Annotated in this window: 45 protein-coding genes, 2 tRNA genes and 2 pseudogenes (1 of these 49 running past the window's edge); 31 read left to right on the top strand and 18 right to left on the bottom strand. The window is 46.8% G+C overall.

Annotated elements, in window-relative coordinates; genetic code table 11:
• The 3 genes from M2134_RS13470 to dacB form a co-directional block, all read right to left on the bottom strand.
• Window positions 1–2,879, bottom strand: the 5' portion of a protein-coding gene (locus M2134_RS13470) for a SusC/RagA family TonB-linked outer membrane protein (RefSeq protein ID WP_280751613.1). Its footprint begins 334 nt before the window's first position; the window shows 2,879 of its 3,213 coding nt (coding positions 1–2,879); its start codon is at window positions 2,877–2,879; its stop codon lies off the left edge, out of view.
• 505 nt (window positions 2,880–3,384) lie between these two features.
• Window positions 3,385–4,326: a FecR family protein gene (locus tag M2134_RS13465; RefSeq protein WP_280751574.1), complete on the bottom strand. Its 942-nt coding sequence runs from the start codon at window positions 4,324–4,326 to the stop codon at window positions 3,385–3,387.
• A gap of 781 nt (window positions 4,327–5,107) precedes the next feature.
• Window positions 5,108–6,580: a D-alanyl-D-alanine carboxypeptidase/D-alanyl-D-alanine-endopeptidase gene (gene dacB, locus M2134_RS13460; protein WP_280751573.1), complete on the bottom strand. Its 1,473-nt coding sequence runs from the start codon at window positions 6,578–6,580 to the stop codon at window positions 5,108–5,110.
• Window positions 6,581–6,639: 59 nt separating this feature from the next.
• Here dacB and M2134_RS13455 point away from each other — a divergent pair, with 59 nt between their 5' ends.
• Together M2134_RS13455 and M2134_RS13450 are read left to right on the top strand one after the other, a co-directional pair.
• Window positions 6,640–7,785, top strand: a complete 1,146-nt coding sequence (locus tag M2134_RS13455) for an AI-2E family transporter (RefSeq protein ID WP_280751572.1) — start codon at window positions 6,640–6,642, stop codon at window positions 7,783–7,785.
• 76 nt (window positions 7,786–7,861) lie between these two features.
• Window positions 7,862–7,937 (top strand) — tRNA-Lys (locus tag M2134_RS13450).
• An 80-nt stretch (window positions 7,938–8,017) separates the two neighbouring features.
• Here the strand turns inward: M2134_RS13450 and M2134_RS13445 are convergent.
• Window positions 8,018–8,253: pseudogene (locus tag M2134_RS13445) on the bottom strand (transposase); the annotation flags it as partial.
• Window positions 8,254–8,491: 238 nt separating this feature from the next.
• Here M2134_RS13445 and M2134_RS13440 point away from each other — a divergent pair.
• The 5 genes from M2134_RS13440 (at window position 8,492) to M2134_RS13420 (ending at window position 13,566) form a co-directional block, all read left to right on the top strand.
• The gene (locus M2134_RS13440; RefSeq protein WP_280751570.1) at window positions 8,492–9,532 is read left to right on the top strand and encodes a Fic family protein; all 1,041 of its coding nucleotides are present in this window, start codon (window positions 8,492–8,494) and stop codon (window positions 9,530–9,532) included.
• A gap of 280 nt (window positions 9,533–9,812) precedes the next feature.
• A complete protein-coding gene (locus M2134_RS13435) occupies window positions 9,813–10,376 on the top strand; it encodes a DUF3575 domain-containing protein (protein WP_280751569.1) in 564 nt (187 codons plus the stop codon).
• A 3-nt stretch (window positions 10,377–10,379) separates the two neighbouring features.
• The gene (locus tag M2134_RS13430; protein ID WP_280751568.1) at window positions 10,380–10,910 is read left to right on the top strand and encodes a hypothetical protein; all 531 of its coding nucleotides are present in this window, start codon (window positions 10,380–10,382) and stop codon (window positions 10,908–10,910) included.
• Between the two features lie 208 nt (window positions 10,911–11,118).
• Window positions 11,119–11,583 carry a hypothetical protein gene (locus M2134_RS13425; RefSeq protein ID WP_280751567.1) on the top strand — a complete coding sequence of 155 codons (465 nt, stop codon included), beginning with the start codon at window positions 11,119–11,121 and terminating at the stop codon, window positions 11,581–11,583.
• A gap of 99 nt (window positions 11,584–11,682) precedes the next feature.
• Entirely contained in the window at window positions 11,683–13,566 is a 1,884-nt protein-coding gene (locus M2134_RS13420; protein WP_280751566.1) for a leucine-rich repeat domain-containing protein, read from the top strand.
• Here M2134_RS13420 and M2134_RS13415 read toward each other — a convergent pair.
• Window positions 13,528–13,932 (bottom strand): annotated as a pseudogene (locus tag M2134_RS13415) (ADP-ribosylglycohydrolase family protein); the annotation flags it as partial. The gene M2134_RS13420 and the pseudogene M2134_RS13415 sit on opposite strands and share 39 nt — an antisense overlap.
• 89 nt (window positions 13,933–14,021) lie before the next feature.
• On the opposite strand from M2134_RS13415, the gene M2134_RS13410 reads away from it, so the two are divergent.
• The 3 genes from M2134_RS13410 to M2134_RS13400 all read left to right on the top strand — a co-directional run bounded on the left by M2134_RS13410 (window position 14,022) and on the right by M2134_RS13400 (window position 15,702).
• A complete protein-coding gene (locus tag M2134_RS13410) occupies window positions 14,022–14,759 on the top strand; it encodes an N-formylglutamate amidohydrolase (RefSeq protein WP_280751564.1) in 738 nt (245 codons plus the stop codon).
• Window positions 14,760–14,889: 130 nt separating this feature from the next.
• The gene (locus M2134_RS13405) at window positions 14,890–15,213 is read left to right on the top strand and encodes a helix-turn-helix transcriptional regulator (RefSeq protein ID WP_280751563.1); all 324 of its coding nucleotides are present in this window, start codon (window positions 14,890–14,892) and stop codon (window positions 15,211–15,213) included.
• Window positions 15,214–15,312: 99 nt separating this feature from the next.
• Entirely contained in the window at window positions 15,313–15,702 is a 390-nt protein-coding gene (locus tag M2134_RS13400; RefSeq protein WP_280751562.1) for a hypothetical protein, read from the top strand.
• 28 nt (window positions 15,703–15,730) lie between these two features.
• Here the strand turns inward: M2134_RS13400 and M2134_RS13395 are convergent, their stop codons facing one another.
• A complete protein-coding gene (locus M2134_RS13395) occupies window positions 15,731–16,312 on the bottom strand; it encodes a YqiA/YcfP family alpha/beta fold hydrolase (RefSeq protein ID WP_280751561.1) in 582 nt (193 codons plus the stop codon).
• Between the two features lie 209 nt (window positions 16,313–16,521).
• Between M2134_RS13395 and M2134_RS13390 the strand changes: the two genes are divergently transcribed.
• The 4 genes from M2134_RS13390 to typA all read left to right on the top strand — a co-directional run bounded on the left by M2134_RS13390 (window position 16,522) and on the right by typA (window position 22,009).
• The gene (locus tag M2134_RS13390; protein WP_280751560.1) at window positions 16,522–18,039 is read left to right on the top strand and encodes a hypothetical protein; all 1,518 of its coding nucleotides are present in this window, start codon (window positions 16,522–16,524) and stop codon (window positions 18,037–18,039) included.
• 147 nt (window positions 18,040–18,186) lie between these two features.
• A complete protein-coding gene (locus tag M2134_RS13385; protein WP_280751559.1) occupies window positions 18,187–19,539 on the top strand; it encodes an alanine/glycine:cation symporter family protein in 1,353 nt (450 codons plus the stop codon).
• 23 nt (window positions 19,540–19,562) lie between these two features.
• A complete protein-coding gene (locus M2134_RS13380) occupies window positions 19,563–20,075 on the top strand; it encodes an RNA polymerase sigma-70 factor (protein WP_280751558.1) in 513 nt (170 codons plus the stop codon).
• Window positions 20,076–20,212: 137 nt separating this feature from the next.
• On the top strand, window positions 20,213–22,009 hold the full coding sequence (gene typA / locus M2134_RS13375; RefSeq protein WP_280751557.1) for a translational GTPase TypA: 1,797 nt from the start codon (window positions 20,213–20,215) through the stop codon (window positions 22,007–22,009).
• On the opposite strand, the gene M2134_RS13370 is transcribed toward typA, so the two are convergent.
• Window positions 22,010–22,483, bottom strand: a complete 474-nt coding sequence (locus M2134_RS13370) for a MaoC family dehydratase (RefSeq protein WP_280751556.1) — start codon at window positions 22,481–22,483, stop codon at window positions 22,010–22,012. It abuts the gene before it with no gap.
• Between the two features lie 116 nt (window positions 22,484–22,599).
• Window positions 22,600–23,286, bottom strand: a complete 687-nt coding sequence (locus M2134_RS13365) for an energy transducer TonB (protein WP_280751555.1) — start codon at window positions 23,284–23,286, stop codon at window positions 22,600–22,602.
• 241 nt (window positions 23,287–23,527) lie between these two features.
• On the opposite strand from M2134_RS13365, the gene M2134_RS13360 reads away from it, so the two are divergent.
• Entirely contained in the window at window positions 23,528–24,094 is a 567-nt protein-coding gene (locus M2134_RS13360; RefSeq protein ID WP_280751554.1) for a 3'-5' exonuclease, read from the top strand.
• Window positions 24,088–25,110, top strand: coding sequence for an N-acetylmuramoyl-L-alanine amidase (locus M2134_RS13355; RefSeq protein ID WP_280751553.1), 1,023 nt, complete (start codon window positions 24,088–24,090; stop codon window positions 25,108–25,110). The genes M2134_RS13360 and M2134_RS13355 overlap by 7 nt, the downstream gene beginning before the upstream one ends.
• A 5-nt stretch (window positions 25,111–25,115) precedes the next feature.
• Here the strand turns inward: M2134_RS13355 and M2134_RS13350 are convergent, their stop codons facing one another.
• Window positions 25,116–26,114 (bottom strand): malate dehydrogenase, encoded by a 999-nt coding sequence (locus tag M2134_RS13350; protein WP_280751552.1) that lies wholly within the window; start codon window positions 26,112–26,114, stop codon window positions 25,116–25,118.
• 239 nt (window positions 26,115–26,353) lie between these two features.
• Here M2134_RS13350 and M2134_RS13345 point away from each other — a divergent pair, with 239 nt between their 5' ends.
• Together M2134_RS13345 and M2134_RS13340 are read left to right on the top strand one after the other, a co-directional pair.
• Entirely contained in the window at window positions 26,354–26,953 is a 600-nt protein-coding gene (locus M2134_RS13345; RefSeq protein ID WP_280751551.1) for a TetR/AcrR family transcriptional regulator, read from the top strand.
• 13 nt (window positions 26,954–26,966) lie between these two features.
• A complete protein-coding gene (locus M2134_RS13340; RefSeq protein ID WP_280751550.1) occupies window positions 26,967–27,884 on the top strand; it encodes a helix-turn-helix domain-containing protein in 918 nt (305 codons plus the stop codon).
• An 82-nt stretch (window positions 27,885–27,966) separates the two neighbouring features.
• Here M2134_RS13340 and M2134_RS13335 read toward each other — a convergent pair whose 3' ends face one another.
• From M2134_RS13335 to asnA, 6 genes are all read right to left on the bottom strand, one after another.
• Window positions 27,967–30,321, bottom strand: coding sequence for a beta-galactosidase (locus M2134_RS13335; RefSeq protein WP_280751549.1), 2,355 nt, complete (start codon window positions 30,319–30,321; stop codon window positions 27,967–27,969).
• 5 nt (window positions 30,322–30,326) lie between these two features.
• On the bottom strand, window positions 30,327–33,641 hold the full coding sequence (locus M2134_RS13330; RefSeq protein ID WP_280751612.1) for a DUF5107 domain-containing protein: 3,315 nt from the start codon (window positions 33,639–33,641) through the stop codon (window positions 30,327–30,329).
• Between the two features lie 53 nt (window positions 33,642–33,694).
• Window positions 33,695–35,068, bottom strand: coding sequence for a sugar porter family MFS transporter (locus M2134_RS13325; RefSeq protein WP_280751548.1), 1,374 nt, complete (start codon window positions 35,066–35,068; stop codon window positions 33,695–33,697).
• A gap of 120 nt (window positions 35,069–35,188) precedes the next feature.
• Window positions 35,189–36,097: an AraC family transcriptional regulator gene (locus M2134_RS13320; protein WP_280751547.1), complete on the bottom strand. Its 909-nt coding sequence runs from the start codon at window positions 36,095–36,097 to the stop codon at window positions 35,189–35,191.
• A 23-nt stretch (window positions 36,098–36,120) separates the two neighbouring features.
• Entirely contained in the window at window positions 36,121–36,783 is a 663-nt protein-coding gene (locus M2134_RS13315; protein WP_280751546.1) for a uracil-DNA glycosylase, read from the bottom strand.
• Between the two features lie 134 nt (window positions 36,784–36,917).
• Window positions 36,918–37,955, bottom strand: a complete 1,038-nt coding sequence (gene asnA, locus M2134_RS13310; protein WP_280751545.1) for an aspartate--ammonia ligase — start codon at window positions 37,953–37,955, stop codon at window positions 36,918–36,920.
• Window positions 37,956–38,151: 196 nt separating this feature from the next.
• Between asnA and M2134_RS13305 the strand changes: the two genes are divergently transcribed.
• From M2134_RS13305 to M2134_RS13275, 7 genes are all read left to right on the top strand, one after another.
• A tRNA-Arg gene (locus tag M2134_RS13305) sits at window positions 38,152–38,223 on the top strand.
• Between the two features lie 126 nt (window positions 38,224–38,349).
• Window positions 38,350–38,922, top strand: coding sequence for an ORF6N domain-containing protein (locus M2134_RS13300; RefSeq protein ID WP_280751544.1), 573 nt, complete (start codon window positions 38,350–38,352; stop codon window positions 38,920–38,922).
• Window positions 38,923–38,946: 24 nt separating this feature from the next.
• On the top strand, window positions 38,947–39,519 hold the full coding sequence (locus tag M2134_RS13295) for an ORF6N domain-containing protein (protein WP_280751543.1): 573 nt from the start codon (window positions 38,947–38,949) through the stop codon (window positions 39,517–39,519).
• Window positions 39,520–39,579: 60 nt separating this feature from the next.
• Complete coding sequence (locus M2134_RS13290) at window positions 39,580–39,915, top strand: type II toxin-antitoxin system RelE/ParE family toxin (RefSeq protein ID WP_280751542.1); 336 nt, start codon at window positions 39,580–39,582, stop codon at window positions 39,913–39,915.
• Window positions 39,899–40,201 (top strand): helix-turn-helix transcriptional regulator, encoded by a 303-nt coding sequence (locus M2134_RS13285; protein ID WP_280751541.1) that lies wholly within the window; start codon window positions 39,899–39,901, stop codon window positions 40,199–40,201. Before M2134_RS13290 ends, M2134_RS13285 begins: the two co-directional genes overlap by 17 nt.
• Before the next feature lie 31 nt (window positions 40,202–40,232).
• The gene (gene radA, locus M2134_RS13280) at window positions 40,233–41,603 is read left to right on the top strand and encodes a DNA repair protein RadA (protein WP_280751540.1); all 1,371 of its coding nucleotides are present in this window, start codon (window positions 40,233–40,235) and stop codon (window positions 41,601–41,603) included.
• Window positions 41,604–41,623: 20 nt separating this feature from the next.
• Window positions 41,624–43,210 carry an FAD-dependent protein gene (locus M2134_RS13275; RefSeq protein WP_280751539.1) on the top strand — a complete coding sequence of 529 codons (1,587 nt, stop codon included), beginning with the start codon at window positions 41,624–41,626 and terminating at the stop codon, window positions 43,208–43,210.
• Here the strand turns inward: M2134_RS13275 and M2134_RS13270 are convergent.
• A complete protein-coding gene (locus tag M2134_RS13270) occupies window positions 43,195–43,440 on the bottom strand; it encodes a hypothetical protein (protein ID WP_280751538.1) in 246 nt (81 codons plus the stop codon). The genes M2134_RS13275 and M2134_RS13270 overlap by 16 nt on opposite strands.
• A 20-nt stretch (window positions 43,441–43,460) precedes the next feature.
• On the bottom strand, window positions 43,461–43,895 hold the full coding sequence (locus M2134_RS13265) for a thioredoxin domain-containing protein (RefSeq protein WP_280751537.1): 435 nt from the start codon (window positions 43,893–43,895) through the stop codon (window positions 43,461–43,463).
• Between the two features lie 219 nt (window positions 43,896–44,114).
• On the opposite strand from M2134_RS13265, the gene M2134_RS13260 reads away from it, so the two are divergent.
• Together M2134_RS13260 and aroC are read left to right on the top strand one after the other, a co-directional pair.
• The gene (locus M2134_RS13260; protein ID WP_280751536.1) at window positions 44,115–44,690 is read left to right on the top strand and encodes an FKBP-type peptidyl-prolyl cis-trans isomerase; all 576 of its coding nucleotides are present in this window, start codon (window positions 44,115–44,117) and stop codon (window positions 44,688–44,690) included.
• Between the two features lie 102 nt (window positions 44,691–44,792).
• Window positions 44,793–45,863 carry a chorismate synthase gene (gene aroC, locus M2134_RS13255; RefSeq protein ID WP_280751535.1) on the top strand — a complete coding sequence of 357 codons (1,071 nt, stop codon included), beginning with the start codon at window positions 44,793–44,795 and terminating at the stop codon, window positions 45,861–45,863.
• Here the strand turns inward: aroC and ccsA are convergent.
• Window positions 45,823–48,291, bottom strand: coding sequence for a cytochrome c biogenesis protein CcsA (gene ccsA, locus M2134_RS13250; protein ID WP_280751534.1), 2,469 nt, complete (start codon window positions 48,289–48,291; stop codon window positions 45,823–45,825). The genes aroC and ccsA overlap by 41 nt on opposite strands.
• Window positions 48,292–49,250: 959 nt before the next feature.
• Here ccsA and M2134_RS13245 point away from each other — a divergent pair.
• From M2134_RS13245 to M2134_RS13230, 4 genes are all read left to right on the top strand, one after another.
• Window positions 49,251–52,289, top strand: a complete 3,039-nt coding sequence (locus M2134_RS13245) for a fimbrial protein (RefSeq protein WP_280751533.1) — start codon at window positions 49,251–49,253, stop codon at window positions 52,287–52,289.
• Window positions 52,290–52,313: 24 nt separating this feature from the next.
• The gene (locus M2134_RS13240) at window positions 52,314–54,083 is read left to right on the top strand and encodes a hypothetical protein (protein WP_280751532.1); all 1,770 of its coding nucleotides are present in this window, start codon (window positions 52,314–52,316) and stop codon (window positions 54,081–54,083) included.
• Window positions 54,084–54,147: 64 nt separating this feature from the next.
• Entirely contained in the window at window positions 54,148–55,944 is a 1,797-nt protein-coding gene (locus tag M2134_RS13235) for an Mfa1 family fimbria major subunit (RefSeq protein ID WP_280751531.1), read from the top strand.
• A 222-nt stretch (window positions 55,945–56,166) separates the two neighbouring features.
• Entirely contained in the window at window positions 56,167–57,162 is a 996-nt protein-coding gene (locus M2134_RS13230) for a FimB/Mfa2 family fimbrial subunit (RefSeq protein ID WP_280751530.1), read from the top strand.
• Window positions 57,163–57,671: the final 509 nt, after the last annotated feature.

Here is a 57,671-nt window from a genome sequence, read left to right as displayed (position 1 = left end):
TACCCGTTGTCGTTATTCAGGTAGTTGCCATCCTGGCTCTTGTGCCCCATATAGGAGTAGAGATTGAAAGAGAAATTCCAGTTCTTAAAGAGGGTGAAGCTGTTACGCATGGCCCAATGAATAGGAGGAACTGTTTCGCCCAGGAACTGCTTGTCTTCGTTGTTGTAAACAGGCGTGGTGGTTCCGTCGGCGTTTACCCGGTCGTCGGCTGTGTAGTGGTTGGCTACTTTCGGATCACCCGGTTTTTGTCCGTATTTGGCGGCTTCTTCTATTTCATCTTTCTGCCAGATACCGGTGACCTCATAGTCCCAGATTACATTGATAGGGTGTCCGATAAACCATTTATTGCTGATATCATCCCGTTCCTTGGTGATGACATTGCCGGCAGCGTCTATACTGGTTTCATATTCTCCATACAGCTTTTTGATCTCGTTCTTATTGAAGGAGAAGGAGAAAGAGGTTGTCCAGTTGAAGTTCTCATTCTCGATATTGCGCGTGTTGATCGAAAGCTCAACGCCCCGGTTTTCAACCCGCCCCAGATTGGTCGTGATGGAGCTGAATCCGGTGAAGTTAGGCAGCGACTGATTCATAATCATGTCTGTTGTGGGCATGATGTAGTATTCCATGCTGGCATTGATGCGCCCGCGCAGAAAACTAAGGTCTAACCCGGCGTTCCACGAGGTGGTCTTCTCCCATTGCAGGCCGGTATTAGGCAGGCGGTTAACAAAGAGGTATTTCATGTCCATCAAGGTGTTGTTAGAGGCGTTGATATACCCTTGCGCATAATTGCCTAAGGCCAGATTGGCTAACGCGATATAGGGATCGGAGAGGCTTCGGTTACCGTTTTGCCCAAACGAAACACGCAATTTACCGGAGTCTAACACATGATCCCATTGCCAGAAATTTTCGTTGGTGAATGTCCATGCCAGAGCGCCCGAGAGGAAGTTCGCATACGGATTCGTTGTGCCGAATGCCGAATAACCATCGCGACGGAAAGAGAAGGTCCCCATGTATTTGTCGTCGTAGGAATAGAACAGGCGTGCCAGATAACCGGTTGCTGTCTCGCGGGTGTCGGTGGCTTTGAACTCGCTTAGGTTTTTGTCGGCATTGGCATTGGCATGTATGCCGAGCGCTTCGGAAGGCAGGATATTACGGGCGATGACGCGGTCTGCCCACGATTCGCGTTCTTCCGCCTCTTGCACTAAGGTGAGGATGGTGTGATGCTTCTGCGCGAAGGTATAGTCCCATGTAACGGTGTTGTTCAACGACCAGTCGAAGCGCTTGCTTTGTTCGCGAATCACCCGGTCTTGTGTCTCTGCCTGCCAGTCGGGATGCTCAGACGATCTGAAGTAACGATCGTAGAAATACTGGAAACGAGGGGCAACATTAAACGAATAGGTGAAGCCGAGCGGCAGCGTCAGTTTGGCTGTCAGGATGGAGTTTAATACGGTAAATCCCTTTTCCAGGTCTAAATACTGACGGTCGTAGTCGAAGTTATACCCTTTCCAGTAAGCATTTTCTCCCTGTGGATGTGGCACCAGTTCGCCCTCTTCGTTGTAGGGAGTGGCAAATGGGCTGTTGCTTGTGATCTGATTGTACCAGTCGGTGGCTATATCACCGTCCGAACGGTTCTGGAAGTTAACGTTGGCACCTACACTAAACCAGTCGGTTATCTTGGTATCGAGCTTCAGGTTAGAGCGTATGGCGCTATATTCATTGCCACGCACTACACCTTCGTTGGAGATATAACCCAGTGAGAAGTAGTAGTTGACTCTTTCGCTCATGCCGCTAACGCTGACGTTATAATCCTGATTGAATCCTGTCTGGAACGAATGGTCATACCAATCGAATGTTTTCCCTGCCAGGAAATTAGCCAGGGTAACCTCGCTGGCATTTAGTCCGATGCGTCGTCCCCATACCTCGTCGATACTCATTCCGTCGGCTTGTGTGGTCTGGTTTCTCCAGGCATCCAGGGTCAGTCCATATTTATTGAGGTTGTTATTCGTCGGACGATCATAATAACCCGCGGGTCTGTTTCCTGTCTGGTAGGCTTCGTATTTACCGGTCGACGGATTGACGCCATAGGTATCGGTTGTATAAAAATCGGTGCGGTAGTTCAGGTAGCCCTCCGGATCGTATACTTTTCGGCTATCGGCCATAGCGGTCCATCCTACGTTGGCACTGAAGTTTATGACCGGTTTTTCCGATTTCCCTTTCTTGGTGGTGACGATCACGACCCCGTTGGCAGCCTTGGCTCCATATACGGCGGCCGATGAGGCGTCTTTCAATACGTCGATCTGGGCAATATCGTTGGGGTTGATTTCAGAGAGTTCTCCATAGAACATCATACCATCCAGGATGATGAGCGGGTCGTTGTGACCACCATCGGTATAGACCGATCGTTGTCCGCGGATGCTCATCGATCCACCCCCTTTGGCAGAGTTGCTGAAACCGATGTTCAGACCGGCTGTTCCTCGCAATACATCCTGTACCGTTTTAGGTGCCTCATTGGCCAGCGCGTCCGGGCGGATTTGCGATACGGAACCTGTCAGGTCTTTCTTGCGTATGGTTCCATAGCCGATCACCACCACCTCATCCAATGTCTGGGCATCTTCTCGTAGGGTGATATCGATTTTATTTTTTCCTCCTACGGCTACCTCCTGGGCGATATATCCGATGTAGCTGATCTGCAAAATGGCATGCTCTGTGATCAGTAGCGAGAAGTTGCCGTCGATATCGGTGGTCGTGCCGTTGGTGGTGCCTTTTTCCACCACATTGGCACCGATGACCGGTTCGCCATATTCATCAACAACACTCCCGGTGATTTGTTTTTTATTCTCGGCTTGCAGGATCGACATTTTGGGGCGTTTCATCAGCATGATGTTGGCGCCTTCCATCGCGTAGAAGATGTCTGTGCCGGCAAAAAGATCATTCAATACCTCGGCGACGATCTTCCCTTCTGCCACCAGCGAGGTCGATCCGGAAAGAACCACCTCCTGCGGGTTGTAAATAAAGAGATAATCGGTTTGTTTTTCGATTTCTTTAAGCACATCACGTACGGCTGCGTTCTCGGCATGAAGCGTGACCTTTGTAGTTTGCGAATGGGTTTCCGTAGCCCAAATGCTTGAAGCGACAAGGAGTAGTAAAATGGCTGTAGCTTTCATTTTTCGTATGACTCGTTTAAAAGGTGGCTTAAATAGTAAATGGATTTTAAAAGTTTCTTTTTTTTCCATACATTTGTCATGTAATAAAGTTGATACTAAATAATTTAATGAATTTTCGGTGTCGATTTTTTACCTAACCGGGGAGTGGTGCGAACACTTTCCGGTTATCTTTTTTTTGATCAGGTATTTCTCATAGGCAATATTATTTTGAGGTGAATAATTAGTAGATGATAATTTTATTGGCATCACTGTCTTTCTCATAAGTGAACTTATGGCGTAGCTGCAACACCCGGAGCACATGTTCTACCCCGTCTTTCGTGCGGAACTTACCGGTATAGAGATAGTTTAGGATCGAGGTGTTTCTGACTTCGATCTCAATATCGTAATAGAGCTCCAATTGCTTGAACAGGTCTTTCACCAACTCGTTTTCGAAAGCAATAATCCCTTCTCGCCAAAGGAAGAGATCGTGGTTGAGGTTGTGTGCCTGTTCCAAACGGCCGTCTTGCGTATAAGCGCGGGTGTCGGGCGTGAGCAAAAGCGACTCTTTCGTGGCGGAAGAGCTCACCTCTACCGATCCTTCGATCAGCGAGGTCTCAAAATAGCCGGTATGGGTGTAGGCCTTTACGTTGAATTCCGTGCCAAGCACCGTTACATCGTATTGGTTGGTATGCACGATAAATGCCTTCTCTTTGTTGGGTGTAACGTCAAAATAGGCCTCGCCGTCTAAAACAACCTGTCGTGTATCGCCCGTAAAGCGCTCCGGAAACGAGAGGTGCGTCTGGGCATTCAGCCATACGTGGGTGCCGTCGGTCAGGGTGATCTCGGCCCGTTGTCCCTCCGGCACATAGAGGCTTTTCATGGCAAGCGATTCTTCCTCTGCCGTCTTTCTCACAGGAAGTAGCCAGGTGTACAAGCCGAAAGCAATCAGGAATACGGCTGCCACTTTCAATAATTCGCGCACGATTGATAGTCCTCTTTTGTGTGTCGGAAGTTTAGCTGCCGGAGCCTCCGTATCGTTCCACAAGGTGGCATCGTACAGGTTGCGAAGCAGACGAAACTCCTCGTGATTCTTTTCGTCGCGATCTATCCAGCGGGCAATGTCCTCCCGCTCCTCCTGTGAGGCCTTTCCCTCGATGTATTGTTGTATTTTATTTGGATCCATATTTTTTCTCTGTTTTATATAAAACGATTCAAAGATGGAACCTACTAGTAGACGAAATGTTAAAATACAAAATGTAAGCAAAATCGCCATTTTGCTTTACAATATGATACGTTAAAAAGTGTTACTCGCGGGACTAATTTTAAAAACCCCTACGTTTTCGGAAAAATAGTCGGTCGATTTTGACAATTTGTAAATCGCTTAGCGAAGCGTAAAGCAAAATGATAATACGTCTTGAACCAGGAAACAACGTTCGCTTCCGAAGGGAGCAATACGCTGATTTTGGGATTTTCCGGATGTGATTGGTTTGATTTAATATGATTACTCTGATGGATGCGGATCTTCATGTAGGAGGAAAGTGGAAGGAGAAGGGAGAAGGGAGAAAGGAAATAGGATATAGGAAAGGTTGGCACAGATGGTATCGGGCTTTTTCTTCAAATCGGAGGGGATGGGAAGGTATTAGAAAGCCCGAAAGGGCTTCAACCTGGATAACCCCGTGCAAGCCGTTAAGGCGAAGCTCGGGGTCGACGTAATATATATATATAATGAGCTCCGTAGGAGGTCAACTGTTGAGCCCCTACGGAGCTCATTCCTACGACACTATCAACCCCGAGCTTCGCCTTAACGGCTTGCACGGGGTTATCCAAGTATAAGTCCTTCCGGACTTCAGTATATTCCAACCTTACAATATCTGAAGACGCCCTTTCCCCTTTCTCCTTTCCCCTTTCCCCTTTCTCCTTTCAAATCTTCCCAAACCTAAAGAAGTCTCCTCCCCCCTTCCCCCTCAAAAAGCAAACAACCCCACCAACATCTTTTCTAAAGCGCGGGTCATGTCGCGACCTTCGCAGCTGTAGTTGTTGACAAAGAGGGCGATGGCATATTGTTTGCCATCTTTTTGTATGTAGCCGGCATAGGCTTTGACGCGACTCATACTGCCGCTTTTTAGGCGTGTTTTGTTTTCTAAGGGAGTGCCGCGCAGGAAATTGGCGACGCTTCCTTCCCGTCCGGCGGTGGGTAGGGAGTGGATATAGGTGTCGGACACGGGCGATTGGGTGGCCATATAACAGAGCAGGTCGGTCAGAAACGTGGCGGAGAGCTTATCGAAGGGCGAGAGCCCGCTTCCGTCGTGCATCCATAAGGCGTGGTCGTCGATCCCTTTTTCCCGGAGGAACTGTTGGGTGCGGTGGATCCCCTTTTCAAAAGAGGAGCGGGGTTGGTGGGAGCTGTCCGATACCCCTACGGCTTTCAGGCAAGCATCGGCGTAGAGATTATGGCTTCTGTGGTTTATAACCCGGATGATTTCCCGCAACATCGGGGAGTAGGTGGTGGTCAGCGGTGTCCGTTTTTGCCCATTCCATCGACCGGATTGGGTGAGTAGCCGCCAGGAGGAGGCCGCTTCGCTTATGGTGATGCCCTCTCCTCGAAGGCGGTCGGCGAACAGCTGTGCCAGAAAATGGGGCGGATCGGGTATGTCGCCTTTCAGGACATAACGCGAACGGTTGGCGGGTAATAGGCCCGTCAGCGAACGCTCCTGCGAGAAGGGCGCTCCTTGTATAAACGCGCTGTCGGTCGTGATGGCTGCCGCGGTCAATGCGTTCCGATAATGTAGATGCATGACCGGCTCCTCTGAGAGAACCGTGGCGCGGCTCCCGACGTTTCCCGTCGATAGCGTGAGGTAAAAGAGGTTGTCGAACACATTCAGGCCGTAGCTGCCCGCTCCGTAGTAGTTGCCCAGATCTTCCCAAAGCCACCTGGGCGATATACCCTCCAGGTCGAAATAGCTCTCGTCGGCCACCACCGCGCCACGGATCTCACGTATCCCGGCCTGGCGGATAGCCTCCACCCAAGGGGAGAGGAAGGCGAGCTGATCGGCGGTGAAGCGAGTGCGGTCGGAAGAGAAATGGGTGGATCCCAGCGTGGGGTCACCACTTCCTTCGATGTATAGATTACCATGGAGGATGCCATCACGCAGCTCACCGTCGTATGAAAGCGAAGTCGGGAAGCGGTATTCTTCACCCAATAGTTCCAGGGCAGTGGCAGTCGTTACGAGCTTCATCACCGAAGCCGGAATAAGCTCACGCTCTTCTTCGTATTGATAGAGCGTGGTGCCTGTTTTTACCTCTACCGCTTTCAACGAAAAAGAGGCGCCCTGCATATAATCGGCCTGCAATAATTGGCGAATAGGCAAAGGCGTTTGTGCGACCAGCGCGGAGAAAGAGAGAATCAGATAGGAGAGTGTAATAATTTTCTTTCGCATGAGTGTTTCTTTTCCACTTTATTTTATCTTTGTCAAAAGCGAAGATAGTGAAATAATATATGAATCCAATATTCAACAAACCCTACACATTCGACCGGGTAGTACGCATCGTCTTTAGTCTTGTTATTATAGGTGCTGTGATCTATCTGTTGTCCGTATTGAAGAATGCCCTGTTGCCTTTTCTGGTGGCCTGGCTTTTTGCCTATCTATTACAACCCATCGTGAAGTTTATCCAATATAAGCTGCGTTTCAAAAGCCGGATCCTGTCGATCGCCGTGGTGCTTCTCCTGATGGCGGGATTATTGGCGTTGTTGACGGTCTTGGTGGTGCCCTCTATTGCTCAAGAGACAGAGAAGACCTTGGAGCTTTTTCGTAATTACAACCTGGAGGGGCGAACCATTCCGTTTATTCCGGAGGCCTGGCTACACTATCTCCAGGAGCATATCAATATCGATGAATGGATGACTCTGTTGAGTCGGGATAACATCCTGAACGCGATCAAACAGTTGGCACCGAAGCTCTGGTACCTATTATCCAATACCTTCTCCGTCCTGTTTAGTATCACCATTATTTTTGTGATATTGCTCTATTTCATCTTTATCCTGTTGGATTACGAGAAGATTGCCAATAGCTGGCGACTGTTGGTGCCCGACAAATACCGTCCCTTTGTGGAAGGGCTGGCAGATGATGTGAAATATAGCATGAACCGCTACTTCCGCGGGCAATCCCTCGTGGCACTCTGCGTAGGCGTGTTATTGGCTATCGGATTCCGGATCATCAACTTCCCCCTGGGGGTGACGTTAGGGCTTTTTATCGGGCTGCTTAACCTGATTCCTTACCTGCAAACGATCGGTATTATTCCCATGATACTGCTTAGCCTTCTCCGGTCGGCTGAGACCGGTCAGAGCTTCTGGCTTATCTTTGGCCTCTCTTTGTTGGTGTTGGGCATTGTGCAGGTGATACAGGACCTGATTCTTGTCCCGAAGATCATGGGGCAGGCGATGGGACTCAATCCGGCATTCATCCTATTATCCCTCTCTATATGGGGAACCCTATTAGGATTTATTGGGTTTATTGTCGCATTACCCCTCACCACCCTATGCCTCTCTTATTACCGGCGATTCATCCTAATGGAGGGCGAAGAGTACGCCAAAATAGTCACTCCGGAGCCCGACGAGGAAGAAGAAATAAAAAAAACAGAATAAAAAACCGTGCAAAAACTTGCAGAATAAAAAAATACTCCTACCTTTGCACCCGCGTTCACAACATAACGCATCCGGAGATTTGCTAGCTCAGCAGGTAGAGCACATCCCTTTTAAGGATGGGGTCCTGGGTTCGAACCCCAGGCAAATCACCATGAAAGCCGCTCGATGAGCGGCTTTTTTTGTGTGTCTAAATCCGCGTAAAGCGGGCGGCGCGCGCGGATCCCCCCCCCTATTATTTGAGTCTAAATAAAAAATATGGGATATGGTTTACTCCCCTAAGCACAGACCTAAAAGCTTTGATCTTGGCATTAAAGGATTCAGCCGAGGCATTGGTTGCTCTTCTATCAAAGAAGTTTAATATGGCTTTGTAGTGTGCTTGCACAGAGCGCATCACTGTTCCAAATGCTCAAAGCCTGACTCTTCGATAACATTATACCAGCGTGCTAAACGGGTGAGGGCTACTTTTTTCGGAGGTGGCTAACAAGTGAAGTATTAGCCAACACTATGTCGTCACAGAATCTTACATATGTATATTTGAGTGATTTGTCTTGTATTTAGTATATTAACTACAATTTCATAAAACGGAGCAGTATCGGATTATCGTATCACAATCGAATAAATACGTATCGAATCGTATCACGAAACATGTGTTTATTCGTATTATATTTGTATATTTGCGTATCGAAACGTATCATAAAAAGAGAATATGGAAAATAATGTATATGACTTCAAACTCAATATTGATTGGAAACTAATTAATCTAATCAGCCAAATCGACCGTTTTGACTCACAATGGAGTGCAATTGAGAGGAAGGAGGGTCAAAGCCTCAAACAACTAAAAAGTATTGCGACTGTTAGAAGCGTTGGTGCCTCGACAAGAATTGAAGGCTCTAAAATGAGCGATGAAGAAATCAATGTTTTACTACAAGAAATAGACATAACAAAACTGGAAGATCGTGATTCCCAAGAAGTAGTAGGGTATTTTGAAACGCTTGATACAATTTCGGAATCGTATGCTGAGATTACCATTTCAGAAAATGATTTAAAAAACCTGCATAACATCCTGATGCGATACAGCAAAAAGGATGATTGGCATAAAGGAAATTACAAGATTCATAACAATGCTGTTGAAGCTACATTTCCTAATGGCGAAAAGCAAATCATTTTTCAAACCTCTGAAGCGGGATATGCAACTGAAGATGCAATCAGAAAATTAATTGTTTGGTATAATACAGAAAAGGAGGTTCACGCTTTGATTAAAAGTGCTGTTTTCACGTATGAGTTTCTGAGTATCCACCCCTTTCAGGATGGCAATGGGCGATTGAGCCGTCTGTTATCTACCCTTCTGTTGATGAAAAACAGTTATAGTTGGATTCAGTATGTTAGTTTTGAACACGAAATAGAAAGTCGCAAGACAGAGTATTACAGAGTCTTACGGAGTTGTCAGACTCAAAGACCGAATGAAGATATTACGGATTGGGTATTCTTCTTCCTTGATGCATTAAAAAATATTCAAACACAATTGATGATAAAATTGGAACAAAGTGGAACAGAGTCACAACTTTCGCCAAGAGAAAAGGCAATCATAACAATTATATCAAATCATCCAGGAAGTAAATCTGGGGATATTGCCGAAAGACTTTCAATACCAAATCCAACGGTAAAGCGGATTCTTTCAGAGCTGGTTGAAAAAGGATTAATAGAAAAACATGGAAGCGGAAGGGGTACAAACTACGCTATGAAGTAAGATTACAAGTAATAGCTACAATAATCTGGAATTCTACAAACATCATAACCGGCGGCAGGCTTTTTCATAGTTGAAGTCTGCCGTTTTTCAATTCTGAGCACAATCTTCCCACCTAATTAGATGTATAGACTATCTTCCTTTCCCCACCCTGCTATGGACGGAATGGATGTATTGGACAAAATGGATTTAACATATTCGTAATGAGTTGTTTATATTTGCAGTCGCAAGAGAACAAAGAGAATATTTATCAAATTATAAACAGCAAATAAAAAGAAAAGTTATGAAAAAAGTCATTTGTGTTATTGTATTGGTGTGTGCAACGGTGTTGAATGGGTATGCACAAAGTGATGATCAAAAAAACATTGTCTCGGTCTCTCCCTTCAGAATTTGGAATGGGTTAAGAGTGAAGTATGAAAGAGTGCACAATGAAAAGTTAACCTACGGGGCTATTACTACCTTGTATTATGCGAGTTATCCCGGTGTTCAGGTAGCTCCTATCGCCCGGTTTTATTTTAAGAAAAATGCTCCTGAAGGATTTTATGCACAGGCTAAAGTGGTAGCGGGTTTCTTTAAGCACGATTACAGCTATGGAGAATGGGAAGAACAAACGCAATCGTTCACCAGTTTCGGTGCCGGTGTGGCTGCTGGTTATCAACTATTTTGGGGCAAAAACGAGCGTTGGTCTATCGATGCGAACCTCGGATTGAAATTTGTAAGTAGCATGCCTACACCGGAGGAGTATGTGACTGGTGGAGTTGTGGGTGCTTTTGAGAAAGGCATTTGGGCGACAACGGGACCTGGTTCAATTTTCGATGGATTGATTTCAATTGGCTATAGATTTTAAGGTATGAAAAAGAGTATTATCTTTATCTTGTTTAGTGCAGTATTCTTCGTATCTTGTGAGAAACTGGTCAAAAATGCTCTGCTCAGGGGTAATCCTTTTGATATCGAATTGAACGCAACAGAGATAAAGGGAAGTGGAGCCTCATGTAGCGCTGGTCTGGAGTATGATATTTTAACCTTGTATTTTGATCTCTACCTAATAGAGGAAGATATGGTAAAGGAGATGTCTTTCAATTGGTCGATCTATAAAGATTTGAAAACGGGAGACATCTTGTGTGATCATAGCAAATCGGATCTTGCTTGTCTTCGTTACGGGAAGTTTCCGTTGCCGATCCTATATCCCTCTGAAATCGATCCATTGGATTATAGCGGAACGGTATGGGTTAAGGAGTATCAAAAGGAAAAGGACCTGATCTTGTTAGAGTTCAAAAACTTCAGATTCGACAATAACGTATTAAATGGAATAGTCCCGTTTGAGATACAAGGCGGAGGAATCCCCACCTATAAAGAGTTGAGAGAAGAGGGAATAATTTGAGAAAGAAACGGCAAGATTATTCTATGGATCAACGTCTAATCGTATCTATTTTGTCCACTACGGGGGAATAGTATGCTTTTTTATTGTACGTTTGTAAAAAAACGATATGCTGTCACCTTATATAGTCAACCTGTTAGAGAATAAGTATGGGAAGAAAATCAGATACCCTTCTGATTGTGAGAATATATCCAGAGAAATAGCGGACACATTGAAAGAAAGCGTCAGTTCCAATACGCTTAAACGTTTGCTCGGTTTTATTAAGGATGGTGTCCAGACTCCTCGCCTGAGTACGTTAGATATTATAGCGAACTACATTGGCTTTGATGATTGGGATATGCTTTTGCAACATATATCAGAACCAATCATATCGTCAAAATACATTCGCCGTAATGAAATGATTAGGAGTAGAACGTTGAAAAAGGGAGAGAAGGTACGTTTTGAATATTCACCTGGACGAGTGGTTGTAGTGGAACATCAAGAAGAATGGCTCTTCACAGTTGTTGAAAGCATAAATTCCAAATTGCAAATTGGCGATAGCGTTGAGATTGAGATCTTCCTACGAGATCGTCCTTTGTATATTTACAATGTGATGCGGAATAATGAAAATATAGGAGATCTCATTGCCGGAAAGATATCTGGTATTACGGCAATGACAGTCATAAAAGTGGAGTAACTATCGCGAAGGCATAAGACACCTATTGAATTAATGCGAACGGAAACAAAGGATACTACCGCCACATACCATTGGTGGAGAGAAAAAGGTATTCTGTATATGAACGGAAGTGGCACATTTGGCGCATTCTCCTGGCGAAGAGAGGATAAAGATATCTTGTATTTGGATGGGAAAGGATTGCTGACAAGCAGAGGATATATAGATATATGGGATAAAATAAGTATAGGTGTAAGAAAACTTGTTATTGGAGAAGGGGTTCTTGGCATTGATACAGTACAAAATAATTTTCACGGATTAGAAGAACTTTACCTACCAGCTTCAGTAGAAAAACTAAATCTCACAGATTGCAGTAGACTACAATCTGTATCTGTACATAAAGATAATAATCATTATACAGTAGAAGATAATGTACTATTTAACAAAAATAAAACACACATAGTTTGCTGTTCAAATCAACTACAAGGAACATACCACATCCCAGATACAGTAACTTCGATTGGAAGTTGTGCCTTTAGTTGCTGTTCTAATTTAACAAAACTATTCATACCTGAATCAGTGGTTTGGGCGGATATTTATGCTTTTAGCGGATGTTGTAAATTAGAGGAGGTATATATCTCAGAAGGTATGCGTTATATTGCTGATTTTGCTTTTCAGGGCTGTCATAATCTAAAGAAAATTCATCTTCCAATAACAATAACAGGGATAGGATTCAGCGCTTTTGAAGAATGTCTGAATTTGAATAATATTTACATTCCCGATTCTGTAACTTCAATAGGATGGAATGCGTTTAAGGATTGTGAAAATCTCTCCGAAGTCTATATCTCGAAAAATATCCAAAAGGTGTTTAATGACTGTTTTTGGGGTTGTCATAGCCTAAAGAAAATAGTAATTCCTAATAAATTCTCTTATGAAAATTTTAAGGCCTTAGGGATTAACACTTATGCTTGTACATTGTTTGTTCATTCTGAGTTTATAGAGACCTACAGGAAAGATCAGCGTTGGGAGTGTCTAAAAAATGTTTTACCTGTCACCGATGTGACACAACCTTGCTATATCCAAATAGAAACAAGCGGAACAATCAACACATTTTCTTGGCAGAAAAAAGAAAGTGCCCTCTACTTGGGAGGAAAGGGTATGATGAATGTGAGAGGATGTATGAAGAAATGGCGGCAATTACTTAAAGGAGTAAAAAAGATAGTCGTTTGTGAAGGCATAAAGAGTTTTAATTTTTCAGTCCTTGAAGGGAAATTTACTGAGATCGAGGATGTTGAAGATATTGAAATGCTTGTGGATATCCATTTGCCTGCCTCTTTTGTGAAAATAGTTAGTAAGCGTCCAATCTCTCCTTTGTTATATGCTATTTCTGTCGATAAAGATAATGAACACTATGCGTCAAGGAATGGCGTATTATTTGACAAAAAGAAGAATACTTTGATTTGTTCTGCAAGATGTGTAGGGGGGACATACCGTATTCCGAATACGGTAAAGAGTATTAATCGTTTTGCCTTTTGGGGATGTGAATATTTAAGCAAGATAATCATTCCTGAATCAGTTTCGCAGATTAGAACAGGAGCCTTCTCTCTATGTGGAATACAAAGCATTCGTATTCCTAACTCGATATCATCGATTAGCAAATATCTATTTGCCTACAATAAATACTTAACAAAAGCCTCTCTTGGAGATTCGGTCACTTCAATCGGTGAAGGAGCATTTTTGTGTTGTGAAAGTTTATCCGAAATCTATCTGTCAAAAAATATCACAACAATAGAGAAAGATTGCTTCTGGGGTTGCTCTAACCTAAAGAAAATAACAATCGGCAACGAATCTCCTTGCTCTGTTTATGAGCTTTGGGATATCGATTATGACGTTTGCAAATTATATGTACCATCAGTCTCTATCGAGACTTATAAAAATGATCCGCATTGGGGAAAATTCAAAAACATCTTACCTATTCGCAATAAATCTAAGGTAAAACTGTCGTAGGACTTCTATAAATTCATCTGGCAGACGTGCAATTACCTCTTGTTGAATATGTTCTGGCATGACTTTGTAATAAGCTTCTGCTATACCACCGGTAATTGCAGCCAACGTATCGCTGTCTCCTCCTAAAGAGATTCCTAAGCGAATAGCGTGCTCAAAGTCATTGCTTCCCAGAAAGGCAATGATTGCTTCCGGAACTGTTCCCTGGCAGCTCTCGTTAAAGCGATAAGTTGGTCGTATCTGATCGCAAGTGCGTTGAAGATCATAACCAAAAGTATTCTCTATATACGCTTTTATCTGCTCTTTAGACGTTCCTATACGTGCTATATAAACGCAGACAGCTGTTGCTTGCGCCCCTTTAACTCCTTCCAGAGGCATGGGTAAAAGATCCATTTCGTCCATATCATCCATTTGGAGGGACGTATCGTTATTTGTTCTACTTTTACGAAAAAAACAATATGAAGTACCCCAATCTTATTTTACATATCCCCCACGCGTCGACTTATATTCCGAATTGGGATGAGTTTACTGATAGGGAAGAGGTGGCTCAGTCGATTGATTGCCTGACGGATCATTTTGTGGATAAGCTGTTTCACAATTCTATGCAACATGTAGAGGTGGTTAAATTTGGGTATTCCCGGATTTATTGTGATGTGGAAAGGTATTTCGATAACTCAAAGGAGCCTATGTTCGGAAGGGGGATGGGCTATTGCTATACGCGTGGTGTCAACTTGAAGGGGATTAGAGATGTCGATCGTATCAATTTGGCAGAGGTCAACAAAGTGTATTGGGAGCATCATGCCAACCTATATCATGCGGTCAAAAGACTGAACGATAACGATATCAAGCCCTTATTGATCGATTGCCACTCTTTTAGCAACGAACCATATGCGTGTGATGAGGATTTCAAAACGGGCGAGTTGCCCGACTTTTGTTTGGGATACAACGATGAAAAGGGAAAGGAAATATGCCTCATCATGAAAGAGACGTTGGAGTTTCGGAACTATTCGGTGGCATTGAATTTCCCCTATAGCGGCTCTTTGGTTGTAGACAATACAGAACACGACTCCGTCATGATTGAGGTCAATAAACGTATCTACTTAAACAAAGGCCTAACACTACAAACTGACTATTACAAAATCCATAGTGCCCTTATCGCTATCCTTGAAAAACTGAGTGCTGTTGTAGGCGATTAGGCTATCGTTTTCTCCGTTTTCCTTGCATACCATCCGCGGATTCCGGATTCGTTTTGAAAATGGAAAAATTCTTTTTACATTTGTAATTACTATAATAATATTAATTGTCTATAGTTAGGGATACTATCGTATGAATAATTTGTTATACACATTCGAAGTAAATACAACTGACGATATCATGAAGGGGCTTGCCCAGAAACTTCAGAAGCGGCGGTTGGAAAAGGGCTTGTCTCGCAATGCCCTGTCTGAGTTAAGTAGAGTGCCGGTACCAACAATTACTAAGTTTGAAACTCAGTATGCCATTTCTTTAGCCTCTTTTGTCTCTTTAGCAAAAGCATTAGGCTATGTAGATGAATTAAATTTGTTATTGTCTGAACCACGCTATTCCACCATGGCAGAATTAGATCAGATTAATAAAAACCTCCATAGGAAACGAGGAACTCGCAATGGCTAAAAACCTGCGCGTTGATTTGGCATAGATATAGCTTACTTTTGTTGAAGTAAATAGCATTGGTTGAATTATAAATTGCAACCGAATAATTAATTTATGCATATGAAACGAATCTTCATCCTATTAGCCTTTATTAGTTTAATTGTCTCTCCGTGTATGGCATCGGACCCTGACAAAGAGGTGATTTCCGATGTGCAGAACGTCGGCAATTGGATCCATGTCTACGATGGAAAGGGGAAAAAGTGTTCTTCTATGTCCGCCTCGAATCGAAAAGTAGTCGGCATAGCATCCGATTTTTTTGTTGTCCTCAGCGGAAACTGGATCTACACGTACGACATAAAATGTAAGCGAATCGCTTCCATGTCGGCTTCCGGATACGAAGTAAAAGGCGCAGCCGGCAACTCCTTCACCGCCCAAAAAGGCAATTGGATTCACACCTACGACCGAAAGTGCAAGAAAATAGCCACCCGGGCAGCAAATAATGCTCGTTAGAGAAAGCTGGTGCATGGCGATATAGCCCTTAATCCGTTTGATTCAATAAATAATCAATGACTGGCAATACATTTTCTTGAATTGTTTCAAATGTCAAGCGGTGTTTGCCCAAATACCAAACGCAGTGCTGGTAGTATTGGTGATACTCTTCATAACAGCAAACCTCATCGTCCTCATTCCCAAAGAAAGCATACGTATTCTCTTTGTCGAAAGGGGTTATATTCGTGAATTGTTGTTGCTCCATCTCTAAGTAGGCATCACACAATGCTTCCGTTATTTCATACGAACTGCTGCCATCTTTTCGTTTGTTTAGGAATGGGTTGATTCCTATTCGTTTTCGCATCGTTTCGGAAACATGAAATGCAGGGTTGATAAGTATCTTCTCAAATCCATGTAGCTGCTGCGCAAACATACCGCCCATGGATGTGCCCATGATCAGGTTGGGTTTCTCCTTCTCACAGAGGGAAACAAGTAAACTCAATGCTTCTTGCGGATTGAGTGGTAAGTCGGGGGCTATTACTTCATGTTGAGGCAACAGCGTTCTCAGTGTTTTCACCGTTTGTGAACTGCCCGAAGAAGAGAGTCCGTGGATGTAGATCATTTTCTTCATAAATTCTTTTGTTTTTAATGTGATAGGGGTAATTATATACACATCTCGCTCCAAATTTCCGTTGCTGCATATTTTTTTCAATTATTTCTCTTTTTTACTATCGCTGCGCATTTTTTTTTCAAAACAAGAAATCCCCCTCCCCTCCTGTGTATAATTAGCTTCAGTGAATCATCTTTCTTGGAATAGAAAGAATTAAAAAACAAAAGAATATGAAAATGACAAGTGAGCAGTTTTGTGCATTAGTAGGTATTACTGAAGAGCAGTTTAGGGGGGAAGAGATGGTAAACGGAAACCTCGACTTGTATGGGTTGGTTTTTGTACCCGAAGGCTTTAGTCCGCATGTAAAGGGTGATCTGTATATGAATGAGGTGACCGAATTACCCGAAGGCTTTAATCCCCGTGTGGAGGGATACCTCTGCCTGGCGAGGGCAACCAAGTTACCCGAAGGGTTCAGTCCTGTCATTGAAAAAAGTCTGTGTTTAGACAGCCTGACTACCCTGCCCGAAGGATTCAATCCGACGGTGAAGGGGAATTTGCAATTGAATGGTTTGACCCATATACCCCAAGACTTCCATCTTATTGTGGGAGGTGGCTTATCTCTATCCGCGCTCACGACTGTGCCTGAAGGGTTCAACCCGACGGTAGGCAGCTATTTGGATCTTTGTAATGTGGTAACTTTGCCGAAAGGCTTCGCTCTGAAGGTGCCGGACGACCTATATCTGAACAAGCTCACCGAATTGCCCGAAGGGTTCAATCCCACTGTGGGCGGACGTATGTCTTTAGGTATCACTCAGATTCCAGAGGGCTTTAATCCCCATACGGTAGACCTTTCGTTAGACGCTGTCACCTCCATCCCGGAAGGATTCAATCTTATTGTTCAAGGGGATTTGGAGCTGTATGCGTTGAAAACAGTCCCACGTGACTTTTGTCCCATCGTAGGAGGTTCACTCGGTTTATCCGGTTGCACAACTATTTCGGAAGGCTTTAATCCCATTGTCGGCGGCGACTTGTGTCTGTCATCCCTTACGGAGTTGCCTGATCATTTCAATCTGAAGGTAGGCAGGTCATTGTATCTCAATGGCTTAAGCTCCCTGCCTGCCGACTTTGCTCCTGTAGTAGGCAGACACTTATCCTTAGAGGGTATCACTTCGCTATCTGATGACTTTCGTCCAGAGATGAGTTCGTTAAGTATAGGTCACATACAATCACCCGACTATGTCAGTCTGTTGTCATTGGTAGGGGATCGATCGAAAAACGAGGCTATGACATGGCAAGACGGGAAATATATCTTAGTTGATGGATTATTCACGGAGGTGGTCGCCCAAAAGGGGCATGTCTACAAAGTGAAAAGGCTGAATGAAGAGCAGGAAACCTACTTGGTGACCGATGGCAAAGGCCATTGGGCACATGGCGACACCTTGAAGGAGGCTAAAGAAGACCTCTTCTTCAAGATGAGCGAACGTGATAAGAGTGACTACGAATATCTGACACCGGAGACCGAGTTGACGCTGGAGGAGGCCGTTGTGGCCTATCGAACCATCACCGGCGCTTGTGCCTTCGGTACGCGTGACTTTATAAAGAACAGGCTCACCGTAAAAAAAGAGGTATACACCGTGGCGGAAATGATCGCTTTGACCCGGGAGGAGTATGGCGACTCCCGTTTTGCCGGTTTCATCGACCAAAATCGGCAACGAGAGGCAGAAAAACAGGATTTTTTCACGCCCTAAAAAAGCGGCAAAAAAAATTCTCACCCGCGTGAGAAAAAATTCTCATGCGGGTGAGAATAAAAAAAACGGGTATATTTTTCCCCGTTTCTTGCTTTTCTATTTGTTTTCTCTATTTTTGTTTTATTAGCAAACGATAAACAATAAAAAATGGAAGGCATAGACCGTTTCTTTAGCGAGTTTAGTTCGTTCTTATGGGGATGGCCCATGATTATTTTGCTGTTAGGCACACATTTATACCTCACGGTTCTTCTGAAGTTTCCTCAACGGAAGATATTTACCGCCATTCGTCTTTCGGTGTCGCGCGATAAACAGGCCGAAGGGGATGTTAGTCAGTTTGGTGCGTTGGTCACCTCCCTGGCGGCCACCATCGGTACGGGAAATATCATCGGGGTGGCGACCGCCGTCAGCCTGGGTGGGCCGGGCGCTGTGTTTTGGTGCTGGATCACCGGGGTGTTTGGTATTGCCACCAAATATGCGGAAGGGCTGCTCGCGGTGAAATACAGGGTGAAGGGCGAAAATGGCGAAATGATTGGTGGACCGATGTATGCCCTGTCTACCGGGCTGAAGATGAAGTGGCTGGCTGTGTTGTTTTGTATCTTCACTGCCCTGGCTGCCTTTGGCATCGGCAATAGTGTGCAGGCGAACTCCATCTCTATGTTGCTGAATGAGACCTGGGATATACCGTTTTACGCGACTGGACTGGTGTTGAGTATAGGTGTCGCCTTGGTGATTCTGTTTGGTGTGAAAGGCATTGCCAAGGTATGTACGGCCTTTGTCCCTTTTATGGCTATCTTCTATGTTGGCGGTTGCCTCTTTATTCTTTACCTCAACTCCGCCTATCTGGGCGAGGCGCTTTCGTTGATCTTCAAGTCTGCCTTTACGCCCCAGGCTGCCGGAGGAGGATTTGTGGGTGCCACGGTTTTGATGGCTGCCCGCTATGGGATAGCCAGGGGGCTGTTTTCGAATGAGTCAGGTATGGGGTCGGCACCGATTGTGGCGGCTGCCGCGCAAACACGCAATCCGGTTCGGCAGGCGTTGGTATCGGCCAGTGGTACGTTTTGGGATACCGTCGTTATTTGCGCGATAACGGGTATTGTCTTGGTTAGTAGCATCCTGGCACATCCGGATATCGACTATACACAAGGGGCGGCACTCACGAAGGCTGCCTTCGATAAGATCCCGATCGTGGGACCGATCGTTCTTTCCGTGGGGATTGTCACCTTTGCCTTCTCTACCATCTTGGGCTGGTCGTACTACGGAGAAAAGGCGATCGAGTTTTTGGGCGGAAGAAAATGGATTAAGTTTTATCGGTTGCTCTGGATTATCGTCATTTTTGTTGGCTCGGTCACGAACCTGGCGCTTGTCTGGAACTTCTCCGACTGTATGAACGCGTTGATGGCTATTCCCAACCTTATCTCGCTGTTGCTTCTTTCCGGGGTATTGATAAAGGAAACAAATAAGTATCTTTGGGCAGGAAAACTGGATGAACATGATCAATAACCGGCGAGTTTTCTTGTCTGTCTATGGGGAAAATAAGCGTAATAGAATTCGAACGACAGTTTAAAGCCCTGTATCGTCCGTTATGTCTTTTTGCCATGCGCTATTTGGAGCGTATGGAAGACGCGGAGGATGTGGTGCAACAGGCGTTTGCAGATGTCTGGGAGAAGAACGCCGAAGGAGCAGCTATCCTGAACCTGAAGGCCTATCTCTATCAGGCGGTGCGCAACCGTAGCCTGACGCTTCTCCAGCAATCGCCCGAACTCGAATCGGCCGATGCCCTGCCCGACCGGGAAGACCCGACCGTCGACGAAGATATCCTGCGCGCCGAACGCGATGCCCGCCTCTGGCAAGCCATCGATGACCTGCCCACCGAACGCCGCCGCATCTTCCTCCTCTCCAAACGCGACGGCCTGAAATACCAGGAAATAGCCGACGAACTGCACATCTCCATCAAAACCGTTGAAAACCAAATGAGCAAAGCCCTAAAATCCCTCCGCGAAACAGCCCATCGGATTTATTTGTTCTTTTTTTCTTAAGGATGGAATGATTTGGAGATTAACGTCTATCGTTGCATAGTCATTTTATTGATAGGCATAACGAAAAGAGCGGCCTGTATATAAGTCTAAACTCGCAAATTAGTCGTACCTTTGCGCCCACAAAATTTTAGTCTTCAATGCAAAACATTAGGAACATTGCGATTATCGCACACGTAGACCACGGCAAAACGACCCTGGTAGACAAAATGTTATTAGCAGGCAAGCTTTTCCGCGAAGGACAGGCAGAACCCGACCAATTCCTTGACAACAACGATCTTGAACGAGAGCGTGGGATTACGATCCTGGCCAAGAATGTATCCATTAATTATAAAGATTGCAAAATCAATATTATTGATACCCCGGGACACGCCGACTTCGGTGGGGAGGTGGAACGCGTACTGAATATGGCCGACGGTTGCCTACTGTTGGTAGATGCCTTCGAAGGGCCGATGCCGCAGACGCGCTTCGTATTGCAGAAAGCGCTTCAGATCGGTTTAAAACCCATCGTTGTTATTAATAAGGTAGACAAACCCAACTGCCGTCCATCGGAGGTGCAGGAGATGGTATTCGATCTGATGTTCAGCCTGGATGCCACCGAGGAGCAGTTAGACTTCCCAACGATCTATGGATCGGCCAAGCAGGGATGGATGTCGGACGACTGGAAGACTCCGCGCGAAGATATTTACCCTTTATTGGATGCTATCATCGAACATATTCCGGAACCGGAGGTGTTGGAAGGTACTTCACAATTGCTGATCACATCGCTGGACTTCTCGCGTTATGTGGGACGTATCGCCGTAGGGCGCGTGCATCGCGGAGAGCTTCACGAAGGGCAGGATATCATGCTGTGCAAACGTGATGGCACACAGGTGAAGTCGAAAATCAAAGAGGTCAATGTGTTTGAAGGGCTGGGACGCACCAAGGTCGACTCGGTCTCTTCGGGCGATATCTGCGCCTTGATTGGGATCGAAGGGTTCGAGATTGGTGAAACCGTTTGTGACGTGAACGATCCGGATCCGCTGCCTACCATCGCCATCGACGAACCGACGATGTCGATGCTCTTTACGATCAACAACTCGCCTTTCTTCGGGAAAGATGGTAAATTTGTTACTTCCCGCCATATATACGAACGGCTACAGAAGGAACTGGATAAGAACCTGGCCCTGCGCGTGGAGCCGACTGATTCGGCCGATGCCTGGCTGGTGTATGGACGTGGCGTACTGCATCTGTCGGTACTGGTAGAAACGATGCGTCGCGAAGGATATGAACTGCAGGTCGGACAACCCCAGGTGATCATCAAAGAGATCGATGGCGTGAAATGCGAACCGGTAGAACATCTCACCATCAACCTGCCCGAAGAATCATCGAGCCGCATCATCGACCTGGTGACCAAGCGCAAAGGGGAGATGACCATGATGGAGAGCAAAAACGGACGTATGTATCTGGAATTTATGATTCCGTCGCGCGGTATTATCGGATTGAACAACTCACTACTCACCGCCTCGGCCGGCGAAGCAATCATTGCTCACCGCTTCCTGGAATATCAACCTTGGAAAGGTGATATCGAGCGCCGCATGAATGGATCTATCATTGCGATGGAGACAGGCACCGCCTTTGCTTATGCGCTGAACAACCTGCAATCGCGCGGAAGATTCTTTATTCCTCCCGGTGAGGAGGTGTATGCCGGCGAGGTAGTAGGTGAACATACCAAAGAGGGCGACCTGGTGGTGAATGTGACCAAATCGAAGAAACTGACCAATATGCGTGCATCCGGTTCGGACGATAAAGTAGCGTTGGCCCCACCGATTGTCTTCAGTCTGGAAGATGCACTGGAATATATCAAAGCGGATGAATACGTGGAGATTACGCCTAACTATATGCGTATGCGTAAGATCATCCTCGATGAGACCGAACGCAAAAGGGCATCGCGGTAATTACTCCGCGTACCCCTCTTCAAAATTATAAAGGAAAACGACTATGGCATCAAAGGCACTCTTCTTACTGTCTTTGATTTCCATAGTCGCCTTCATTTCTACCTTAGCAACGCCACGCAGGTTGACAATCGATTGTAGTTTTACCTTTAGGCGTATCTCACTGCCAACAATGACCGGTTGATTGAATTTCAGTTTCTCAATGCCGTAGTTAATCAATGATTTCACATTATTGACCTTCGCGATTTGTGCCCATAAATGAGGCAAGACCGACAGGGTGAGGTATCCGTGAGCGATGGTATGCTGGAAAGGACTCTCCGCTTTTGCCTTCTCTACATCAACATGGATCCACTGATGATCCAGGGTTGCATCAGCAAACAGGTTGATTTGTTCCTGCGTAATAGTCATATAATCAGACACCCCTATTTCTTGTCCTAAATAAGACTCAAACTCTTTGTAGCTGTTAATTTCAAGCATAGTTTCCAATTTAAACGTTAAACCCTTTTATTAATCAGCTGCAAAGATACCCCATTTTAGGAAGACTCAAAGCGTTTTTTGCACATAATTAAGGGGAATGTGCAGTCGGAGGCCAGCTATTGCAGTCGGAAGACAATCGGCAGCGTGTAGCGTACACGTACCGGTTTGTCACGCTGCATGCCCGGTTTCCATTTAGGCATCGTGCCGATCACCCGCACAGCCTCTTTGTCCAGCGAGGGATCCACACCACGAAGCACCTCTATATCGACAATGCTCCCGTCGGTATTGATCACAAAAGAACAGGTCACCCGGCCGAATACACCGTTCTCCTGCGCAACAACCGGGTAGTTGATCGCCTGGGAGATAAACTTCATCAAGGCGGCGTTGCCGCCCGGGAAGGCAGGCATCTCTTCCACAATGGTGTGGATCTGATTGGCATCCTCCTCCTCTTTTTCCTCGATCACAGGTGGCAGGTAAACCTCTTCCTGCGGATTCTCCTGCGTGTCTTCCGATGTTATGATAGGCGTACTGTCGACTATGGCATCATCCTCGACCACCGTCAGGATCTCTGCCACTGCCGTAGGAGGAGGTGGAGGGGGCGGAGGAGTTGGCTCCGTAATCGTAATCGGTATCTCATCCGTCCATTCCACATCGCCCAGCCTGTCTGCCAAACTTATAGTCACCTCTGTCGTGCCCCATTCAAAGCTCACAAACAAGATCGCCATGGCAACGACAATACCCATCAAAAGGTTCACTGATTTCCCTTTTTCTAAATTTGCTCTTTCTGTTTTCTTCTTTTCCATACCATTTCTTCTTATAGGATTCAACTTATGAAAGACAAACGCGCGCTTTATTGTTGCCTTTACCTAATAGATGATCCCGAAGAAAGTGATTCCACAAAAGAATAGTCTATTTTATCTAAAGACAAGACCACAGGGTGTGCGTCTTAAATGAAGATGGGACCAAAAACCCTCTGAAGAATACGTCTATTCTCTCGGATCATATTATATTTGTAGTGAAAGAACAGAAAAACAAAAACGACAGATGAAGCTATTCTTCTTTGACTTAGAAACGACCGGAATTAAATACTGGCGTAACGGGATACATCAGATAAGCGGCGAAGTGGTTATCGACGGAGAGACAAAAGAATCTTTCAACTTCAACGTGCAACCCCATCCGAAATGCGAGATTGAGGAGGATGCCCTTCGGGTGTGCAACGTAACGCGCGAACAGATCATGGCCTACCCGCCCATGCGCGAAGTCTATGCGCAACTGATCACGCTGTTGGGCAAGTATGTAGATAAATACGACCGGCAAGATAAATTCTACTTGGTGGGCTACAACAACGTCTCTTTCGACAATTACTTCCTGAAGGCCTTCTTTGTGCAGAATGACGATCAGTTCTTCTACTCCTGGTTTTGGGTAAACGCTATCGATGTGATGGTACTTGCCACACACCACCTCATGGAGGAGCGAAGGCTGATGCCTGATTTCAAACTGGAGACCGTCGCCCGCAAGCTGGGCATCGAACCTGATGTGGATCGCCTGCACGATGCCTCCTACGACATTGAACTGACCAAAGAGGTTTACCGGAGACTGGGAAGATGGTAAACCTGCCGGATACATATCGGTTTAATCAGAAAATATATACGTTACTCCTATTTCTCTTTTTAGGAACATTCACCCTTTTGGCTCAGGAGAAAGACCGGCCGCGTGAAGGAGAGGGTATGTATGCTTTCCTTCGACGCAACAACAGGGCGGGGGCGGACTATCAGAAAGAGTTCCTGGAGCTCAACAAAGGGAAATTCGGCAAAAACCAATCCCTCTTGCGGGGCGTCGTATACACGTTGCCTCCCCTCAAAAAAGACGCGACAGCACAACCGACCGCCACGAAGACTAAACTGCGTGAGCCTCTGTTTGGAAAGGGGCTGGAAGAATACGAGGTGATATCCGACGAATTAAAAGGGGCTACCTATTATGTCGTTTCCGGCCATGGAGGCCCCGACCCGGGCGCGATCGGCAAGAAGGGCAAACAGGAGTTGCATGAGGATGAGTATGCCTATGACATCGCCTTGCGCCTGGCTCGCAACCTGATGACGCGGGGCGCCAAGGTACACATCATTATTCAGGACGCTCAAGACGGCATACGCAATGAAACGATCCTGAAAAACAATAAAACAGAAACCTGCATGGGTGACCCGATCCCACTTCGGCAGGTCGAACGACTCAAGCAGCGTTGCGTGAAAATCAATGAGCTCTATCAAAAGGAGAAGCCCGCGTATGCCCGGGCCATCTTTATTCATATCGATAGCCGCTCGGTTCACAAACAATTGGATGTTTTCTTCTATCACTCACCTTCCGAGGCCAGCAAACAATTGGCACAGACCATGCGTCAAACCTTTTCCGACAAATACCGCCGGTTTCAGCCGCAAAGAGGCTTCTCGGGTACCGTAGAACAACGTAATCTATACGTACTGAAAGAGGCGACGCCCGTCGCCTTGTACGTGGAGTTGGGAAACATTCAAAACAGCGCCGACCAGGAGCGCATCGTATCAGTGAACAACCGCGACGCCTTGGCCAACTGGCTTTATGCCGGCTTTGTGGCCGACTACCAAAAGTCGAAATAATCTCCCTACAGATTCGGATTGATCTGCTTCCAGTCATCCAACGAAGGGATAACCTGCGATTGGATCAATTCGTCTCTCAAAGCGCACAAATGGTTATAGCTCTGTTGCAACGCTTGATGTTCTTCGGGGGTTCCTTTTACGGCCTGGCAATGCACACCGTTCTTGTCCAAAGTTGTTTCCATCGCCATCATAATATGCGAGAAATGACCGTTGGAGACATAAGCACCTACCGGCCAGTCGAACTTCTTGCCGCCCATCGCCGCTTCTATCATCTCCAATGACAGGTAAGCCGGGCTTTGGAAAGAGGAGCGTCCCCGCAAGGTGATGATGTTTTTACCGCCCTGCACCACTCTTTCTTTGATCGCTTCCCATTCCGCGTGGGTGAGAACGGAGGTTCCAATCAGATCGTCCAACGGTTTGCCATTCACACGTGCCGTCGAGGAGAAGACAGCCATCTGCTCGCCATGTCCGCCATAGGTGCGACAACCGGTGATCTTATCAGGGTGAATCTGGAAATGTTTGGATAATTCGTTACGCAACCGCGTACTGTCTAAGGCGGCCAATGTCGTTACCTGCGAAGGCTTTAATCCCGCATAGAGCAATACCAACAATCCGGTGATGTCCGCCGGGTTGAAGATGACCACGATGTGCTTCACCTCCGGACAGTATTGGCGCACATCTTTCCCAAACCGAATCGCAATCTCCGCGTTTCCTTTCAACAGGTCTTCGCGTGTCATCCCCTCTTTCCGGGCAGCACCTCCTGAAGTGATGATATAGCGGCTGTCTTTCAACGCCTCTTCAATCTTGTCGGTATAGGTGATGTTCACCCCCTTGAATCCGCATTGCAACAATTCTTCCGCTACCCCCTCCAAGCCTTTGGCATACGGATCATACAGGCAAATCTCAGATGACAGCCCCATAAGGATAGCTGACTGAGCCATATTGGAACCGATCATACCGGCCGCTCCAACGATTGTTAATTTCTCATTTGTAAGAGTTTTCATTTCCAGATTTTTATATGGTGTTAATACTATCTCTCCCTATAAGATTCAACAACACAGCGGCCTAAATTGTTTAACAACGCGGCGAATGCCTGTCGCCGGACGCCTTACTGCTCGCAAAACATAAAAATATCACACGATTATTTGGTGGAATAAAATAGAATATCTACATTTGACCGATCGTTCAGTCAAAAAACAGACAAACAGACTGTCGACCCCCTCAAAACGTTAAAAGCAATACGATGCCACGTACCCCGGAACAATTCGAAAAGATACGCGAAGAAAAGAAGAAAATAATCCTGGATACCGCCCTGGAGCTGTTTGCCAATCAGGGATACGCTGCCACGTCGATCAAAGTGATCGCGGAGAAAGCCGGCATATCCAAAGGGTTAATGTACAACTACTTCGACAGCAAAGAGACGTTGCTTCGCATCATCATGACACGTCTGATCGAAGAGATGCTGAACGCGCTTGATCCGAATCATGACGGGATGCTGGAAGACGATGAGTTATTGCATTTTATCGACTATATTTTCGAATTTTTCCACACCCGGAAAGAAGAGATGAAATTATATTATCAACTCTCTTTGCAGCCGGAGGTGATGCAATCGTTACAGGAATTTCATCTGCCGCAGACAGAGCATATTTTAGGGATGTACACCCATTATTTCTCACACAAATTCCCGGGAAACACACAGCTTGTCATGATTCACCTGATGGCGGTCATAAAAGGCTTTTCTGTGCAATATGTATTTTGTCCGGAGCAATATCCGGATGAATTACTCTTTCGTTTCCGTGAATACCTGAAAGACCTATTTATCAGAACAACTGACAAACATTAAAAACGCTACGGATATGGAATGGAACAATATGGAAGAGATTCGCGACCTTGACAGATTCAATGGTCTGTTTACCCTCTACAACAATGTGTTGGGGCTGGGTTCCCTGGATGCCTCCAGCATAAACGGACAAATAGAAGAGGCGGCTTACCGCTTTCCGATCGACTCCGACAAGCGGATGATGTTATGGGTATTGGCAGGTGAATGCACAATACAGACGGAAGGCGTTACCTATTCGCTCGAGAGTAGGGATTTCCTTTTGATGCTCTCGGGAGATGCCATTCGTTTTTTATCGGTCAGTCCCGATTTCAAGGCGCAGATGATTATCGCAGAGAAGAATTACCTGGATGAATGTATCAGCAACAAGCAGATCCTCTCTTTCTTCTATCAGCTGTTGATCAAACGCGCGTTACAAGTCCGCCTAACCACGGAAGATATCACCCTGTTGGACATGGACTTCGTCAATCTGAAAAAGAAAATAGAGTCGCCTACCCACTCCTACTACAAAGAGCAGGTGTCTGTTAGTTTCTTCTCCTTATTGTTGGATCTGTTCCATAGTTTAGACAACAGGTCAAAAAATACCTTCCTGCACCCGTCGACACGCAAAGAGGAGATATTCAACAAATTCCTGAACCTGTTGATGGAAAACTACAAGGAACAGCATGAGGTAGCCTTCTATGCCAACCGCCTATTCATCACCTCGCAATACCTCACATTGATCATTAAGGAATTGACAGGCAAGACCGTCAACCGCTGGATCGACGAGAACCTGATCTTGGAGGCCCGGAAGCTGTTGAAAACAACCGGAGCCACCGTGCAGCAGATAGCCGACGAACTCAACTTCTCCGACCAGTCGACCTTCGGAAAGTTCTTCAAGAAACACCACGGCATCTCCCCGATTGAATACAGAAGGATGCAGGCGCGGGTGGTTTAACCGCGCCCTCCTTCCTTTTTCGGTAACCTAACCTTATTACCTATTGATATTAGAAGTTGTTTTGAATTTTATTGGAGCTTATTTAGTCCAATCTAAAACGCGTTTTATACTCCGGAATAACCCGCAGACCATGGACGTTGCATACCGTCTTGCCTTCGAACACAGGCACCTTCTCTTTTTCAAAATCAATCAGGTACGAGGCATCTTTGTACATCGGGCGGAAATAGAAATACATTCCTTTTCGGTCGATCTTATCGGCATAGAGCTTCAGGCCGATCTGCCAGGTATTGCCGTAGTATAAATGGTCGTTTATCATCTCTCCGTCGATAAAGGCCACCGCGTTGTCGCCTACATAGTCGATATCCAGGATGATATCGCTCAGGTCTTCGGTAAAGGCGGATTTCTTCATATCGAAGGTATACCGCTGCTTACTCACCTCTTTCACTTCAAAATCAATCTGCACGGCAGGCACCGCCAGGGTGTATTCCGTAAACAGTCCCTGCTTTTTGACCGTAGGCGTATACTTGTCGAAAGCAGGCTTCGCCGTGGCCGGAAGCACACAGGTGAATCGGTTCTCACGCGACTGTAAGGTGATATCGGCACCATCCTGCATAAGCGTGGCGGCGGTCAGGCAGAAGTTGTCGCCCCACTGAGTGAAGGTCAATGCCTGTTCGCGGGTCAATGTCGTAATGATAATCTCGGTGCCGTCGGTATCTCTGACCGTAAACGAACTCTTCAGGCCGGGCACCACCTTGCGCACTTTCTTTTTGTCGAACTGATATTCCGGTGTTATGCCTTCGTGTGCATAGAAGAAATAGTGGGGCTTACCGCCGGTTTGTGTCTTGGCGAGTGGCTGCGCGGTGGCGTGCTTCAGCAACAAACGACCGATCGGCATATTAAACGGCAGGATAGCACTTACCCCTTTTCGCAGGGTGAAGGCCGGGAAATGGATCGTTTCATCGCTCAACTTGATATCTAAACCGTCCACGGATTGATCGATCCGCTCATCATGATCCTGGAAGTTATTGAGGAACACAAAACCCGCTTTGCCATCCGAGCGCACCGCGTAACGGAGTGTTTCCCTGTCTTCGGGTTTGATGCGTTCGTTGGTTTCCGGCAGAACCACGCCCATCGGGGCAAGCCGGTCTCCGAAATTATCCGTAAACAGATGAATGATACGTAGGTAGCTATACGAGTCTTTGGTTTTTCCATACTCACCGATCGGTGCCTGGAAGTCATACGATATCTTAGGCACGCCCATCGGCTGGTCGCTGAAGAAACCTCCTCCGGCATAGCGTGGCGTAAGGCCGCCATGATACATATAATAACCGATCCCGTTGGCACCCGAGCCCAATGTGCGGAGCATCAACGCCTCAGAGGCTTCGGCCACCACGCGGGGACGACGCGCGTAGGTGATCTGTATGCCGACACCCATCTCCGCGCAGAAAGAGGGATATTGTGATCCGTCGTAGCGCACGGGTGAATAGTCGGGATGGCGCTGAATATCTTTGAAGAGGAAGAAGGGCGACATGGAGGGTTGCGCCCAGAAGGGATAGGGATAGGCGGCCGTTACCGGAATCGCCTCATGCTCCAAAACGGCTGCCATACCCCAGCCGGTCACGGTGTACATGGGCACAATCATGCCCTCGCTAACGGCTATCTCTTTCAGTTTCTTCAGGTGTTCGGTGCCCAGGTCAGCATAAGCAATGCGCTGATCCTGCACGCTTACACCAATCTTTGTGATCGCCGCGTCATAATTGGCGACAGTCGACTCTTTCGGCTGCCCTGTATAGGAGAAAGCCCAGGGAGCCGCGGAGTGTTGTAATTCATTTTCGAGCTGTATGCCGACGATCGTTCCGCCATCTTTATAATAGAGCCCCTCTAACTGTTTGGCAATATTATGATACAAGCGCTTGACATAATGGATATAGCCTTCATCATTGGAGCGCACTTCGAAAGGACGACCGTAGAGCCAGTCGGGCAATCCACCATTGCGTATCTCGCCATGACAGAAAGGCCCTACACGCACAACGGTAAACATCTCATGCTTACGGCATAATTGAAGGAATTGGCGCAGGTCTTTATCGCCCGACCAGTCGAACACGCCCTCCTCCGTTTCGTGTATGTTCCAGAACACATAGGTGGCAATGATATTGATTCCTCCCGATTTCATTTTCAGTATCTGCTCTTCCCAATAGACATGCGGCAAACGGCTATAGTGCATCTCTCCCATCACCGGGATGAAGGGCTTATTGCCCAGACGCATATAAAAGCTATTGAAATCGATTGGTGTTCCCGCCGGGTTGACACCGCCCAGGTTCAGATGCCCCGTGGTGATCTCGTGCGGGGTTTGCGGAATAGTGATGCTATATTCCGCTTGTGCGAAAGCCCACTGCCCTAACAGCAAGGCTATAGAAGAAAACAAAAGCTTTTTCATACGGATTACAATTGTTTATTCGTGAATGAATGGGTAATAAGTAAAGGGATCAGGCTCCTGAATGCCTGAATACCCTGGTGATTGATATCCAGCTTCTCGACCTCTTCCAAGAGAGGTAGTGCCTTATCCATTTCGCCCAAGCCCCCATAACCCAACGACATCATATACCGGCAATGAATCACATTGCGTAGGTTAAGATCGTCTTCCCAGATAAGCAAATCCGGCAGCGACACGGCAAAATAATCGATCCGGATCTGGTCAGCCAGGTGCTTCTCGCCATAGGCAATCAGTTTCCGGAAGCGCGTTTCGGCCTCTTCCGGACGGTGCAATTTCAGCAAGGCAAGACCCTGGTAGAAGATCTTATCGGGTTTCTGGTCATTATAATAGATAGCTGCCGCCGGTTCCGTTGAGCCGACCACCGCCTTTTCCCAACAGCGGGTCGCCTTTTCCGCCTCGCCTACTCCTTCATAAGCGCATCCCATCAGGTAATAAAAATCATTCTCCTGCGCGCCAAACAGCTTGCCTTCGCCCAGATGAGGCGGATAAACCAGGCACTCCTCGAGCAGCGACAAGGCCTCTTCATAACGAGCTGCCTGAAGCTGCTGCTTCGCCATTTCAACACGGGCTATCTGATACTGTGCCGGCACCTTGCCTTCGCCGCCTTCCCATGGGTGAAACATCCGGGCATCCAAGAGGGATTTCGCCTTCGCATATTCGCCGGTCTGATTCAATAGGGTGATTCGTTCCAGGTAGAGGTCATCACGTTGCATAAGAAGCATTTCGTGTTGTTGCAGGAGAGCCAGCCGTTCTGTATGCGGACGTCCCACGCGTTTATAGAGCTGATCGAGCTCCATCAACAGGCGTCCGTCCGAAGGGTTGAGTTGGAAGGCACGTTCCATATACTCGATGGCTCGCTTGGCATCCTGCTTTTTATTAAAACAGGCCAGTGCCAGATTACGCCACACTGTGGGGAAGCTGTCGTCCGCTTGGCGGGAGGCCTCCCAAGCCTCTATCGCCAGATCGTATTGACGCTTGTCATACCACAGATTCCCGATATAGTAATAGGCTTTCGCATCGGCCGGGTTCACCTCTACCGCGCATTGCAAGGCCAGGATAGCCTCCAGGCGGTTTGGGAAACAATAGTCAGGCACAGCTTTTGACGCCTGTTCAAAGGCCTCTTCCATCCCTTTGAGTCCGCCCTGTTTCCGGCTATAGCCCATATAATAATAGGTCATCGGATCGGCTGCTTCCACCTCTATGGCTGCTTCCAGGATGGAGACCGCCTCCTCCCAGCATCCGGCCGCCACATAATCGAGGGCTATCTCCTGGTAATTATGCGCCTCCTTGCGCATCAGCTGATGAAATGCCGACAGCTCATCGACAGACTGAGTAATAATATATCTTTCATAGATACAACCAAAATTGAAACGATCGATCCGCAAAGAGTCTTCAATCAGTTGCAGCGCCTCCTCTGTTCTGCCCATTCGCCGCAGCAGGGTGGTTTTCAGATGGCGTGCCTGATGGTTATGCCAGTTGCGGATCAACGAGCGATCTACCTCTTCCAACGCGTCATCGAGGCGTCCCTGCCGGGTAGAGATCTGTGCGCAGGCAAAGTAACCCGCGTCCTGCCAGGCTCCGTTCCAACAGGATTTATAGAATTTTTCGTATGCTTCGTCATAATGCCCCTGGTATTTCAAGGCCAAGCCCAGGTTATAGAACGGCTCACCATCATAGGGATTCGGATTGCGTTGCAACAAGGTCTTGACAGCCGCGCGGAAATAGGGCTCTGCCTTTGCGAAACGCCCTTTGCGCAAATACCATAATCCAAGCGCGTTATTATTGCGCACATCAGAAGGTTCTCGCCGCAATGCTTCTTCATAATAATCAACCGGGTTATAGGTCGCGTGGCGATATTGCTCCAGGTGCAGTCCGGTCAGATAGAGTTGTTCGGTCGAAGCGATCTCGTGAGGCAGAAGCGCCGCCTCAGCCGCATCCGGTATGGGTCTCGCCTCCTCCGGCTCGGCATGCCAGGAAAGCAATTCCCTGCCACCGGCCGATATCGACAGATGCAGTTGGTTGAACGGCTCTCCGGCGCAATCGATCACCTGCTCAAACACCTCCTCCGGAGAGAGTGTGGCCGATTGATCGAAATAGATCCGGCTTTCGCCCTTCAGGCAAATAGTTACTTTTTGCCGGGAGGTGGCAAACAGCTTCACACAAACGCGGCCATCCGCTGTCGGATCTATGTTCATCAACAGATCACGGCTGGCGTTTTTCACCACGCCCAGTTCCCGGTAAGGCAGGAAATATTGCACAAAACTCTTTTCTTCGTAGGGTTGCAACCAGGTGAAATCGGGTTGATTATCCGTATACACCCCGGTCATCAATTCAATATAAGGACCATCCTCGTCGGTTAGGTTGCGGTCCCACGCCCGCCCAAAATCACCATTACCCCAGGTCCATTGTTTCTTGCCCGGTGAGATATGATGATTGGCCACATGCAACACACCTGCCTGCGTATCATTCTCATAGCCTCCGACAAAGTTGAAACGCGAATTGATCGCCATATAGGAGGTGGGCACCGGTATATTTTTATAATTAGAGATATCAACTCCTGCCGAATAATCGACCTTATAATAGGTGCCGGTAGCTATAGGGAAGTCGGACACCGCCCGTTTGCCATGATCGAAAACGGCATTTACATCCGGTGGAAACACGCTTTGGTAGTAATCATTCACCGCCACCGCCGGATTAGCCCACCACAGAAAGGTTTGCGGTACCTCCGTACGGTTATACAATCGCCCTTTCACCTCCAGGTAAGCCTTGCCGGGACGCAACGTAAAGCCGGCCATTCCCTTTTGGTGGAACATACGTTCCATTTCGCTCACCCACACCGTCACGCTACCGTCTTCGAACGTTTCGATCGAGTAATCCACCGGCATAAAGGTACTCGGGCGGTGATGTTGCGGCCAGTTAAATTCAATACCGCCTGAAATCCATGGCCCCGTAAGCCCTACCAAGGCAGGCTTCACCACCTGATTGTAATAGATGAAATGACGCTCTTTCAGTTTGTCATACGCCATCTGCACGCGCCCGCCCAATTCCGGCAAAATCATCACCTTGATATATTCATTCTCCAGAAACACTGCCTGGTATGTTTTGTCACACTTCTCATCGGCAATGCTTTCGATCACAGGATAGGGATAGACCACCCCACTGCTCCCCTGATACACACGCTTTTCCAGAAAAATGGGATTCTTCTCTGCTTCGCCCACCTCATAGGTAGGGATTACCACCTCTTCATGCCACGCCCGCACCAGGCCCTTTTCCGTTACGGTCGGCCTGGTCAGGTCATCTACTCTCTTTTCCATTATTAGTTGATTAATTCTTTTTCGATTTCTTCCAACGACTTACCCTTTGTCTCCGGCAACTGCGCGCGGATAAACAGGAATCCGGCCAGGCAAATACCGCCATAGATCCAGAATGTGCCCGAAGCCCCTAACCATTCGTTCAACAGCGGGAAGGTATAGGTAAGCAGAAAACTGGCAACCCACAAAAAGAAGGTCGATACCGCCATTGCGGCACCCCGTATCCGGTTGGGGAATATCTCGGACAACACCACCCAGACGATCGGTGCCAACGACATAGCATAACAGGCAATCGCCAGGACCACCAATAAAAGCATAGGCCATCCGGTCATGCCGAAGTAATAGCCGGCGCCTAACACCAGGTATAGAATAGCCAATCCGGCCGATCCGACAAACATCAATGCGCGACGCCCCCAACGGTCGACGGTATAGATCGCCACAAAGGTGAATATCACATTGGTCACACCGGTCACCACAATATTCATCAACACATCGGACACGGCATATCCCGCCGCCGAAAATATCTCATGCGCGTAATTGAAGATCACATTAATACCGCACCACTGCTGGAAGACAGCCAAGACTATGCCTATCACCAATACCCTGCGTACATTGGGTTGAAACAAGGCTTTCCAATTTGTCTTCTCCTGATTATCAGTTGATCTACTTATCTCCTGCAACTCATTATCCGCATACGCCTCGCCACCGATCCGGGCAAATACCTTTCGGGCAGCCTCCCTCTTTTCGTTGAGTGCCAGCCAGCGCGGGCTTTCGGGAATGATAAAAGCCAATAGAAAGAACAGGAGAGCCGGAACCAATTCCGCCCAGAACATCCAGCGCCACGCCCATTCGATGCCCGCTGCCGAGAGTGCCGTTTTGTCCGGCATATAATAGTCGCCGATCTGCCAATTGACAATCTGAGCCGCTAATATGCCCAGTACAATGGTCAACTGATTCAACGACACAAACCGTCCGCGCACCGAAGCGGGCGACACCTCCGCGATATAGATAGGCGATATATTGGAAGCGATGCCGATGCCAAACCCGCCAAGGATGCGATAAAGGATGAACCAAACAAACTGATCGACCGCCCCGGTACCGTAGGCGGAGACAGAAAACAATACCGCGGCTATGATCAACATCTTCTTCCGTCCGTAGCGGTCGCTCCAAAGACCGGCTAATAAAGCGCCCACCAGGCAGCCGAGCAGCGCACTGCTCATCGCCCATCCACGCAGGGCAGCCGAACCCTCCAGACTGAAAAAAGGCTCATAAAATATCTTTGCGCCACCGATAACCACCCAGTCGTAACCAAAAAGCAAGCCACCCATAGCGGAGACAAAAGTGATCAATAAGAGATAAGATTTCTTGTGTTTATACATGATTGATCGATTTAAGTAAAACTATACAGGGCAAAAGTAGGGCTTCGGGAAACAACAAAAATGGAAATTGTCCCGTAAAACATGGAAATAATAACGATTCGAAAGAAAGCCGGTCGCGGGTTACTCGCCAATCTTAGGCATATTGGTGTCCTGATAGCGCTTTCGGTACTCTTTGGGGGTGATTCCCATCTCCTTATGAAACGCGTTGGAGAAATGGAACGGATCATAGTAGTTTAGTCGGAAAGCAATCTCTTTGATTTTTAAGGTAGAGAATTGCAAATAGCTACAGGCGCGCTGAATCCTCAACTGGTTATAATACTCAACGGGGGAATAGGAGGTGCGCTGCGTAAACAGCGCGTTGAGATGCGAACTGGAGTAACCGACCGCTTCGGCGATATCTTCCAATGAGACCTTCTCTTCGAGGTGGTCTTTCATGTAAAGAATGGATTTTTGAATGATATCGCTCTCTTGCGGTTTTTTGATCTCCCGGTATTGCGACACATATTTGAGCGAAGCCAAAAAGTGCATCAGGCAAAAACTGATATACTCCAGGTTCTCCGGATTATAGCCCATGTCGAGGTTTTGATACATCTCATTGAACAGCGCCATGCGGTCTTGCTGCCGGCTTCGCTCCGCCTGTTCGATATGGATGAGTTTGCCCATGATAGACGAAAACATCACGCTGTTTTCCCCCAGGAAGTGTAGCCAATAAATGCTCCAGGGGTTCCGGGCATCCGCTCCGTAGGCATGCTTCGCACCGGCGGGGATAATAAAGTAACAGTTCTCTTTCAGCCGGTAACGCTCGCCCTCACATTCGACCCAACCCTCCCCTTTCTCACAATAGATAAAGAGGTTCTCCTTGGCACCCTCTTCCCGCACGCGATAGTGAGAGCGGGCATTCGGGTAATAGCCGATATGCGTCACATACAATTGTTTTGTGATCTCATTCGCTGCCTGGAAAGCCCTGACATTGTAGGGCGTCACAATCGCCTTCTCCCCCTTAAAACCATCCGCAAGCCTGTTTTCCATGATCCCATCAAACAGATTGAAGTTTACCAACGAATAGGTTCCTGGCCGGTAGCGATCAGGTAGTCGTTGGTGCGGGAGAAGGGCTTGCTACCGAAAAAGCCTCGGTAAGAAGAGAGAGGGGATGGGTGCGGCGATTTGAGTACCAGGTTACGGGAGGTATTGATAAACGCCCCTTTACGCTGTGCATAAGAGCCCCAAAGAATGTACACGATCTGTTCACGCTCTTCTGTGAGGCGATGAATCACGGCATCTGTAAAGGTTTCCCATCCTTTGTTCTGGTGCGACCCTGCCTGGTGGGCACGTACGGTTAAGGTGGCGTTCAACAGAAGCACACCTTGATCGGCCCAACGCATGAGATTTCCGGTGGGTGGCGGCGCAATGCCGAGATCATCCTGCAGTTCCTTAAATATATTTACTAATGAGGGGGGCGGATTCACGCCTTCCTGCACAGAGAAGCAGAGACCATGTGCCTGCCGGGGCTCATGATAGGGATCCTGTCCCAGGATGACCACCTTTACCTTCTCGAATGGGCAATGGGCAAACGCATTGAAGATAGCGGAGCCGGGAGGATATACCGTCGTTTGCCGATATTCTTCGCGCACAAAAGCAGTCAGCTGCCGGAAATAATCTTTTTCAAATTCCGGCACCAAACGTTCTTTCCAGCTCTGTTCGATCTTTACGTCCACAGTTATATAAATTGAAAGTTGAAAATTGAAAATTGAAAATTGAATTGTAAATCGCTTAGCGCAGCGTAAAGCAAAGTTAAAAATGGAAAGTTGCTACGTATTCCCATTTTCAATTTTCAACTTTCAATTTTCAATTAAATTAACGGCATTCCTGCCTCAGCGGCCTCCTTTCGCATATCGTCCGGCCAGATACTAGCCTGGATCTCACCCACATGCGCCTTGCGCAAATAGAACATACACAAACGGCTTTGCCCGATACCACCACCGATGCTGAGGGGTAGTTCATCGTTCAACAGGCGTTGATGGAAATAGAGCTCTTTGCGATCTTCTGCTCCACAGATCTTCAACTGGTGGAGCAATGCCTCTTTGTCAACACGAATACCCATCGAAGAGAGTTCCATAGAGCGTCCCAGGATATCGTCCCAGACCAATAGGTCGCCGTTTAATCCCGGCAATCCGTTCTCACCGATGGTCGACCAGTCGTCGTAGTCAGGTGCGCGTCCGTCATGCTTTTCTCCGTTGCTCAACAGACAACCGATCCCGATAATAAAGACCGCACCATACTCTTTCGCGATCGCGTCTTCACGCTCTTTCGGGGTGAAGTTCGGATATCTTTGATATAATTCTTCGGAATGAATGAAAAAGATCTCCTGCGGAAGGATCGGCTTGATGCGGGGAAACATCTCATACACAAGATATTCGGTGCGTACCATCGCCGCATAAATGCGCCGCACGATTTCTTTCAGAAAGTCCACCGTCCGTTCTTCCCGGCTCATCACACGCTCCCAGTCCCATTGATCGACATACAAGGAGTGTAAGTTACCCAATTCTTCGTCAGAGCGGATCGCGTTCATATCGGTATAAATGCCATACCCTTTCTCCACCTCATAGTCAGCCAGCGTCAGTCGCTTCCATTTGGCCAATGAGTGAACAATCTCTGCTCGGGCATCTTCTAAGTCTTTGATGGGAAAGCTCACAGCACGTTCGACACCGTTTAAGTCGTCGTTAATCCCTAATCCTTTTAAAACAAAAAGAGGCGCAGTTACACGACGCAACCGCAACTCGGAAGAGAGATTTTGCTGAAAGATATCCTTGATCTTTTTAATCCCCAATTCGGTCTGACACAGATTAAGCAGTGCTTTGTATCCGGCAGGTTTTATTAAATAGCTCATTTCTATTGTGCTTTGTCTATGTGCTTATGGCTGGCAAAGATAGCGATATATATCAAATTTGCAATCTAAAACACCGTATTTAACGCAAAAAGAAAGCAATCATAGGCGTGCAATGTACATTTTATCAAAATCGATTATTTCAGTTCTTCATTTGCGAAACTAAGAGAATATATGTACTTTTGCCCATCATTTATCCGCACCCATAGTTCAATGGATAGAATACTGGATTCCGGTTCCAGCGATTGGGGTTCGACTCCCCATGGGTGTACAAGCAACAAAAAAACGATAACTGACGACGGTCGGTTATCGTTTTTTTTGTATTTTGCACCCTATCTATTCCAATACGGTAAGGGAAGGAAGGAATAAAAGAAAGAACCGTTATAATCATAACCTTATGAAACTTATCTCAACACAAAATAATATATATGAAATACGAGGCTCTAAAGTAATGTTTGATTTTGATCTGGCAGATATGTATAGAGTGGAGACAAGGCGACTAAAGGAGCAGGTAAAGCGTAATCTCGAGAGGTTTCCTTCAGACTTTATGTTTCAACTGACTAAAGAGGAGTGGCAAGAGGTTATCGCAAATTGCGACAACCTCCCGGAAGGTGTTAAGTTTAGTCCAAGTCAACCATTTGCATTTACACAGGAAGGGGTGGCTATGCTATCTGGAGTATTGCGCTCTCCCGTTGCTGTTCAGGTAAATATAAGCATCATGCGTGCATTTGTCGCCGTGCGTAATGTATTGACCACGACCAAAGAAGAAAACATGCTACCGGCCTTAATCAATCGCATCAAAGCATTGGAAGAAGTCAGCGAAGAGACATTTACGGCCATAAACGACTTGTCGGAAGATACGCAGAAAGAGTTTGACGATATCTATATCGCATTGGCTGAATTGGCGGCAAAACACAAGCAGGAGAATAAACCCCGCAATCCGATCGGGTTTAGAAAACCGGAGGAATAAAAAAACTGTTATACTATTTATATCATGGAATTAGCACTTATACAAAGTAAGATATACGAAATCAGAGGCCAGCGGGTGATGCTGGACTTTGATCTGGCAGAAATGTACCAAGTAGAAACGAGAGTGCTTAATCAAGCGGTTAAGCGTAATATGAGGCGATTCCCTCCAGATTTTATGTTTCGGTTATCTCCGGAAGAATGGGAAGATATGTCATCACAATTTGTGACGACATATCCAAATAAAAGGCCCAAAACGGCTATGCCTTATGCCTTCACAGAACAGGGGCTAGCTATGCTGTCCGGACTTCTTAACAGTGAGATTGCCATAGACATGAACATTAAGATCATGCGTGCTTTTGTAGCAATGCGCAATGTGCTCACTTTCGCCAAAGAAGAAAACATGTTACCAGCCTTAATCGATCGCATCAAAACATTGGAAGAAATCAGCGAAGAGACATTAGCGGCCATAAACGACTTGTCGGAAGACACGCAGAAAGAGTTTGACGATATCTATATCGCATTGGCTGAATTGGCGGCAAAACATAAGCAAGCGAATAAGCCCCGCAATCCGATAGGGTTTAGGAAGTCGGAGAAGTAACCATATACTCCACAGTCTAAAAAAGTTGTCAAATAAAGAAACTTTTACTATATTTGCATTATGGATAACGAGAGGAAGATTTTATACTATAAACACTACTTTATAGAATTCTTTATGTCATTAGATGATGCTGCAAAGAAAAAAATCTCCTATGTTCTTGATATACTTAAAACTCAGCAAAGGGTAAACGCGAATTTTGTAAAGTCAATACGTGATGGTTTGTATGAGTTGAGAGCATCATCAAATGGCAATATTTATCGTGCGTTTTTTATCTTTGACGATGGCAATATAGTAATGCTATTTAACGGCTTTCAGAAAAAGACACAGAAAACACCCGATAGCGAAATAGAACAGGCACTGAAATTAAAAAATGAATATTATGCAAGTAAACCCTAACGTTGGAAGTATGGATGCCGTATTAGATAATTTGTATGGCAAGGTGGGCACTCCTGAACGAGAAGAATTTCGGAGAGAAGCGTATGCTTATTGCATGGGACAAATCATCTGTGAAGCAAGAAAGAAAGAGAAAATGACTCAAACTGAACTTGCTGATCGTATCGGTAGCAACAAATCTTATATTTCAAAAATAGAAAAGGGGATAGTAGAACCAGGCATAAGTACGTTTTGCCGGATTATTGAGGCTCTTGGTCTGAAAATAGAGATAGTAAAGCCTATTGCTTAACTAAACCCGGACGTTTAATTCCACCCGCATTATGGCAAAAACAAAATCAGTATATATATGCTCCGACTGTGGTGCCGATTCACCCAAATGGATTGGTAAATGTCCCGCTTGCGGAGCCTGGAACACCTATGTAGAAGAGCTGGTAACCAAAGAATCGGCTGCCAAACGTACAATTCCGGGCATTACCGATCAGGGGAAGGTCCGCCCTACCCTACTCCGTGATATTACGACGGAAGAAGAGGTGCGCATCGACCTGGGGGATGCGGAACTAAACCGTGTCCTGGGGGGCGGCCTGGTGAAAGGCTCCCTGGTATTGATCGGCGGCGAACCGGGCATTGGCAAATCTACCCTGGTATTGCAAACGGTATTAGGACTGAAGGGCTTAAAGACACTCTATGTATCGGGCGAAGAGAGCGGACGGCAATTGAAACTCCGTGCCGAACGCCTATCCAACGACGATACCGACTGCTATATTCTTCCCGAGACACAACTGGAGCAGATCTTTGTGCAGGCACAGAATATCCAACCGGACCTGATGATTGTCGATTCGATTCAGACTGTCTACACGGAAAGCGTTGAGTCATCGCCAGGCAGTGTCTCCCAAGTACGCGAATGTAGCGCCTCTATCCTAAAGTATGCCAAAGAGACCGGCGTACCGGTATTGCTTATTGGCCATATCAACAAAGAAGGCAGCATTGCCGGGCCCAAGGTATTAGAACATATCGTCGATACAGTGCTTCAGTTTGAAGGCGACCAACACTATATGTACCGCATCCTCCGCAGCATCAAGAACCGCTTCGGCAGCACAGCCGAACTGGGCATCTACGAAATGCGGCAAAACGGCCTGCGCCAGGTGAGTAACCCCTCCGAACTCCTACTGACACAGAATCATGAGGGATTGAGCGGAGTAGCCATTGCCGCCACGATCGAAGGCATTCGCCCTTTCCTGATCGAGACACAGGCATTGGTCAGCTCTGCCGTCTACGGCACACCTCAGCGTAGTGCTACCGGCTTTGACATCCGCCGCATGAACATGCTATTGGCCGTATTGGAGAAACGAGCCGGTTTCAAGTTGGGGCAAAAAGATGTCTTTCTCAATATTGCCGGCGGATTGCGGGTAAACGACCCGGCCATCGATATGGCAGTGATTAGCGCCATCCTCTCTTCCAGCCTGGATATCACCATAGAACCTGGCACCTGTCTGGCAGGCGAAGTCGGATTATCCGGCGAGATACGCCCGGTGAACCGCATCGAACAGCGCATCCTGGAAGCCGAGAAACTTGGCTTCGACCGGATTCTTATCCCGCATAACAACCTAAAAGGCTTCGATACCTCAAAGAGCAAAATCAAAATCATCCAGGTCAGAAAAGTAGAAGATGCCTTCCGACAATTATTTAGTTGATCAAAACAACAAATCCACCCATGATCAAAGAACTCCAACTACGCCTTCTGCCCGAAGAGGCAGTCAATGAACAGGCATTAAAACAGGTGGCTGCGCGTGAAACCGGTGAACAGCTATCTGCCATCACAGCCGTGCGTGTATTGAAGCGGTCTATCGATGCCCGGCAACGTACGATCTACCTCAACATAAAGTTGCGTCTGTTTATCAACGAACCACCCGAGGAGAATGAATATCCGGTGGTTGCCTATCCGGATGTGTCGCAAGAAAAGCCGGTCGTTGTGGTCGGCGCCGGACCGGGCGGGCTGTTTGCCGCCTTGCGATTGATCGAACTGGGCTTGCGCCCTATTGTGGTCGAACGCGGAAAAGATGTGCATAACCGTCGGAAAGACATTGCTTTGATCAGCCGGGAACATCAGGTAAACCCCGAATCGAACTATTCATTCGGCGAAGGGGGCGCCGGGGCTTTTTCGGATGGGAAACTCTATACCCGAAGCAAGAAACGGGGATCGGTAGATAAAATATTACAGGTGTTCTGCCAGCATGGCGCCAGCACCTCCATCCTGGCGGATGCTCATCCGCATATCGGCACAGACAAACTGCCGCGTGTCATCGAGAATATGCGCGAACAGATCATCCGCAGCGGCGGAGAGGTGCATTTTGAGACACGCATGGAGCGATTATTGATCGATAAAAAGCAAGTGATAGGCATCGAGACCCAACGGGGCGAGACCTTCCACGGCCCGGTGATTTTGGCCACCGGTCACTCCGCCCGCGATGTGTATAATTACCTATACGAGCAACAAATCCCCATAGAAGCCAAAGGCATTGCCGTCGGTGTCCGCCTGGAACACCCGCAGCAGCTGATCGATCAGATCCAGTATCACCGCAAAGAGGGCCGAGGCGACTATCTCCCGGCGGCGGAATACAGCTTCGTTGCCCAGGCTGACGGGCGCGGTGTCTATTCCTTTTGCATGTGTCCCGGTGGTTTTGTCGTGCCCGCCGCCAGTGGTCCCCGCCAGGTGGTAGTCAATGGTATGTCACCCTCCAACCGGGGTTCGCGCTGGGCCAACTCGGGCATGGTCGTCGAGATCCGACCGGAAGACTACCCGGCCCTGATGAAAGGAGAAAAGATGATCGTGCCACCCGACTCCCCTCTTGCCCTGATGGCTTTCCAGGAGCGCTTGGAAGAGCTTAACTGGCTGAACGGAGGACAGAAACAGATCGCTCCGGCACAACGCATGGAGGACTTTATCCGGAAAAAGAACTCTTTCGACCTACCGGATTCCTCCTATACGCCTGGATTGATCGCCTCTCCTTTGCACTTCTGGATGCCGACCTTTATCGCCTCACGCCTGCAGGATGGCTTCCGGCAGTTTGGGCGGAAAGCGCCCGGTTTCCTGACCAACGAGGCGTTGATGATCGGGGTAGAGACACGCACCTCTTCCCCCGTTCGTATCCTGCGCGACCGCGAGACCTGTCAGCACGTCACCCTACAAGGACTCTTCCCCTGCGGAGAGGGAGCCGGATATGCCGGGGGCATCGTCTCAGCAGCCATGGATGGCGAGAGCTGTGCCGAAGCGGTAGCTCAAGCCTATGCCGCGTTGTGAACGCCCTCCTTTTCCGTTTGCACGCTACGCGCCTCCTCTATGGCTGTCGCGATCAAGCCACCGACGAGTCCTCCTAAAAGGATATTCACCCAATTTTCGGAATACATATAATACATCCCCTGGTAACATCCGTAGAAGTACCAGTACAAATAACCTATCACACCGCCTAAGACCACACCTATCAGGGCCTTTCGATTGGCAGAGAAAAATTGCCCTATCAACCTCATCATACCTAAATCCTCCTCTCTCCTTAGCAGCGATTGATTATTTTCCGAATATTGTTTGCTGAAGAATGCCCCATGATACCGGCCTTTTCTTCGCCATTCTTAAAGATAAGTATGCTGGGCATACCCTTAACATGCGGGGAAAGGCGGCGGGCGTCCACCGATTCCATATCCACTTTGTAAAAACGAATCGAGTCTTTATACTCCTCCCGAACGCGAATCAGGTTTTGTTCCACCTCCAGACAGGTATCATTATCTTTGTGATAAAAAAGGACACAACTCATACCGGACGAGACCGCTTCCGCGAATTCATCCTCTGTCAACTGTTCCAGCTGCTCAGCTTGCGGAACCACATAATCACTGTTCTCTCTTGTTGCTCCTACAACATGGATACAGGCAAGAAACAGAATCAACGCGGTTGCCAAATGCCAAGGTTTAATTTTTAAGATTGTTTGTTCCATACTAAGGTTCTTTTCAAATTTGTTATTACTAATACCGAAGCAAAGATCTGCATAAAATAGGAAACAGATACCGTTCAAAAATCGACTTTATTGGTTAAAAAGTAAGATATGCATCTGTTTTTGAACGTTAAAACAGCTGGTAATTCCCTTTTTATGAGTCAAAATCCTTTCATTGGTATTATCTTTGCGTATTATATTCATCAAAAAGACAAACGAATAATGAAAATTTCAACAAGAAAATACGTGGCAGTCACTTATGACCTGAACGTAGGAGAAGAGGGCGAACAGGATTTGATGGAACGGGCTACCGTTGAAAATCCATTACAATTCATATACGGAATAGGCATGATGATCCCTGCCTTCGAAAAATCACTTAGCGGATTGGAAGTAGGCGCGGAATTCGATTTCACGATCCCTGCGGCAGACGCTTACGGCGAATACCAGGAAGATCATGTGATCGAGCTGCCCAAAGATATCTTTGTGGTGGATGGCAAATTCGATTCAGAAGCCATCAAAGAGGGCGAAACCGTGCCTATGATGGACAACGAAGGCAACCGCATGATGGGTTCCGTGTTGGAAGTACGCGAAGAGGTGGTTGTGATGGACTTCAATCATCCGTTGGCTGGCGAAACGCTGCATTTCACCGGTAAGGTGATCGACGTGCATGAGCCGACAGCCGAAGAGATTGCTGCATTGACTGCTCCGGCCGGTGGTTGCAACTGTGGCGACTGCGAAGGCGGCGACTGTGGCGACCATGGCCACAATGATGGTTGCGGATGCGGCGGATGCCACTAAAAACAATAGATAATTGAGAATGGATAATTGATAAGCAATCTGTTAAGTAAACGTTGTTTCTTAATTATCCATTTTCAATTCTCAATTCTCAATTAGAATAAGGTGAACACTTTCGGTACAATTTTTCGTCTTACGTCCTTCGGCGAGTCACATGGACCGGCCGTAGGAGGTGTTATTGATGGATGCCCGGCAGGCATTTCATTGAATATGGAAGCCATTCAGGCGGAGCTCAACCGCCGCCGTCCCGGCCAGTCGTCCATCACCACTCCCCGCAAGGAAGCGGATGAGGTGCAGTTTCTTTCCGGCCTCTACGAAGGGAAAACCACCGGTACGCCGATTGGTTTCCTGGTATGGAACGAGAACCAGCACTCTTCCGATTACGAAGAGATGAAGACGAAATACCGCCCGTCACATGCCGATTACACCTACGATCAGAAATACGGACTGCGCGATCCGCGGGGAGGAGGGCGATCCTCGGCACGCGAAACCATTGCGCGCATCGTAGCCGGTGCCATAGCCAAACAGATTCTTCAGCTAAAAGGCATCACCACCCTGGCCTACACCTCAGAGGTAGGCTCAATCAAACTCGATAAAACCTACCTGGATTACGATCTGAATAATATAGAAACCAACCCGGTTCGCTGCCCCGATCCAGCCAAAGCGGCTGAAATGGAAGCCCTAATCCACGAAATACGCGCCCAGGGAGACACGATCGGTGGCGTTATCTCCTGCGTGATCCAAGGCGTTCCTCCCGGATTGGGAGAGCCGGCATTTGGAAAACTGCATGCGGCGTTAGGCAACGCTATGTTGAGCATCAACGCCGCGAAAGGTTTTGAATACGGTGATGGATTCCAGGCCGGCCTCTATCGTGGCTCGGAGCATAACGACCTATTCTTTAATAATCAAGGGACAATCAGCACCCGTACGAATTACTCCGGAGGCATCCAGGGAGGCATCTCCAACGGAGAAGATATCTATTTCCGGGTTGCCTTCAAATCGGTAGCCACCATCCTGATGGAGCAGGAGACCGTAACAACAACCGGCGAAGATACCCTCCTCAAAGCACGAGGTCGCCACGACCCTTGCGTCCTGCCCAGAGCCGTGCCCATCGTCGAAGCCATGGCGGCTATGACTATATTGGATTATTGGTTGATGCAGAATAGTCGGCAGTAAACCATTTCTTATAGCGACGATAGGAGAAGATCGCCAGGAAAAGAACTACTCCTGCCGCGATATACAAATACATAAACAGGTGGTTTACACTATCGTTTTGCCCATACGAGTGCATCCCACTCAGGAAATAATTGACGCCGAAATAGGTCATCAATACAGAGGCAAACGAAAGCACCGACATCAGGTTGAATAGCCAGGCATTATCCCACCGCTTCACAAGCCGAAGATGAAGCGTGACGGCATAGACCACCATCGTGATCAATGCCCAGGTCTCCTTCGGATCCCATCCCCAGTAGCGCCCCCAGGACTCATTCGCCCAGACAGCGCCGAGGAATGTGCCGATCGTCATCAAGGCCAAACCAATCCATAAAGACATCTCATTGATAAGTGTCAGTTCCTTGATACGCAAGGACAAAAACGCTCTGTTCGTCTCTTTCAGGCAAAATATCATACCCTGGTTGGTCAGTCCAATCAGGCAGCTGATACCAAAGAAACCATAGGCTGCCACAATCACCGCCACATGAAACATCAGCCAGGGCGACTTCAACACCGGCACCAACGGATTGATCTCGGGATCCATCCAGTTCAAGCCGGAGACAAACAGGATAATACCCCCGAAAAGAGTCGCCAGGGCAAAGGTAAGCGGGCTTCGCCGGGCAAACAGAATACCGGCTAACACCGTGGCCCAGGCCACATATACCATCGTTTCGTAGGAATTACTCCAGGGAGCATAGCCGGAAATATACCCGCGCATCGCCATCCCACCCAAATGACACAGAAACACAAGGCCAACCGCCAGGCTCAACAGCCGCGTCACCCCCGTCAGCCACCTCCTTTGGCGGAACATACCGATAAAAGAGAACACCAACAGTAAACCACCCAACACAAGGTAGCCCTTTTTCGCTTTCGCAAAAATAGACAGTTGATTGTATTTGATCTCCATCTGAATCCGCCGGGGGTTCACCTCCTGCGCCGCACTCCTCTCCTGCTGATAAGCGGTCACCTGACCGACTACGTTATTGGCTCCCGCCCAATCGCCCGTCTGCAAAGCCGACTGTACCTCGCTGATATAATGGGGGATAATCCGGGCAACAAACAGCGAGTCCTCCCCTACCCAACCGGAAAGATCATCGCCGGGAGCATACCAGGTCTGACCCGGTTCATCGCTGCGGGGAAAAAGAGAGACAAATTGAAGGTTCAAAAGCTGACGGACAATATTAATCTTCTCGTCCAACTTCATCAGCTCCTTATCAAAAGCGGTTCGTTCGGCCGGCATCTTATGATAGGCCACTGCCAGGCGATCCTGAAATTTATACCTACCCGTATGGTCGAACGCCTCGATATAAGCAATTTCCCCTTTACTAAGTTTGTAAATCTCTGTCAGCTCATCGTTCGACACCACAATAAAAGGCACACGCATCCATCTGTCCGGCATCGCCCAGAGGCTGATCAGAAACTGATCCGAATTCATATTACCGATCGTTGCCGACTTATGCAGCTTCCGCAATATCTCCGACGAGAAGGTATTCATCGGCTGTATGCGTCCCTTGGAAGACTGGACCGGCAAGGCGCCAAACTTCTCAGCATGGGCGGGATCAATCGCATAACGCTGTACGGCATCGAGTACCGGATTGGGCATCTTCTTAGCCTCCGCGCCCATCAGGCTTATGCCTGTTAACAGGATGACGCATACGACTCTTGCCTCCGATCGCAAGGCCTTCAATCGACGGGTCAATTGCCTGAAACGGGAATGCCGGCCGGTAAAACAAAGTACAAAGCCTATCAATAAACAGCAATAACCGGTATAGGTGATCGAACGTCCCGCCACATCCCGGTTGACCGACAGGATCGTGCCCTTTTCATCGGCATCGTATGAAGCCTGAAAGAAACGATAGCCTTTCAGATCCAACACATTATTCATATAGACACGTGCCTTGCGGGTTTCCCCGTCTACATATAGGCGTAACTCGCTCTCATAAGACGAAGGACTGGTAGAACCCGGATAACGGGTGAGTGTAAACGTTAATAATTCCACCTCAAAAGGCAGACTACGGGCGTAGGTTCCGGCCGAGGTGTACACCATCAGCTGATCGCTCTTCTCCCCTTCCCGCAGATGCATCATCCCCTCTTCACCAAACAGATGAGAAACAAAAGCACCCAACAAAATCACCACGAACGAGAAATGCACCACAAGCATCCCCCATTTCTTTCGATTAAATAGTTTGTAACGAATGAGTACCGCCACAAAATTCACCACCAAGAGGAACTGAAGCAGAAAAAACAGCGGAGAATAATAAACCAGGTTCTTAGCCATCAGGGTGTCGAAATACTTTTCAATAAAAGTAGCCCCACCCAAACCAATGGCATAAATCACCAACAACACAATCGTAGTCGTATAAGAAGATAGTAGTCTCTCTATTTGTTTCATATTGAATCCCTTATTTTTCAGCGACGCAGGTAATAAGCTCCAAAAGTACTACTTTCACTTTGATTATGCTATCCCTCCACCCCATTTCCGAAAGAAGGGGGGGGGGAAGGGGGAGAAAGGAGAAGGGAGAAAGGAGAAAGGGAGAAGATGGGAAGGTTTGTGGGAAAGCACGCCGCAGGCGTGAGATTATGCATAACCGTATGCAAGCGCAGCGCAGCTTACGGTAGTGAATCATCTCTATAAAAAGCCCCGCATGGGGCGGGATTATGGCGGATCTCGCACCTGCGGCGCTTGATTGACAGGAAGTCGCTATACCGTAAGCTGCGCTACGCTTGCATACGGTTATGCATTATCTCACGCCTGCGGCGCGATCCCCACCTTCAATTCTTCCAAAATTGGAAGACACTTCCCCTTCCTCCTTCCCCTCCATTTTCAATTTTCAATTTTCAACTTTCAATTTCTTCAACTTTCCAATATTGGAAGAAACGACCTTAGCCTCCCCTTGGGGAGGTTGGAGGGCTGATCTTTCCCCTTTCAATTTCATGGAGCAAATAAGAAACAAAGCCTTAAAAACAACCGGAAGATGTTAAAATAAGTAAATATAAGCCCTGAAATAATAAAATCATGAAAAAAAATAATAATAAACAGGGTTTAGGCTGATCTCTTTGCAAAACTTGCCTATCTTTGCCACGACTGTTTGAAGCAACTATAGAAAGGGTAAGACACGACAGAATGGTAGTCTGTCTTTTAGTTGTTATTTGCGCCAAGTTCTTCGTATAGATAGAGTCAAGAATTCACATCGTTTGATGTAGCCATTACTATCTCGACATATCCAATCCAGCATAAACAGTTAGATTTTATTACGTGAACGATGCGCGCGTTAGTTGTGAAAAACAGCCTGTGTGTGTATAACATTCATATGACCGCCTCGGCGATTCATATGATATGAAAGAGGGTGTATGTATAAAGAGGGGTTTAGAACTTGTTTGTCGAAAGACAATGGGGTGTTTTCTTTGTGCCGTTATTTGCCAACAACAAACAAAGAGACCGTTAAAAATAATATATTATTATTCCTATTGGCACTTCTGCCAATGGTCACTTCTTGTGTAGATGAATATGAAGTGGCTGAGGAAGATTCCTATCTCGAAATACAGGCAAGTCTGACCAAGTCGAATATCAATCAAGAAGATAATTTGGACACAACGGTTGAAAGCATACGTGTGATGGTTTTCAATCAAACGGATTTGTGTGTTAGTAATCAGCTTTATGCGATAAGCCCGAGCGACACGGACGGAATCATCAAACATAAAATCAATAAAGGTGCTTATCACCGGTTTGTTTTTGTCGCCAACGAGCCCAGCTCATTGGCAGATATCGCTACCTATGGTCAGCTGCAAGCAAAGGCATTCCCTTCTTCCGCTTTCAATGCGACCACAGCCATCCCTATGATTAAGGAAATACATCGTACGATAACGATTCCCTCCACAGCGGAGCAAGATAACCCATTGAAAGTTTACTTAGATCGGATGGCCGTTAAGTTGGATCTTACATTTACAGCCGATCGGGATCTATCAAACGATTTCAATGGGGTGGTTCTCACTAACCTCCCCGACAAAGTACCTCTCTATCCGGAAGCTTACTCCGGTTCGATCAGTTGGGGAACGATAAGCTCATACACGATTGCGAAAACGGCTTTTGCGGAAACGACTCCTTCGAGCGAACACGTATGGAAAGCGGTATTGGCGGAAAACACACGTATCATTATCCCTTCCAATCCACTTAAATCAGCTGATTATCAAAATAAAGACAAAGCAGTGGGATTAACGGTTAAAATGGATAAGGCAGGTATAACCAATAACGACCGCTATACCTGGCTACGACCTCAAAAGGATAAAGAGACAGAAACAGAGATCAACAACTACGCGCTCCCTCATAACGGAGCCTTAGAGCTGATTGGTAATATCAGCGAATCACTCGAATTAAATATCATAGCCTCCGATTGGGTCGAAGGCGGTGCTGAGTGGACTATCGGTGGTGATAAAATATTGAATGTGTCGCATACCGAGGTGAATATGACCGATTTGAACGGAGTAAGAGTCTCTTTTTACTCCAATATGCCATGCGTAAAAGTGATGCCTACTGTCTTAAAAAATGGATCAACAGAATTGGAAACCAATGTGGTATTTAATGATTTGGCAACTGCCGATGGAACCAATACGACTACTCGATTTCATTTTGACCCGGAAACCGGATCCGGATATATGGATATACTTGCAGATGGAGGTAGATCTGAAACCCTTTCTAATCCGATACTTGACTATGAAAACAGTACTTCACAAACAGGTACCTATACATTAACTTTATTGGGAGAGGATACTTCCGGAGCAACAGGGACACAGATTAAGAGAACAATCACTGTTAACCTTACGCAAAACGGATTACGTTTTGCAAATGCGGAATGGAAAGGACAAGATCAGTACTTGGGTGTGTTTTACAGGAATAACCAAAAAGGTGAACGTATCATCACCGGACAACATTATTTGGATAAGGAATGGACTGCTACGGCAAACAATGATTTTATTATTCTTAGTTCTCTTCCGAGTTACGATCCCGGAGTGGGAACGAATAATCCCGGAGATGCCGAGAAGTACCCAGTTAATCCCGGCAACTCTGTATCAGGAAAGGGGCGAATCTATTTTCGAATAGGATTGACTTCAGAGAATCCTGGCGCTTCTCAGGGAAAACCCCGGTATGGAACGGTTTCGTTGCGGTGTTGGGTGCGTTCAGGTGATGGTCCTAGGCAAATTACCCAAACGATATATGTACGTCAGGGAGAGGAGCCCGATTATCTGTTTGAACCGACTGAGACTATTGGAACGCTCTCTTCTATTGATGCCAAGTATCAGCCATTGAGTGGAAATTCTCGAACAGCGGCAGCGAAGTTTAGTCCTTACAACTTAACAGCCGCAGGGTTTAAAGAAAATACCCCTCCTGCTTTTGTGCAATTAGGTGTTAAAGGGGGAGACTTTGTTGACTATCCATCACAAGGAGGTGCTTTTTTCCAGTGGGGATTACGATTATATGATGACGAGGCTTTCACCGCTGCCATTGAACCTTTTTATAGACGTGCTTTTAACCCGGTGGGGGAGGTGAAAAATTCGACTGCATGGATAAGTGGCAAAGGGTACAATAAAGGGATTTTGGCACCAACCGGTTTGCCCGCTAAATGGTATGTCAGATGGGATGCTTCGCTTGAAGGTTCAACCCAAAAGCACAAAGATGTTTTTGAAACTTGTCCTGAAGGATATCGTCGTCCAACGGATGGTATTACAAATGATATTTCATATAATGGACCGACTCCTACAGCCAATTTAGACCTTTCTGAAACTCAAGACTATAGAGCACAAATTGCAAATTCTGAATACAGAGTATCTCTCTTTACCTATCCTTTTTCAGGCGATGCCAATTCAAATGCGGATTCTACTACAATATGGAATCCCCTCAGTACTGAAGTAATAAATTCCGGTCCTGGGACATATCCGTCAGGTGATACGAATGGTAACTATGCAAGAAAAGCAATACATAATACGTATCGTACATTCTATGCCGATGGTTTTTTTGATCGCAGACCAATCCAAAAGACTCAAAGTGGATATGGCGTTGATGTTAAATCTCCCCAAATAGCCTATAGAGGTCTTATGTTTGTGAATCCAACTACAAAAGCGTCACTGTTCTTCCCTTCAGCCGGGCGAATCACTAACGACTGGGCAGATTTTCAAGGAAGAGGAAGTACGGGGTATTATTGGAGTTCATCGGTAGGTCCGATACGTGATGGTGATAACTATCAGAGAACAATTACTAATTCACAAAATAAGACTATTACTGCTGACAGGCGAATTTCGACTGGCGCTTGGTGTATGGAAATACAGTATGACCATCTCCTTTTCATAAACTCATACTCTGATTTCGGATATTCAATCCGTTGTGTCAAAGAATAAAAAGAATAAAAAGAACAAAAAGACGTGAAACACCTATTTCTACATATCATGCAATCGTTCGTAGTGATGCTTCTTGTGTTACTGCCGGCCTGTCATGTGGAAGAGGAGCTGGTACCGGCAGAAGCAGCTGCTGAAAGGATACAAGTGGAACTTTTTGCCCGTATCAGCGATTATACGGTTCCGCACACAAAAGCCGAAGAGGGAATTCAGACAGATGCGAACCTACCCATTGTTATAGTCTATAAAGGGAGTGACGATAACGCTGTTTTTGTAGAAGCGGCACAGGCAACACGAACTACCAATAACCGCTTCCTGGTTGTATTGGAAAAACAGACATCTACCTGTCAGTTGCTTATTCTGGCAAATCCCGAAGCGTCGTTCTATAAGGGAGATACAGAAGAAACGGTTGCTTTTACCACCGCCAATATAAAGAGTTGGCTGGGTGGAACTTCTCCCAAATCATTGGGCTTCACGAAAAGCAATCTGTATAGTATACCGCTAAATAGTCCGCAGACGACTATTCCTTTTGCCGGAAAATATCTGCCGATGTGCGCGCAGTTTACTACACCTTCAACCGGGATTACGAAAGACCTGAAGATTGATAATGATGGCTCTGCTATATCACTCACCCGCAATACCGCGAAGGTGATTCTTGAGAATGAGGCTCCCAACTTCGAGCTCTATGGCATCACCCAGGTGAGAAACGCGCCGCGATATGGCTATTGGTATGCCCAGGCATCGCTGCCAACGTGGAACGGAGAAACGGATAAACTGACTCACTATACGACTACAGGTAATATAGCAAACGTGAATTCGTCATCCGACCAAACGACTACGCCAATTTACCTGTTCGAATCGGCCAAAGAGAATAAAACTCATTTGATTATCAAGGGCACCTATCAGGGGAATGATTATTATTATAAGATGGCTATTGTGGGGAATACTTCTCCTCCGGCACAGATTGATTTATTGCGTAACTATGCATATACCTTTACGATCACGAAAGTGTATGGTACGGGACATCGCTATTTGACAGATGCGATCAACGCGCCGGAATTCAATAATGATCTTGTTGATGTGACGCTTACGGTTACTGATGTCTCGGCGTATGAAACAACCGCTTTCGATGATTACTACCTCTCGGTCAGTAATTCCATCTATATGGGATTTGGTAATAATACTACGGATGAATATGAGATCTGTTCGATCGTTTTAGGGGGGGCTACCCTGCCAACGAACAGACAGATTGTGCTGCCCAGTGGATTGTCCCTTGTGGGAGAAAATAGTATCTCAGCCAATAGAAGTGTGAAAGTGAAATTCGCGGAATCTTTCACATCCGGTGAGATCACCCTTAAGTATGGTAATTTTCAAAAGAAGATCACTGTGATGAGAAATACTCTTCCTTCTCATTCCGGTATCTTAGACGGTGATGGGAAAAAGGTCTATTACCTCTATAAATGGGATAAAGCTGGAGGCAACTGGCAGAACTTTGGTCAATATCTGGTGGGAGGAATGGTGGAGAACCCTACCGGGGATGACTACTGGATCCAATTGTCACCGGATGGTGGAAAACCGACCGGAGACGGATCAGCAACCATACCTCCTCTTCCGGGATCACTCCGGAACGATAAGTATAACATAAGCGTATCAGACGGTATGATTCAGATACATGTATCAAATGGGAGCGGGAGAACAGGCGCGGCATATCTTATGACCGGGAAAAACCCGGGATATACCAGTCCGAATGTCTATACCCAATACACCCGGCGTATCAAGGTCGAGTTTGTGCAGTAAAAAAAGAGATAAATAATATAGAAATGAGAATAAGAACGATGTATAACTATTTTAAATTAAAAAAATGAAAAAGAGAAATTTATTTGCTTTAGCCGCAGCAACAATGTTGTTCGCAGCTTGTAGTGATGATCTTCCGAATGGGGAAGGTGGTAACGGCCTGGAAGGAGATGCATGGCTGTCGTTGAATATCAGCCCGAGCATGACTCGTGCGATTAACAATCCGGACCAAGAAATTGGGAAAGCGGACGAATCAAAAGTGAACTCGATAAAGGTGGTTCTGTTTGACGATTTCGCCTCTACTGCTTTTGTGACCAATGTGGTGGATTTGACATTACTGGAGGATGAAACTGATTGGCTTACAAAAACAAATGCCTTTAAGGTAAGCAAAAACGCAAAATCTATTTTGGTTATTGTAAACCCGTCCTCCAAACTGCCCACGATTACGGCGGGAGTATCGACTTTTTCATCTGTGAATCAGGCGATTTCCGCGACGGTTGCTAATGTTACGCAACAAACAAAAGATGAGACGACAACAACAAACAACTTTATGATGACAAACGCCTCCGGATTCTTGGAGCCGAACACCTATGCTTCTGACGGAACAGTAACTAACGGGGATATCCAAGACAATACAAAAGCGACAGCAGCTGCCGCAGAAGCTGCAGATGCACGCTTAAGCATCGTGGTAGACCGCGTTGTGGCTAAAGTACGATTGTATAATAATGCTACTTCTCCGGAAAATGTAGATACCCCATCAGATGATAGTGGTATAAAAATCACATTCGTTGAAAATAGCGTACAATGGGGATTGAATATCACCAATAAGAAATTCTATCCTATGTCTGAACGTACTAAAACAGAACTGAATACTGATATTTGGTCCGCTACGCCTTATAAGCAAGGTTCATATAGAAAAGACCCGAACTACGATGACGCGAATCAGTCCGTTATTGCGTATAATAGTGGTGCTCTTGTATATACGGATCTCTATAAAGCCAATTATAATTTTGTGGATGCCTCTGTTAGTAGTAATTCTTTTGCTATTGACTGGAAAAGTCCGACAAATGTAACTAGCGGAAGTGCTGGAGGCGCTGAAACTCCTTCAGCAAATATAAAAACTAATGTAGAATATTGCTTAGAAAACACCCAGGCTGCTAAATTTAATTATCATGCCTATACAACCCAAGCCGTATTAAAGGCTACTGTTTATCCAAGTCATTTCAAATTAGCCGAGCTCAAAGATGGAAGCTATTATCAAGCAGCTGGTAGTAATCCTACATACGACTGGATCAAAATCGCCAATGGGTATTATACGATGGCAACGCTGGGAGATTGGATAAAAAAAGAACTAACACTCTTTTATTCAGACGGAACTGTTGGTGCTCTTTACACGGCATTTAATGATTACCTGGGGTATTTAGAAGGTAAAAACGTTACTGGAGTTGAGAAAGTATCTATTCCCGCATTTGAAGAGGGTGATGTAGCTGCGGACAAAGCCGCAACTGTTGCTGCTTCCTTTAATGCTACTGCTCTTGTTAACGCCCTCAAAGCACACGGAGGAGATTCATATGGAAATGTGACCTACTATGCAGCAGGCGTAAGCTATTACAAAATCATGATCAAGCATGATGATGACACTCCCACAGGCGGAGGAACAGGTTCTAACGTAAATGCTTTAGGAGAATTTGGTGTGGTTCGTAACTCCGTGTATGATATTCATATTGGTTCTATAAATAGCCCGGGATATCCGATTGTTCCGAAACCGGATCCGGAAACGCCTGATGAAGAATCAGACAAATACCTGGCCGTTCAGATCACCATCAACCCCTGGACCTGGTACACCCAGACAGAAAATCTTTAATTATTTCTTAGTTTCATAAGCCCCAAAGGGTTTTTGTTGTGGGGGATTCTTTTCCCCCACAACATCTTTTTCAAACAAAAAAAATAGTCGTTTCCGGAACGCTAACATCCGGGATAATAATTGATGGAATCCGCATGCCGGATACTATCCACCGAAATAGAAAATAACAAAGGGGTGACTCAAAGGTGCTTTCGGGTCACTCCCTGATGAAAATATACATGAATGAGACAAATAGCTGTTTTATTTTCCAAACTCCTGCCGGCGCTGTTGGCACTGGCTCTCCTGCCGGTCTCTTGCATCGAGGAGGATCTGCCCTCCTGCCGGCTCTACCTGGCGTTTACCTATGACTATAATATGTTGTATGCCGATGCTTTTCATACGCAGGTAGACAAGGTCGATCTCTATGTGTTCGACGAGGCGGGGCGTTTCCTTTTCCAACAATCCGACGAGGGGGCGGCACTGGCAACCGGTGACTACCGCATGGCGTTGGCTATTCGCCCGGGCGACTACAAGGTGATGGCCTGGGGAGGGGCACGCGACTCCTACAACCGTCCCGAGATGGTGGCGGGGCAGTCGACCCTGACCGATATGGAATTGTTTGTGAAACGTGAAGCCTCGCGCGTGATCGACAAAGAACTGGAGCCCTTATGGTATGGCGAGATACGCGATATCCATTTCACCGGCAAGGCACATCAGACCGATACGGTGAACCTGATCAAAGACACGAATAAGGTGCGTTTTGTGTTTAACGGCGTGACACCCGAATGGAAGATCAACGTAGCGGACTACACCTACGAACTGATCGAATCGAACGGTTACCTCAACTACGACAACACATTGCGTGAAGACGAGACACTGAGCTACCGCCCCTATTTTATGGAGGCGATCGACAACGGAGGCATGGTGGAACTGAACACCCTGCGACTGATGGCGGATCGGAAGACCCGTTTTATCGTGACCCACAAAAACACCGGCAAGGTGGTGTTCGATATCAACCTGACCCAGTTCCTGCTCTGGACCGCCATGGAACAGCCCCGCATGGGCAAGCAGGAATACCTGGACCGCGAAGATGAATATAAAATCGTCTTCCTCTTTGGAGGTAACACACCCGATCCCGGACCCGGCCCCGATCCGGGCGAAGGCGGTGAATGGCTCGCCGTACAGATCAATATCAACGGATGGACTTGGTATATTCAGGAAGAGAATCCTGGGTTATAAACGGGGGGAGAGCTATGTGCTTACCCCTCATAGGGGTATATATAAAAAATTAAAGGCTGTCTCACGACAACCCCTAACCAATTTTGTTAACCTTAAATCTAATACTATTATGAAAAAACCACGATACAAAAGTAAGGGGTTTGATCCCACCCGCCTAATATTTTCCACTAAAGAATGTTATTCGACTGGTAATAAAATTTAAAACGTCGAAATCCCCAAAAGCAAAGTGTAAGCAAAAACCCCATTTTGCTTTACAATATGATACGTTAAAAAGTGTTACTCCTGCGGGTAATTTAAAATACCCCTGCGTTTACGGAAAAAAAGCCGGGCGAATTTGACAAAATGTCAAATAAGGAGAAAGGGGGGAAAGGAGAAAGGAGAAAGGGGGAAAGGGAGAGAGAAAGGAGAAAGGGGGAAAGGGAGAAGATGGGAAGGTTTGTGGGAAAGCACGCCGCAGGCGTGAGATTATGCATAACCGTATGCAAGCGTAGCGCAGCTTACGGTAGTGA

Origin of the sequence: Parabacteroides sp. PM6-13 (genome assembly GCF_029892605.1) — a bacterium.
In the GTDB taxonomy this organism is placed as follows: Bacteria; Bacteroidota; Bacteroidia; order Bacteroidales; family Tannerellaceae; genus QVMG01.
Note: the sequence above shows the minus strand (reverse complement) of the source record. Positions and strands in the feature narration are given on the sequence as shown.

Excerpts from the sequence above, each read along its gene's own strand:
- M2134_RS13465 (WP_280751574.1), bottom strand. The coding sequence starts at position 4,326 with ATGGATCCAAATAAAATACAACAATACATCGAGGGAAAGGCCTCACAG.
- dacB (WP_280751573.1), bottom strand. The coding sequence starts at position 6,580 with ATGCGAAAGAAAATTATTACACTCTCCTATCTGATTCTCTCTTTCTCC.
- M2134_RS13455 (WP_280751572.1), top strand. The coding sequence starts at position 6,640 with ATGAATCCAATATTCAACAAACCCTACACATTCGACCGGGTAGTACGC.
- M2134_RS13440 (WP_280751570.1), top strand. The coding sequence starts at position 8,492 with ATGGAAAATAATGTATATGACTTCAAACTCAATATTGATTGGAAACTA.
- M2134_RS13435 (WP_280751569.1), top strand. The coding sequence starts at position 9,813 with ATGAAAAAAGTCATTTGTGTTATTGTATTGGTGTGTGCAACGGTGTTG.
- M2134_RS13430 (WP_280751568.1), top strand. The coding sequence starts at position 10,380 with ATGAAAAAGAGTATTATCTTTATCTTGTTTAGTGCAGTATTCTTCGTA.
- M2134_RS13420 (WP_280751566.1), top strand. The coding sequence starts at position 11,683 with ATGAACGGAAGTGGCACATTTGGCGCATTCTCCTGGCGAAGAGAGGAT.
- M2134_RS13410 (WP_280751564.1), top strand. The coding sequence starts at position 14,022 with ATGAAGTACCCCAATCTTATTTTACATATCCCCCACGCGTCGACTTAT.
- M2134_RS13405 (WP_280751563.1), top strand. The coding sequence starts at position 14,890 with ATGAATAATTTGTTATACACATTCGAAGTAAATACAACTGACGATATC.
- M2134_RS13400 (WP_280751562.1), top strand. The coding sequence starts at position 15,313 with ATGAAACGAATCTTCATCCTATTAGCCTTTATTAGTTTAATTGTCTCT.
- M2134_RS13395 (WP_280751561.1), bottom strand. The coding sequence starts at position 16,312 with ATGAAGAAAATGATCTACATCCACGGACTCTCTTCTTCGGGCAGTTCA.
- M2134_RS13390 (WP_280751560.1), top strand. The coding sequence starts at position 16,522 with ATGAAAATGACAAGTGAGCAGTTTTGTGCATTAGTAGGTATTACTGAA.
- M2134_RS13385 (WP_280751559.1), top strand. The coding sequence starts at position 18,187 with ATGGAAGGCATAGACCGTTTCTTTAGCGAGTTTAGTTCGTTCTTATGG.
- M2134_RS13380 (WP_280751558.1), top strand. The coding sequence starts at position 19,563 with ATGGGGAAAATAAGCGTAATAGAATTCGAACGACAGTTTAAAGCCCTG.
- typA (WP_280751557.1), top strand. The coding sequence starts at position 20,213 with ATGCAAAACATTAGGAACATTGCGATTATCGCACACGTAGACCACGGC.
- M2134_RS13370 (WP_280751556.1), bottom strand. The coding sequence starts at position 22,483 with ATGCTTGAAATTAACAGCTACAAAGAGTTTGAGTCTTATTTAGGACAA.
- M2134_RS13365 (WP_280751555.1), bottom strand. The coding sequence starts at position 23,286 with ATGGAAAAGAAGAAAACAGAAAGAGCAAATTTAGAAAAAGGGAAATCA.
- M2134_RS13360 (WP_280751554.1), top strand. The coding sequence starts at position 23,528 with ATGAAGCTATTCTTCTTTGACTTAGAAACGACCGGAATTAAATACTGG.
- M2134_RS13355 (WP_280751553.1), top strand. The coding sequence starts at position 24,088 with ATGGTAAACCTGCCGGATACATATCGGTTTAATCAGAAAATATATACG.
- M2134_RS13350 (WP_280751552.1), bottom strand. The coding sequence starts at position 26,114 with ATGAAAACTCTTACAAATGAGAAATTAACAATCGTTGGAGCGGCCGGT.
- M2134_RS13345 (WP_280751551.1), top strand. The coding sequence starts at position 26,354 with ATGCCACGTACCCCGGAACAATTCGAAAAGATACGCGAAGAAAAGAAG.
- M2134_RS13340 (WP_280751550.1), top strand. The coding sequence starts at position 26,967 with ATGGAATGGAACAATATGGAAGAGATTCGCGACCTTGACAGATTCAAT.
- M2134_RS13335 (WP_280751549.1), bottom strand. The coding sequence starts at position 30,321 with ATGAAAAAGCTTTTGTTTTCTTCTATAGCCTTGCTGTTAGGGCAGTGG.
- M2134_RS13325 (WP_280751548.1), bottom strand. The coding sequence starts at position 35,068 with ATGTATAAACACAAGAAATCTTATCTCTTATTGATCACTTTTGTCTCC.
- M2134_RS13320 (WP_280751547.1), bottom strand. The coding sequence starts at position 36,097 with ATGGAAAACAGGCTTGCGGATGGTTTTAAGGGGGAGAAGGCGATTGTG.
- asnA (WP_280751545.1), bottom strand. The coding sequence starts at position 37,955 with ATGAGCTATTTAATAAAACCTGCCGGATACAAAGCACTGCTTAATCTG.
- M2134_RS13300 (WP_280751544.1), top strand. The coding sequence starts at position 38,350 with ATGAAACTTATCTCAACACAAAATAATATATATGAAATACGAGGCTCT.
- M2134_RS13295 (WP_280751543.1), top strand. The coding sequence starts at position 38,947 with ATGGAATTAGCACTTATACAAAGTAAGATATACGAAATCAGAGGCCAG.
- M2134_RS13290 (WP_280751542.1), top strand. The coding sequence starts at position 39,580 with ATGGATAACGAGAGGAAGATTTTATACTATAAACACTACTTTATAGAA.
- M2134_RS13285 (WP_280751541.1), top strand. The coding sequence starts at position 39,899 with ATGCAAGTAAACCCTAACGTTGGAAGTATGGATGCCGTATTAGATAAT.
- radA (WP_280751540.1), top strand. The coding sequence starts at position 40,233 with ATGGCAAAAACAAAATCAGTATATATATGCTCCGACTGTGGTGCCGAT.
- M2134_RS13275 (WP_280751539.1), top strand. The coding sequence starts at position 41,624 with ATGATCAAAGAACTCCAACTACGCCTTCTGCCCGAAGAGGCAGTCAAT.
- M2134_RS13270 (WP_280751538.1), bottom strand. The coding sequence starts at position 43,440 with ATGATGAGGTTGATAGGGCAATTTTTCTCTGCCAATCGAAAGGCCCTG.
- M2134_RS13265 (WP_280751537.1), bottom strand. The coding sequence starts at position 43,895 with ATGGAACAAACAATCTTAAAAATTAAACCTTGGCATTTGGCAACCGCG.
- M2134_RS13260 (WP_280751536.1), top strand. The coding sequence starts at position 44,115 with ATGAAAATTTCAACAAGAAAATACGTGGCAGTCACTTATGACCTGAAC.
- ccsA (WP_280751534.1), bottom strand. The coding sequence starts at position 48,291 with ATGAAACAAATAGAGAGACTACTATCTTCTTATACGACTACGATTGTG.
- M2134_RS13245 (WP_280751533.1), top strand. The coding sequence starts at position 49,251 with ATGTATAAAGAGGGGTTTAGAACTTGTTTGTCGAAAGACAATGGGGTG.
- M2134_RS13235 (WP_280751531.1), top strand. The coding sequence starts at position 54,148 with ATGAAAAAGAGAAATTTATTTGCTTTAGCCGCAGCAACAATGTTGTTC.
- M2134_RS13230 (WP_280751530.1), top strand. The coding sequence starts at position 56,167 with ATGAGACAAATAGCTGTTTTATTTTCCAAACTCCTGCCGGCGCTGTTG.